Annotated in this window: 55 protein-coding genes and 1 pseudogene (1 of these 56 running past the window's edge); 14 read left to right on the plus strand and 42 right to left on the minus strand. The window is 69.0% G+C overall.

The features are described from left to right. The 3 genes from ACWEQG_RS13300 to ACWEQG_RS13310 all read right to left on the minus strand — a co-directional run. Positions 1-3,160: NB-ARC domain-containing protein (locus tag ACWEQG_RS13300; protein WP_452284431.1), on the minus strand; the 3,160-nt coding region annotated here is incomplete at its 3' end. Between the two features lie 657 nt (positions 3,161-3,817). Then, positions 3,818-4,150: a hypothetical protein gene (locus ACWEQG_RS13305; RefSeq protein ID WP_452284433.1), complete on the minus strand. Its 333-nt coding sequence runs from the start codon at positions 4,148-4,150 to the stop codon at positions 3,818-3,820. Further along, on the minus strand, positions 4,147-4,365 hold the full coding sequence (locus ACWEQG_RS13310; protein ID WP_452284435.1) for a hypothetical protein: 219 nt from the start codon (positions 4,363-4,365) through the stop codon (positions 4,147-4,149). The genes ACWEQG_RS13305 and ACWEQG_RS13310 overlap by 4 nt, the downstream gene beginning before the upstream one ends. Before the next feature lie 86 nt (positions 4,366-4,451). On the opposite strand from ACWEQG_RS13310, the gene ACWEQG_RS13315 reads away from it, so the two are divergent. The 3 genes from ACWEQG_RS13315 to ACWEQG_RS13325 all read left to right on the plus strand — a co-directional run bounded on the left by ACWEQG_RS13315 (position 4,452) and on the right by ACWEQG_RS13325 (position 8,491). After that, a complete protein-coding gene (locus tag ACWEQG_RS13315) occupies positions 4,452-4,703 on the plus strand; it encodes a GntR family transcriptional regulator (RefSeq protein WP_452284436.1) in 252 nt (83 codons plus the stop codon). A gap of 190 nt (positions 4,704-4,893) precedes the next feature. Continuing rightward, entirely contained in the window at positions 4,894-6,411 is a 1,518-nt protein-coding gene (locus ACWEQG_RS13320) for a recombinase family protein (RefSeq protein WP_452284438.1), read from the plus strand. 682 nt (positions 6,412-7,093) lie between these two features. Next, complete coding sequence (locus ACWEQG_RS13325) at positions 7,094-8,491, plus strand: replication initiator (RefSeq protein WP_452284440.1); 1,398 nt, start codon at positions 7,094-7,096, stop codon at positions 8,489-8,491. Between the two features lie 199 nt (positions 8,492-8,690). On the opposite strand, the gene ACWEQG_RS13330 is transcribed toward ACWEQG_RS13325, so the two are convergent. Further along, positions 8,691-8,960 carry a GntR family transcriptional regulator gene (locus ACWEQG_RS13330; RefSeq protein WP_452284442.1) on the minus strand — a complete coding sequence of 90 codons (270 nt, stop codon included), beginning with the start codon at positions 8,958-8,960 and terminating at the stop codon, positions 8,691-8,693. 131 nt (positions 8,961-9,091) lie between these two features. On the opposite strand from ACWEQG_RS13330, the gene ACWEQG_RS13335 reads away from it, so the two are divergent. Continuing rightward, entirely contained in the window at positions 9,092-9,433 is a 342-nt protein-coding gene (locus tag ACWEQG_RS13335; protein WP_452284444.1) for a hypothetical protein, read from the plus strand. Between the two features lie 13 nt (positions 9,434-9,446). Beyond that, positions 9,447-9,746, plus strand: coding sequence for a hypothetical protein (locus ACWEQG_RS13340; protein ID WP_452284446.1), 300 nt, complete (start codon positions 9,447-9,449; stop codon positions 9,744-9,746). Between the two features lie 355 nt (positions 9,747-10,101). Here ACWEQG_RS13340 and ACWEQG_RS13345 read toward each other — a convergent pair whose 3' ends face one another. Beyond that, positions 10,102-10,650 carry a nucleotidyltransferase domain-containing protein gene (locus tag ACWEQG_RS13345; RefSeq protein WP_452284448.1) on the minus strand — a complete coding sequence of 183 codons (549 nt, stop codon included), beginning with the start codon at positions 10,648-10,650 and terminating at the stop codon, positions 10,102-10,104. A 1,906-nt stretch (positions 10,651-12,556) separates the two neighbouring features. Next, complete coding sequence (msrA, locus tag ACWEQG_RS13350; protein WP_452285085.1) at positions 12,557-13,219, minus strand: peptide-methionine (S)-S-oxide reductase MsrA; 663 nt, start codon at positions 13,217-13,219, stop codon at positions 12,557-12,559. 135 nt (positions 13,220-13,354) lie between these two features. Here msrA and rarD point away from each other — a divergent pair, with 135 nt between their 5' ends. Together rarD and ACWEQG_RS13360 are read left to right on the plus strand one after the other, a co-directional pair. Next, positions 13,355-14,260 (plus strand): EamA family transporter RarD, encoded by a 906-nt coding sequence (gene rarD / locus ACWEQG_RS13355; RefSeq protein WP_452284450.1) that lies wholly within the window; start codon positions 13,355-13,357, stop codon positions 14,258-14,260. Between the two features lie 75 nt (positions 14,261-14,335). After that, entirely contained in the window at positions 14,336-15,163 is an 828-nt protein-coding gene (locus ACWEQG_RS13360) for an LLM class flavin-dependent oxidoreductase (protein ID WP_452284452.1), read from the plus strand. Positions 15,164-15,165: 2 nt separating this feature from the next. Here ACWEQG_RS13360 and ACWEQG_RS13365 read toward each other — a convergent pair whose 3' ends face one another. After that, a complete protein-coding gene (locus ACWEQG_RS13365) occupies positions 15,166-15,639 on the minus strand; it encodes an RrF2 family transcriptional regulator (RefSeq protein ID WP_363464659.1) in 474 nt (157 codons plus the stop codon). A gap of 77 nt (positions 15,640-15,716) precedes the next feature. On the opposite strand from ACWEQG_RS13365, the gene ACWEQG_RS13370 reads away from it, so the two are divergent. Then, positions 15,717-16,460 carry an SDR family oxidoreductase gene (locus ACWEQG_RS13370; protein WP_452284454.1) on the plus strand — a complete coding sequence of 248 codons (744 nt, stop codon included), beginning with the start codon at positions 15,717-15,719 and terminating at the stop codon, positions 16,458-16,460. 269 nt (positions 16,461-16,729) lie between these two features. Here ACWEQG_RS13370 and ACWEQG_RS13375 read toward each other — a convergent pair whose 3' ends face one another. From ACWEQG_RS13375 to ACWEQG_RS13460, 18 genes are all read right to left on the minus strand, one after another. Further along, complete coding sequence (locus tag ACWEQG_RS13375) at positions 16,730-17,725, minus strand: polyprenyl synthetase family protein (protein ID WP_452284456.1); 996 nt, start codon at positions 17,723-17,725, stop codon at positions 16,730-16,732. Between the two features lie 11 nt (positions 17,726-17,736). Continuing rightward, positions 17,737-19,290 carry an NADH-quinone oxidoreductase subunit NuoN gene (gene nuoN, locus ACWEQG_RS13380; RefSeq protein ID WP_452284458.1) on the minus strand — a complete coding sequence of 518 codons (1,554 nt, stop codon included), beginning with the start codon at positions 19,288-19,290 and terminating at the stop codon, positions 17,737-17,739. Continuing rightward, a complete protein-coding gene (locus ACWEQG_RS13385; protein WP_452284460.1) occupies positions 19,290-20,795 on the minus strand; it encodes an NADH-quinone oxidoreductase subunit M in 1,506 nt (501 codons plus the stop codon). Before ACWEQG_RS13385 ends, nuoN begins: the two co-directional genes overlap by 1 nt. Further along, the gene (nuoL, locus tag ACWEQG_RS13390) at positions 20,795-22,636 is read right to left on the minus strand and encodes an NADH-quinone oxidoreductase subunit L (RefSeq protein ID WP_452285087.1); all 1,842 of its coding nucleotides are present in this window, start codon (positions 22,634-22,636) and stop codon (positions 20,795-20,797) included. Before nuoL ends, ACWEQG_RS13385 begins: the two co-directional genes overlap by 1 nt. Before the next feature lie 66 nt (positions 22,637-22,702). Further along, positions 22,703-22,999 carry an NADH-quinone oxidoreductase subunit NuoK gene (gene nuoK / locus ACWEQG_RS13395; RefSeq protein ID WP_030506864.1) on the minus strand — a complete coding sequence of 99 codons (297 nt, stop codon included), beginning with the start codon at positions 22,997-22,999 and terminating at the stop codon, positions 22,703-22,705. Beyond that, a complete protein-coding gene (locus tag ACWEQG_RS13400) occupies positions 22,996-23,925 on the minus strand; it encodes an NADH-quinone oxidoreductase subunit J (RefSeq protein ID WP_452284462.1) in 930 nt (309 codons plus the stop codon). The genes nuoK and ACWEQG_RS13400 overlap by 4 nt, the downstream gene beginning before the upstream one ends. After that, positions 23,918-24,433 (minus strand): NADH-quinone oxidoreductase subunit NuoI, encoded by a 516-nt coding sequence (gene nuoI, locus ACWEQG_RS13405; RefSeq protein WP_111700538.1) that lies wholly within the window; start codon positions 24,431-24,433, stop codon positions 23,918-23,920. Before nuoI ends, ACWEQG_RS13400 begins: the two co-directional genes overlap by 8 nt. Continuing rightward, positions 24,420-25,781: an NADH-quinone oxidoreductase subunit NuoH gene (gene nuoH, locus ACWEQG_RS13410; protein WP_452284464.1), complete on the minus strand. Its 1,362-nt coding sequence runs from the start codon at positions 25,779-25,781 to the stop codon at positions 24,420-24,422. Before nuoH ends, nuoI begins: the two co-directional genes overlap by 14 nt. Continuing rightward, a complete protein-coding gene (locus tag ACWEQG_RS13415; protein ID WP_452285090.1) occupies positions 25,778-28,132 on the minus strand; it encodes an NADH-quinone oxidoreductase subunit G in 2,355 nt (784 codons plus the stop codon). Before ACWEQG_RS13415 ends, nuoH begins: the two co-directional genes overlap by 4 nt. A 38-nt stretch (positions 28,133-28,170) precedes the next feature. Continuing rightward, a complete protein-coding gene (gene nuoF, locus ACWEQG_RS13420; protein ID WP_452284466.1) occupies positions 28,171-29,457 on the minus strand; it encodes an NADH-quinone oxidoreductase subunit NuoF in 1,287 nt (428 codons plus the stop codon). 87 nt (positions 29,458-29,544) lie between these two features. Then, positions 29,545-30,381, minus strand: a complete 837-nt coding sequence (gene nuoE, locus ACWEQG_RS13425; protein WP_452284468.1) for an NADH-quinone oxidoreductase subunit NuoE — start codon at positions 30,379-30,381, stop codon at positions 29,545-29,547. Beyond that, entirely contained in the window at positions 30,303-31,619 is a 1,317-nt protein-coding gene (locus ACWEQG_RS13430) for an NADH-quinone oxidoreductase subunit D (protein ID WP_452284470.1), read from the minus strand. Before ACWEQG_RS13430 ends, nuoE begins: the two co-directional genes overlap by 79 nt. 43 nt (positions 31,620-31,662) lie before the next feature. Further along, a complete protein-coding gene (locus ACWEQG_RS13435; protein WP_346225046.1) occupies positions 31,663-32,328 on the minus strand; it encodes an NADH-quinone oxidoreductase subunit C in 666 nt (221 codons plus the stop codon). Beyond that, complete coding sequence (locus ACWEQG_RS13440; RefSeq protein ID WP_169980970.1) at positions 32,325-32,876, minus strand: NuoB/complex I 20 kDa subunit family protein; 552 nt, start codon at positions 32,874-32,876, stop codon at positions 32,325-32,327. The genes ACWEQG_RS13435 and ACWEQG_RS13440 overlap by 4 nt, the downstream gene beginning before the upstream one ends. A 2-nt stretch (positions 32,877-32,878) precedes the next feature. Then, a complete protein-coding gene (locus ACWEQG_RS13445) occupies positions 32,879-33,238 on the minus strand; it encodes an NADH-quinone oxidoreductase subunit A (RefSeq protein ID WP_079315519.1) in 360 nt (119 codons plus the stop codon). Between the two features lie 2 nt (positions 33,239-33,240). After that, positions 33,241-33,387: a hypothetical protein gene (locus tag ACWEQG_RS13450; protein WP_452284472.1), complete on the minus strand. Its 147-nt coding sequence runs from the start codon at positions 33,385-33,387 to the stop codon at positions 33,241-33,243. Beyond that, complete coding sequence (locus tag ACWEQG_RS13455) at positions 33,384-34,637, minus strand: geranylgeranyl reductase family protein (protein WP_452284474.1); 1,254 nt, start codon at positions 34,635-34,637, stop codon at positions 33,384-33,386. The genes ACWEQG_RS13450 and ACWEQG_RS13455 overlap by 4 nt, the downstream gene beginning before the upstream one ends. Positions 34,638-34,800: 163 nt before the next feature. Continuing rightward, a complete protein-coding gene (locus tag ACWEQG_RS13460; protein ID WP_363464696.1) occupies positions 34,801-35,523 on the minus strand; it encodes a demethylmenaquinone methyltransferase in 723 nt (240 codons plus the stop codon). 101 nt (positions 35,524-35,624) lie between these two features. Between ACWEQG_RS13460 and ACWEQG_RS13465 the strand changes: the two genes are divergently transcribed. Further along, the gene (locus ACWEQG_RS13465; RefSeq protein ID WP_452284476.1) at positions 35,625-36,872 is read left to right on the plus strand and encodes a hypothetical protein; all 1,248 of its coding nucleotides are present in this window, start codon (positions 35,625-35,627) and stop codon (positions 36,870-36,872) included. Here the strand turns inward: ACWEQG_RS13465 and ACWEQG_RS13470 are convergent. After that, complete coding sequence (locus ACWEQG_RS13470; protein WP_346225051.1) at positions 36,869-37,078, minus strand: DUF4229 domain-containing protein; 210 nt, start codon at positions 37,076-37,078, stop codon at positions 36,869-36,871. The genes ACWEQG_RS13465 and ACWEQG_RS13470 overlap by 4 nt on opposite strands. Before the next feature lie 259 nt (positions 37,079-37,337). Between ACWEQG_RS13470 and ACWEQG_RS13475 the strand changes: the two genes are divergently transcribed. Beyond that, a complete protein-coding gene (locus ACWEQG_RS13475; RefSeq protein ID WP_079315524.1) occupies positions 37,338-37,559 on the plus strand; it encodes a BldC family transcriptional regulator in 222 nt (73 codons plus the stop codon). A gap of 113 nt (positions 37,560-37,672) precedes the next feature. On the opposite strand, the gene ACWEQG_RS13480 is transcribed toward ACWEQG_RS13475, so the two are convergent. Both ACWEQG_RS13480 and ACWEQG_RS13485 read right to left on the minus strand, forming a co-directional pair. Beyond that, positions 37,673-37,909: a hypothetical protein gene (locus ACWEQG_RS13480; RefSeq protein ID WP_363464702.1), complete on the minus strand. Its 237-nt coding sequence runs from the start codon at positions 37,907-37,909 to the stop codon at positions 37,673-37,675. Between the two features lie 9 nt (positions 37,910-37,918). Continuing rightward, positions 37,919-38,644: a hypothetical protein gene (locus ACWEQG_RS13485; RefSeq protein ID WP_452284478.1), complete on the minus strand. Its 726-nt coding sequence runs from the start codon at positions 38,642-38,644 to the stop codon at positions 37,919-37,921. 443 nt (positions 38,645-39,087) lie between these two features. Between ACWEQG_RS13485 and ACWEQG_RS13490 the strand changes: the two genes are divergently transcribed. Further along, positions 39,088-39,393: a PLD nuclease N-terminal domain-containing protein gene (locus ACWEQG_RS13490; protein ID WP_363469726.1), complete on the plus strand. Its 306-nt coding sequence runs from the start codon at positions 39,088-39,090 to the stop codon at positions 39,391-39,393. A gap of 125 nt (positions 39,394-39,518) precedes the next feature. Here the strand turns inward: ACWEQG_RS13490 and ccsB are convergent, their stop codons facing one another. From ccsB to ACWEQG_RS13520, 6 genes and pseudogenes are all read right to left on the minus strand, one after another. Then, positions 39,519-40,514, minus strand: a complete 996-nt coding sequence (gene ccsB, locus ACWEQG_RS13495; RefSeq protein WP_452284480.1) for a c-type cytochrome biogenesis protein CcsB — start codon at positions 40,512-40,514, stop codon at positions 39,519-39,521. Between the two features lie 3 nt (positions 40,515-40,517). Continuing rightward, complete coding sequence (gene resB, locus ACWEQG_RS13500; RefSeq protein WP_452284482.1) at positions 40,518-42,245, minus strand: cytochrome c biogenesis protein ResB; 1,728 nt, start codon at positions 42,243-42,245, stop codon at positions 40,518-40,520. Continuing rightward, positions 42,245-42,976 (minus strand): cytochrome c biogenesis CcdA family protein, encoded by a 732-nt coding sequence (locus tag ACWEQG_RS13505; protein ID WP_452284483.1) that lies wholly within the window; start codon positions 42,974-42,976, stop codon positions 42,245-42,247. Before ACWEQG_RS13505 ends, resB begins: the two co-directional genes overlap by 1 nt. Further along, positions 42,969-43,571 carry a TlpA family protein disulfide reductase gene (locus tag ACWEQG_RS13510; RefSeq protein WP_452284485.1) on the minus strand — a complete coding sequence of 201 codons (603 nt, stop codon included), beginning with the start codon at positions 43,569-43,571 and terminating at the stop codon, positions 42,969-42,971. Before ACWEQG_RS13510 ends, ACWEQG_RS13505 begins: the two co-directional genes overlap by 8 nt. 205 nt (positions 43,572-43,776) lie before the next feature. Next, positions 43,777-44,391, minus strand: a pseudogene (locus ACWEQG_RS13515) (histidine phosphatase family protein); the annotation flags it as partial. Positions 44,392-44,403: 12 nt separating this feature from the next. Beyond that, positions 44,404-45,312 (minus strand): LysR family transcriptional regulator, encoded by a 909-nt coding sequence (locus tag ACWEQG_RS13520; protein WP_452284487.1) that lies wholly within the window; start codon positions 45,310-45,312, stop codon positions 44,404-44,406. A gap of 201 nt (positions 45,313-45,513) precedes the next feature. Between ACWEQG_RS13520 and ACWEQG_RS13525 the strand changes: the two genes are divergently transcribed. Together ACWEQG_RS13525 and ACWEQG_RS13530 are read left to right on the plus strand one after the other, a co-directional pair. Further along, on the plus strand, positions 45,514-46,401 hold the full coding sequence (locus ACWEQG_RS13525) for an EamA family transporter (protein WP_452284489.1): 888 nt from the start codon (positions 45,514-45,516) through the stop codon (positions 46,399-46,401). 35 nt (positions 46,402-46,436) lie between these two features. Continuing rightward, positions 46,437-46,835: a Uma2 family endonuclease gene (locus ACWEQG_RS13530; protein WP_452285092.1), complete on the plus strand. Its 399-nt coding sequence runs from the start codon at positions 46,437-46,439 to the stop codon at positions 46,833-46,835. A 29-nt stretch (positions 46,836-46,864) separates the two neighbouring features. Here ACWEQG_RS13530 and ACWEQG_RS13535 read toward each other — a convergent pair whose 3' ends face one another. Beyond that, the gene (locus ACWEQG_RS13535; protein ID WP_452284491.1) at positions 46,865-47,743 is read right to left on the minus strand and encodes a LysR family transcriptional regulator; all 879 of its coding nucleotides are present in this window, start codon (positions 47,741-47,743) and stop codon (positions 46,865-46,867) included. A gap of 81 nt (positions 47,744-47,824) precedes the next feature. Between ACWEQG_RS13535 and ACWEQG_RS13540 the strand changes: the two genes are divergently transcribed. Then, positions 47,825-49,060 (plus strand): MFS transporter, encoded by a 1,236-nt coding sequence (locus ACWEQG_RS13540; RefSeq protein WP_452284493.1) that lies wholly within the window; start codon positions 47,825-47,827, stop codon positions 49,058-49,060. On the opposite strand, the gene hemL is transcribed toward ACWEQG_RS13540, so the two are convergent. The 7 genes from hemL to ACWEQG_RS13575 form a co-directional block, all read right to left on the minus strand. Continuing rightward, a complete protein-coding gene (gene hemL / locus ACWEQG_RS13545) occupies positions 49,042-50,337 on the minus strand; it encodes a glutamate-1-semialdehyde 2,1-aminomutase (protein WP_452284496.1) in 1,296 nt (431 codons plus the stop codon). The genes ACWEQG_RS13540 and hemL overlap by 19 nt on opposite strands. 110 nt (positions 50,338-50,447) lie before the next feature. Beyond that, positions 50,448-51,092 carry a bifunctional DNA primase/polymerase gene (locus ACWEQG_RS13550; RefSeq protein ID WP_363469706.1) on the minus strand — a complete coding sequence of 215 codons (645 nt, stop codon included), beginning with the start codon at positions 51,090-51,092 and terminating at the stop codon, positions 50,448-50,450. A 119-nt stretch (positions 51,093-51,211) separates the two neighbouring features. Beyond that, positions 51,212-52,198: a porphobilinogen synthase gene (gene hemB / locus ACWEQG_RS13555; RefSeq protein WP_363469728.1), complete on the minus strand. Its 987-nt coding sequence runs from the start codon at positions 52,196-52,198 to the stop codon at positions 51,212-51,214. Positions 52,199-52,269: 71 nt separating this feature from the next. After that, positions 52,270-53,859 carry a bifunctional uroporphyrinogen-III C-methyltransferase/uroporphyrinogen-III synthase gene (locus ACWEQG_RS13560; RefSeq protein WP_363469704.1) on the minus strand — a complete coding sequence of 530 codons (1,590 nt, stop codon included), beginning with the start codon at positions 53,857-53,859 and terminating at the stop codon, positions 52,270-52,272. Then, a complete protein-coding gene (hemC, locus tag ACWEQG_RS13565; protein WP_452285094.1) occupies positions 53,856-54,728 on the minus strand; it encodes a hydroxymethylbilane synthase in 873 nt (290 codons plus the stop codon). The genes ACWEQG_RS13560 and hemC overlap by 4 nt, the downstream gene beginning before the upstream one ends. Positions 54,729-54,763: 35 nt before the next feature. Next, positions 54,764-56,059, minus strand: a complete 1,296-nt coding sequence (locus tag ACWEQG_RS13570; RefSeq protein ID WP_452284498.1) for a glutamyl-tRNA reductase — start codon at positions 56,057-56,059, stop codon at positions 54,764-54,766. 25 nt (positions 56,060-56,084) lie between these two features. Beyond that, positions 56,085-56,664, minus strand: the 3' portion of a protein-coding gene (locus tag ACWEQG_RS13575) for a redox-sensing transcriptional repressor Rex (protein ID WP_346225068.1). 119 nt of this gene lie beyond the right edge of the window; only the last 580 of its 699 coding nucleotides appear in the window; its start codon lies off the right edge, out of view; it ends in the stop codon at positions 56,085-56,087.

Below are 56,664 nucleotides of genomic sequence, written 5' to 3' on the forward strand. Positions count from 1 at the left end.
AGTTGGAGTGGCCTTCTAGGACAGCACGCTCACCACCATCGGCGTTCCACAGCCTTACTGTCCCATCATGGGAACCAGTTGCCAGCCACGAGCCATCCGTAGAAACCGCCATCCCATACACATCGTTGGAGTGGCCTTCTAGGACAGCACGCTCACCACCATCGGCGTTCCACAGCCTTACTGTCCCATCATGGGAACCAGTTGCCAGCCACGAGCCATCGGCAGAAATCGCCAGCGCAGTCACCTCATCAGAATGATTCATTAAGACTAAAGTCTTACCATCATCCTCAGAAAGCACCGTCTCGTGCGGCGACCTGCTGTGGTCCAGAACGGCACGCTCGCTACCATCGGCGTTCCAGAGCCTTACTGTCCGATCACGAGATCCGGATGCCAGCCATAAGCCATCGGAGGCCATCGCCACTGCCTCCACCTCCTCGGTGTGGCCTTCCAAAACGGCACGCTCGCTACCATCGGCGTTCCAGAGCCTTACTGTCCGATCATGAGAACCGGTTGCCAGCCACGAGCCATCGGGAGCAATCGCCATCGAATTTACCCAGTCGGTGTGGACTCCTAAAACCGCAGGAACATGGCTACTGATTTCCCACAACCGCACCGTCTCATCCGTTGATCCGGTTGCTAACCACGAGTTATCTGCAGATATCGCCACTGCAACCACGAATTCGGCGTGGCTTCCCAGGACGGCACGCTGGCTGCCGTCTGCGTTCCACAGGCGGACCGTATGGTCGTATGAGCCGCTGGCTAGCCACGAGCCATCGGAGGCAATCGCCACTGCCTCCACATCCTCGGTGTGGCCTTCCAGAACGGCGCGCTCGCTACCATCGGCGTTCCATAACCGCACTGTCCCGTCGGCCGATCCGCTGGCTAGCCATGAGCCGTCGGAGGCAATCGCCACGGAGCGCACTTCGTCGGTATGGCCTTTCAGGACGGCACGCTGGCTGCCGTCTGCGTTCCACAGGCGGACCGTATGGTCGTATGAGCCGCTGGCTAGCCACGAGCCATCGGGAGCAATCGCCACTGCCTCCACATCCTCGGTGTGGCCTTCCAGAACGGCGCGCTCGCTACCATCGGCGTTCCAAAGCCTTACTGTCCGATCACGAGAGCCGGTTGCCAACCACGAGCCATCGGCGGAAATCGCTACCGAATTCACCCAGTCACGGTGGCCTTTCAGGACGGCACGCTGGCTGCCATCTGCGTTCCACAGGCGCACCGTCCTATCACCCGAGGCGCTAGCCAGCCAAGAGTCATCAGCAGCAATCGCCACCTCGCTTATAACACTGGTGTGGCCCGCCAAGACCATACGCAAGCTGCCGTCGGCGTTCCACAACCGCACTACCCGATCATCGCCAGCGCTGACCAGCCACGCCCCATCCGTGGAGATCTTCACCGTAGACACGGTGTCGAGATGACCACTGAGAGTTCGAATTAAAGCAGAGTTCCTGTTCTCTGGAAGCGGCCAAGCTGGCAGCAGAAATGACCCCCACTCCGTGCGCAATTCAAATATCTGCTTCCGGAAGTGCGGTAGGACGCTCAGATGAGTTAGTCGATTAGCTTGAGAGAGTTCATCGGATTCTAGGTCAGCCAGTAGATGGCCTACCCGGGCAATTAAGCGACGAGTCTGAACCACTGTGGGGTCTTGAACATAAGTAAGGTCAGATTCTAGTGCGAGCGCCCCGGATCTAGCCAGCCTGGCAAGTGCCCAGCGCACATCGGTGACCAGTAATCTCAAGGCTTCGTTAAGGCATCCCTCAGACAAATGGAAGACAAGTTGATCCCACAAAAAATGCCCTTCCGGCAGCCGCCACCACTCCCCAATTACCTTCCCGTCAGAGGTCACTAGCTCGGTTGCCGCATCAATAAGCTCCCGGTTGGTCTGAGCCAGGCGCTGTGCGCCCAGACCATCCTCCGAACGGATGAAGCTCCGCACCACATCATGTAACACCACTATCTGCTGCTGGCTCTCGGCCCAGCGCAACGACACCAGCGACAGTCCCACCAGTTCCTCACACAAACGCTGGGTCTGTTCCAAGGCCAGGCCCGCAGTCTGTCGCCACAACAGCGCCACCACTTCAAGCGGGATATCGACGTCCTCAGCGAAGATCCCCAATTCAAGGAACCGCTCTCGTCCGTCTGCCGGCAATGCCTCCAGGCTGTAGTCAATGGTCGCCTTGACCGCAGTCTCCCGCTGGCCGCTGTCGGTGACGTCCAGCGCCGTCGGCCCCGCCTGGCGCAATCGGGCCACCGCTTGTGCGGCGGCGACGTCCACCTGCGCGCCATGGTTAACGTCCTCCACCAGCCGAGCGTTGGCTAACGCCATCAGCAGCGGCCAGCCTCCTGTCACTTCCAACAGTTGCCGCCGCAGGCCCGCGCGCATGGCTGGCAGGTTTCGTCCCAAAAGTCGCGCTGCCACCTCAGGCGCCATCGCGTCCACGTTAACTTTGGTCGCCCCATCCGGCAGTGTCCTCAGCCGACGGGTCGTCACCAACAGCCGGGATCGTTGCGCAACAGCTAAAAACGGCTCCAGCTGGATACCAGTCCAAACGTCGTCGACAACCAGCAGCATCCGACCTCGTTCGGCCATCAGGTCGGCCAGATGATGCGACAACTGCGTCAGATCCGTCATCTGCGGTACATCGGCCGATAGCGTTTCGCAGATGCTGCGGATCACGTCCGCGCATCCAGCCTCAGTGCGGTCCTGGCCGATCGTGGCCCAAACGATGCCACCGGAGAAATACCGACGCACCCGACGATCGTGACAGACCGCTACTGCAAGCGACGTCTTCCCGAACCCGCCAGCCCCCAACAGCGCAGTCGTCACCCCAACGGTTCTGCTACCTGCACCTGTCAAGGCCCGGATCACCGCATCCAGTTCCCTACGGGGAACCCACCCCTTTGGTATGGGCTGCACCTGAAATAACTTCCCTCGCTGGCGTCGTCCGGTCAGCCGCGGTGCCAGCCACGTCAAAAAGGCCACCATCGCGGTCACTACGACCAGACCGATGATCCATGCCACCTTGTGACCGGTCACCGATGGTGGCAAGTAGTCACTGACCACATTGACTGGCAAACCCACTGCGATACCGAGAAGCACGACGAGCATCCCGATGGCCGCATCTGCGGCACGCTTCTTCTGACGAGCCATACCCCCACCCCGACGATGGCGGCCCCCGCCCGACCAGCATCCCGATCATCGACCTCTCAACGTACCCCAGGAACTTGCCCAGCGCAGGACATAGTTGGATGGGGATGTACTTCGATATGGCCGTCGACCTTGGTCCAGGCCGCTACGCCAGGCAGCCGGCTGGTCTGCTGTACGCAGCAGCGAAGTTACAGCTACAGGGCTGCACAAGCCCTTACTCCTCGGTACGGCAACAGACGTTCGAGTGGGGTGAACAGTCCCCCGCCTGGTGACTGGCGCTCCTTACAAACAGGCGCTCGTACCCCCGCTTGTTTCCGGCTCTGATTCTGATGAGTGCGGGACATGCACGAGATGATCTTGCGGCTTGTATGAGTTGTGTGAAGCGTTCCTGCAGCTTAAGACGCGTAAGTCAGCCGTTCGGTCACTGCTCTCCTAATGCAGTTACTTTGAAATCTGCCGCGCGGCTTCCGGTCCTCGGGCCTGGCGGCCCTGCGGTCCGGGTCCACTTGGCCCCGGATAATCATGGCGGGCCATCGGACGAAGTTGCTGTACAGCAGCGTGTACAGCAACGGCACCTCACGCGGTCTCATCCCACCGGTCTGGAGCTGCCGCCCGAGCAGCTTCGCTCGTCATCTACGAGGCTCTTGCCGAAGTCAGGCGTCAACGGGCTGAGCCCATCAGAATCCGCATCCACCAGTAGCGGGCTTCGTCGCCTCTCCAGCCGTCGGTGTAGGTGTGCTCGGGCGGGTCAGACTGAATGACCTTGTGGACCTGATAGATGCCGCCGACACAGATCAGCTCGTAGACGACCGCCTGACAGCAGCAAGTGTGGTCGATGACTCGGTAAGGGCCGCGCGGCCGGTCCTGCCAATCCAGACGTTTCCGGCTCCGTAGCGCGATGCCCGGATGGATCGCGATACCCGGGCAGTCCCACTCTGGGGCCTCCACCAGATCGCGGGCCAGCCGACGCGGCCCTCCTTGCACCGCCGTCATTTCGCCGCCGACCGGCCCGTCTGTTCGTTCAGCTCGCGCCGCAGCTCGTCCAGAGTCTCAGCGGCTACCGTCATGCAAGCGCCGGCCACGAGCTCAGCCTGGGTAAGCCGATGGCCCCGCCTCGTCGCGTACCAGTCTCCCGGCCTGTCATCCGCTCGGCTGCGCCAGATCGACCAGCCGGGAAAGCCCGCTACCAGTTCCTCAAGCTCCGTCATGTCCCGCAGGCTACAGAGCCTAAATATACCTGTCTATAGCTATGAGCTTCTATGCCTCACCTGGAGCTACTACCTACAGTTGCCGAGTGATCGACTACGACCCGACGCGACCCAAGTGGGTGCAGATCTACGAGGTCGTACGCGCACGCATCGAGTCGGGCGAATACCCGCCCCGCTACCTCATCTCCGAGGTCCAGATGGAAGGCGAGTTCGGCGTCGCCCGCGTGACCATACGCAAGGTAACCGCCAAACTCCGCGAAGACGGCCTCATCATCACCACCCCGGGCATGGGCTCCTTCGTGGCCCAGGACAAGAACAAGACCTCCGAGCAGGCCTAGCCAGCGCCCGGAGGTCTCAGCAATCCCGGCTACTCCTCCGCAGAGGTTGTCAGTCCAGTCGGGCACCAGGCCGAAGGGTCACCTGCGTTGACACCGGTGCCGCCGAGGCCGCAGTAGCCGTTGGGCACCTTAAAAAGGTATTGCTGGTGGTAGACCTTCGCTTCAGGCAATAATTCTTGCGGAGGTCGCCTTGCCTGAGCCATCCCCCATCCCCGTCGTCTCCTACGCTCGCATCTCGGCCGATGTCAGGCGGGACGAACACGGAGTCCAGGACCAGCACAAGCTCAACCGGGAGACCGCGGCCCGGTACGGCTGGACCGTCGTCCATGAGTTCACGGACAACGACAAGTCCGCTGCCAAGGCCGATGTCGTCCGCGACGACTTCGAGGCCATGTTGAAGGTGCTCCGCTCGGGCGAGCTTCCGGACGGCGCGGAGGTGCGAGGCGTCGTCATCGTGGCTGAGGATCGCCTCGCTCGACGTCCGGGTGACTACGAGCGCTTCGTTGAAGCGATCACCTACCAGGACGGCCGCGTCTTCGCGGACGCGCGGGGTCAGAAGGATCTCTACAGCGAAGACACCGAAAGCATGGGCCTGTTCGGCGCGGTCATCTCCAAGATGGAGGTGCGGAAGATGCAGCGCCGCATGCGCCGCTCCCACCGAGCTCGGGCCGAGCAGGGACTACCCGTTGGCGGCACGCGCCCCTTCGGCTGGCTGCCCGATCGCTTGACCCTCGACCCGAAAGAGGCACCTCTCGTACGTCAGGCGATCCTCGACCTCGTCGCCGGCCGATCGCTCAACTCCATCGTGAACCAGTGGCAGCGGGATGACGTGAAGACCTCCCTGGGCAATCTCTGGACTCCCCGCTCCCTGAAGATCACGGTTACCAACCCTCGGGTCTGCGGCTGGCGCGAGATGAACGGCGAGTTGATCCGGGACTCCGAGGGCAACCCGGTGGTCGGGCAGTGGCAGCCGATCGTGACGCCGGAACAGTGGATGGCGGTCAAGTCCATCTTCGACGCGCGCAAGGGTCACTTCGTCTACCGGGACGGCCGACTCGGCCCGATCCTTCCGCGAGACTTCAAGGAGCCCCGCCACCTGCTCACCGGGTTCCTCCGGTGTGGCCGGACTCAACCGGACGGCGCTCTGTGCAACGCGTCCCTCCGGGTCACACACCAGAAGCACTGCGTGCAGCACATCTACATCTGTCCCGCCAAGACGGTGGGCGGCTGTGGCGGTCTCGGCAGACGTGGGGACATGGTTGACCTCTATGTCTCGGAAGCGGTCCTCGCGAAACTCGAAGAGGTGCAGTTGGCCTCTTCTACAGGTCCTACCGAATGGCCTGGCCAACAGGATTACGAAGACGCCAAGGCCCGGCTCGAAGAGCTACGCGCCCAGTGGACGGCAGGGAATATCAGCAATGAGCTGTTCTTCTCGGCGGCTCCCGATCTGGAGAAGCGCATATCCCGCCTTCGCACGGACGCTCAGAGCTTCGCGGCGACGGCTCAACGACGACAGGCCCGCTCGGCTACCGACGTGGCCGAGATACGGCGGCGGTGGTTCCTGTCGGAGAGTGAGGGCGGTCTACCGCTCTCGTTGAAGCGGTCCTACATCCGGGAGGCGCTGCACGCCGTGATCATCTACCCGAGCGGCAAGGGGCGCAGGCGCTTCGATCCCGACCTTCTTGAACTGGTCTGGCGTGAGGACTGAGGACACGAGAACGTCCAAGACGTCCAGGACGTCTCGCGGTCTGCGGTAGCTCCTCCAGCCTTACCGCCAGGCGACAACCCCCTTACCAGCCTCCCGCCACAGCCGGACGTCTACGGACGCCGCTGGACGCCAACGGACACCCTGGGACGCCGTCAAAGACGTCATGCCAATTCCGGCTTCGGAACTGACCGGTACGCATACGCGTCCTACTGGGGTAGAACAGAACTGTAAGAAGTCACCGTCTCCCTGACGGAATGACACAGGCGAGAAGCTACGCGACCCATTTTCCGGCGTGCATGAGATCCGGGCGGCAAACAAAACAACTAACGCCGTACCGCTGGAGGGACCCGGCCCAGCGGCAGGCGTCACGCCCTTTCACTTTCTGGTCGCACACTCCCAGGTTCTCTCGCTGACGTGCCCGTGTTCGGCCGTTCGGCTGCTGGCTCACGGTGCTCGGCGTCTGTTCCGCATGCGCGGCGGTGGCTCCACCCACGAGGAAAGGAGCCCATCTGACCACACAGACCCCCATGTCTGCCCAGGAGTGGGGCAGACGCAAAGCCGCCGAGTCTCCTCGTTGGTCTGCCGACAAGTGGCACCGGGTGGCCACCGTTCTCGGTGCCGTGCTGGCCGACGAACCTGGCCGTACCGAGCCCGCCGACGAGGAGAGCGGGAGGGATGCCGCGTGAGCGAGCTTCCTCCCCTCTCCCCCGATGTCCTCGCCGCTGCCCAGCGCGCCGCCATGCCGGACTTCGCCCGGTGGCAGGAGATGGTGCGCGCGACGGGCGGTTGCGCCCAGCCGATCCGGCTGCAAGGTCACCGGATCACCTTCGATGCCGGGTTGGAAGTGCTGGACGTCTACCGAACGGCCGACGAGCCGACCGGGTACCTGCTGACCGCGTGCGGCAACCGTCGTGCGTCCCGGTGCCCGGCCTGCTCGGAGGTCTACCGGGACGACACCTACCACCTGATCCTGTCCGGCCTACGCGGCGGCAAGGGCGTCCCCGAGGACGTGAGCGCCCATCCCCGCGTGTTCGCCACGTTCACCGCCCCCTCGTTCGGCGCGGTCCACGCTCGCCGACAGAAGGGGGACAAGGTGCTGCCGTGCCGTCCCCGGCGGGACAACCCGGTGTGCGCGCACGGCAGGCCGGAAGGCTGCGGGGTCCGCCATGCCGACGATGACCCCCAGGTCGGGCAGCCGATCTGCGTGGACTGCTACGACTACCGGGGCGCGGTGCTGTGGAACGCGCACGCGGGCGAGCTGTGGCGGCGCTTTACTCAGGCGCTACCGGCGACGTTCGCCCGGCAACTCGGTCTTTCGCGGGCCGAGCTTCGTCGGCGACTGCGGCTGTCGTATGCCAAGGTGGCCGAGTATCAGGCGCGGGGCCTGGTCCACTTCCACGCGGTGATCCGTCTCGACGGGCCGGAGGGGCCGTCCGATCGTCCGCCATACTGGGCAACGGTGCCGGTGCTCCAGGAGGCGATTCGGGAAACCGCGGCTGCCATCTCGGTTCCCGTGCCGGACGATTCCCCGTCGTTCGTCGGCCGGTGGGGGACGCAGCTCGACGTGGATCCCATCTACGTCGCCACGGCACTGGAAGGGCTCGCGGATCAGCGGGTGGCGGCCTACATCGCGAAGTACGCGACGAAGGGGGCCGAGTCAGCCGGGACCGTGGACCGGCCGATCCGGGAGGTCGCCGACGTCGCGCGGCTCGACGTCACCGAACATGCCCGGCGCATGATCTACACCTGCTTCGCACTCGGCAACGATCCGGCCTTTCGGCTGGTCCCGTTGCGGCGGTGGGCGCACATGCTCGGCTACCGGGGCCACTTCTCGACCAAGAGCCGTCAGTACTCGACCACGCTCGGCGCGCTGCGTCAGGTGCGGGCCGATCATCAGGCCGAGCGGGCTCGGGAACGGCGCGGCCTGCCTGATCCTGCCGAGCGGGAGACGGTGACGGTTGGTGAGTGGCGTTTCGCCGGGAGCGGGTACCGGCATGGGGAACATCTGTGGGCCGAGATGATCCGGCAACGCGTCGCCACCGCGCGCCGGATCGCTCGTGAGCGGGGAGAGTCGGCCTGACCGGCGGAGATGCGGGTGCGGGAGTGGTGCGGCCGGCGCAATGCCGTAGGCACCCGAAGGGCCGCGAAGCGGTTGGGCCGGCGGCGCCACGGCCGGTGGCTACTGCCCTTGGCTCGTCGGCTCTACGCTTGGTGCGCCTTCCATCGTCTCGCTGACAACCGATAGAAGGCTGAAGGCCCCCGGACTCGTTCGGGGGCCTTCACTCGTCTTCGGTGTCTCTCCTGGGCGGGCCGCCGGTCTCGGGGTCGGCGACGAAGGTGCCTTTGCCGAGCACGGTGTAGACGTCTCCTGCTTTGAGCAGTTCGTTGATGACGCGGCGTGCGGTGCCCTTGGCGATGCCGAACTCTTCGGCCATGCGGGGTTCGCCAGGGATGGGGTGGCCCACCCGGTATTCGCCCGTCCGGATACGGCGTCGTATCTCTTCGAGGACGGCTTCCCATTTGAGCTGGTCAGGCCGGAACTCGATCACGGGCTCAAGAGTAGGAACGAAAGCGTTCCATGTCGTTACCACAGGTACCCAGAGGTACCTAGGAGAAGGGCTAGGTAGGAGTAGGAAGGTTGGCGTACGCTCAACCCGTCAGCGAGACAGATGGGAGAGCCATGCGTCAGAACACGACTAGCAACCGAACCGCCGACCAGCAGGCGGGCATCCTGGCCGCCCTCAGCGACCTGCTCCAGTCCCAAGAGGTCCGTACCCGGCTCATCAGCCACATCACCGTGCGGATGACCGGGTTCCCGATCTGGGACCCGGCAGTCTCAGAGCTGGACATCTACGGCCTCGGCGGACAGGTCGCGACGGTCACCATCGACCCGGAGAACAAGCCGCGCCGCTTCCTGATCAAGCTACCGAAGTCCGGGACCGTCGTTCTGCTGTCCACGGTCGACCAACCACAGTCCGCCGTCCGCTGGATCGCCGGTTGGGCCAACGGCGGGACACGGTAAGGCGGCGGTACCCATGGCGGCCTCCATCCCGCACCTGGACGAGTGCCTGAGTCCGCACTGGGAGATGCGCCAAAAAGATCACGTGAGACTCGTCTGGCATGAGCCGTTCGAAGGGGTCCGGCGACTGCGAGCGCTCGCCTGGACGTGCGACTGCCGGGCTGTCGTCTACGAACTCCTCCAGACCGGTGGGCAGGCGTTCATCCGCAAGACCACCCAGACCGAACCCACACCGGAGATCAAAGAGACACACCGCTGGCCTATAGAAGAAGCGCGCAGGGTGTGGCATGCCCTGCTCCTCGGCGAGATGCGATAGACGGTCCAGCCCTCACGCGGCCCCGCTCACCTCGGGCGGGGCCGCACTCGTGCTCAGGAACCGCGCCACTCCTCCCCCGCCCCCGATAGCTGCCGACATCAGTGGCCCGACCGAGGTGTCAATGCCGTCTTCGCGTGTCCGTCCACCAGCGACATACACCGCAACCTGGCACCCAACCCGCACAGACGGCGTTGACGCCGACCAAGGGCCACGAACAATTGAGCAGCGGGGGCGGGGAACACTCCCATCGACTACAGGAGTGACTAACGCGATCATCTAGGAAGTAGCAGTAAATCGGAGCCAACCGTCCATGGTGTATACCGCCATATCTGGACCATATGACGGCCTGCGCTGCTCAGGCCGCTCCGCTGTGACCGCCGGTTCTCTCCCGGGAGGCCAACCCTCGGAGTATCTCGATATCAGCGATGTCCTTCTGCCGCCACGGCCGACCGTTGCGCAGGCGCGGGAACTGCTCCTTCATGGCGAGCATGCCGGAGACGCTCATGGCCAGCACCGGCGTACCATCGAGTGTCACGGGCTCGTCGCCGAAGGACCCTGGCGGGAAAAGCCAGTCGGACCATCGCCCCAGAGGGCTGAACGATCCGTCTGGCCACCGGTCAAAGTAAGCGGTGCTGAACGGCACATCATCCAGCGTGAACTCGCAGGACTCTTCTGGAGGCTGAGTCGTCAGAGCCGTGGCGCCTGCTCCTACGAGGACTGCCTTCGACCGCTCGGCGTGAATACGCTCAACCCAGAACTCCACGTCGCCGTGCTCGCGGGTGATCCGGCCGATCCTCGCATCGAGTCCCCAGCCCCCGAACAGCCACGCTGGGATACCGGCTGCCTGCATGACCGCGATGACCGTGCGGATAACACGCAGTTGCCCTTGGGCCTTCCCGTCCATGGTTGGATTCTTCCATGCAGGGTGGGCTTCACCCGCGCCTCGTGGTGCCCAGGCTCCGGGGCTGCACGTACTCCGCCGCCCATTGCATCAGCGCACTCATTGCCATCCGCGGAGCCATCGAGGGCAACTTTGGCTACCGCCACTCCCCGTACTCGCCTGGCACCGGATCACGGGCCCTGCGAATGGAAATAAATGGGGTGATTGTAGCTGGAGTGCACTCTCTGCTCGGTGATACGGATGGTTCTCCACGGGGGGACAAACCGGACATGGCGCATTACTTGATAGATACAGACTGATGCAAACATGTTGACTGCGGTGGGCACACACCTGAAACTACGAATTTGTGGCACCTTCCAGGAAATCGCCGAAATTCAGATGTCGAGCTCCAACCGGTGATGGAACACCCTGCAAGATACTGGTTTCAGGACCCAATCAGCGCTGCCGCCACCACAAGGGCCTACCTGCCCTTGGCATTGGTGAGCGCCAGAAGAAACCGCCAAAACCCAAGGCCCAGCATAGAGTCGCTACCAGCTCTAGGGGTGGGCAGGCGTCGCGCTCGTCATACCGCTCACGCAAGACAGAAGAACGTGAACGACGAATCACCGAGGAAGCGATCGACTATTGCCAGGACGCGATCGACAGTGACGCACTATCCGCCGCCATATATCATGCTGCCGACTACGCAAGCGAGAAAACATGGCATCGATTGACTGCAGGCTGGAGCGGAAAACGATGCAGGACGTTGGCCGAGTTGGCGCGGCAAACCTTGGAAGGAAAGACGGCGCTACACAACGGGATCGGGAAAGCCGCCAGCCACATATTAGGACTACTCGGAAGATCCTCACTGGAGCGTACTTTTGCCGAAGAGATAGCGAAGCGAATACCCCTGCCGGTAGTAGACGAGAAGATGACAGCCGTAGCTCGCGGCCTACAGATCACAGGCATAGGAGTGTGTTGCTTGCAAGGTTACGACCTAGGGAACTGTGCATGTTTCGTTGACGTAGTGAAGACAGAAGGCAAGGCACAAGCCAAAAGATTGATCATTGCAGGCGCACAGGAATGGGCATCCCTACACAACATCAAGCTCCGCAGCTAGAGGCGAGAGCGAAAGATGCTCATGTATAGGTGCCGTCATCTACGCGTTCACCTACTGGTTCCCATTCAACTTCACTAGACCACTTCATCCAATGGAAATATGCCGACCTGGCCCTAATGGTGCGAGAGAGGCGTCCGCTAGGTCGCCTTCGCCAGCCGCGACCGCTTGCATCACGAAAAAACATCTCAACTTTCGGGAAATTCACCGCATCCATGTGATCTCCCCATTCACTTTGACCTATGGCCGTTCCCTCACCCGGCGGAAGCGTCCCTAGTGCCCAATAGTCTCTCGTAAAGCCACCGCTACCCACCGCCCGAGCGCATAGCTCAAAGACAGCCTGATTCCCCGCATTCAATACATGGAGCGTTGCCATCGGCAAGCCCGATTGCTCGCCCACTGTGATCCACGCGGTCACGCTCTCCGCTAGAGCCCGTCGCCGGTCACGCTGTTGTAGAGCTATGGCACCTGCGGCAAGGAGGGTGGCCCCCGCTGTACCCAGGGCCGCAATCCAGTCGGCAACCTCGGACATGCCTGTCTCCGTTCCGTCAAAGGCCGAAGAGCCAACGCATCAAGCTCAGAACGATCGAGAGATCGCGGCCAGTTCCTGGCTGTGCAGCGCGCGGGCGGCGCGGGCCGGGACCGGCCCCCAGGCCGCATGCCCGGCCCGCTGGCCGCCTGGCGCGCTGCGAGGCGCCGCAGGCGGCTCGCCTTGACCCTGTAGTGAAGGTTCTCGCCGAAAACGGCTCTGACCCTCGATCGACACCGGGTTAGCCGGGCGACCAAGGGCCAGGATCAGTCAGTTACCGCGGGTCAGGCCTCACCGGTGGTCAGGCCGATCGGACACGCGACTCCCGTGCCACCGATCCCGCAGTAGCCGTTAATGTTGCGGAAAAGGTACTGCTGGTGGTAATCCTCCGCGAAGTAGAACTCGCCGGCGGGGGCGATCTCGGTGGTGATCTCGCCGTACCCGGCCTTGGCGAGCACCTCCTGGTAGGCGTCCCTGGAGGCCGCGGCCGCCTTGGCCTGCTCGGGGCCGTGGATGTAGATGGCCGACCGATACTGGGTGCCGACGTCGTTGCCCTGGCGCATGCCCTGCGTCGGGTCGTGGGCCTCCCAGAACACCTTCAGGAGCTCCTCGTACGTCACCTCCGCCGGGTCGAAGACCACCCGGACGACCTCGGTGTGCCCGGTAAGCCCGGAACAGACCTCCTCGTACGTGGGGTTGGGCGTGTAACCGCCCGCGTAGCCCACGGCGGTCGAGACGACCCCGGGAGTCTGCCAGAACTTGCGCTCGGCGCCCCAGAAACAGCCCAGCCCGAACTCGGCGATCTCCGTGCCCTCGGGGTACGGCGGAGCCAGCGGCGCGCCGAGAACCTGGTGGCGGGTGGCCACCGGCATGACCTCGGCCCGGCCCGGCAGGGCGTCCGCGGGGTCCACCATCGTCGTCTTGTCTGTGCCGAACAGCCAGCCCATCACGTAGCCTTCCTTCCGCTCTGCCATCCCCAACCAGGCGCCGGGCGGCCTTGTTCCTCACGTAAGCGCTTCTAAACCTCAGTCATAGAGACCCTTATTTGTGCTGAATCTAGGTAAGCAGCGAAGATGGGGGTCATGCCTGATACGCGCCGTGGTGTCCTGTATGGCGTCACCGCCTACACGATGTGGGGTCTGTTCCCTCTCTACTGGCCCCTGCTCAAGCCGTCCGGCGCCGTGGAGATCCTCGCCCACCGAATGGTCTGGTCTCTGGTCGTGGTGGTCGCGGTCCTCGCCGTACGCCGCCACTGGTCCTGGATCCGCACCATGACCCGCCGCCAGTTCCTCCTTCTCGCCCTCGCGGCCGTCACGGTCTCGGTCAACTGGGGCGTCTACATCTACGCCGTCAACGCCGGTCACGTGGTGGAGAGCGCGCTGGGTTACTTCATCAATCCCCTGGTCAGCGTGTTGTTCGGCGTGCTGGTCTTCCGTGAGCGGCTGCGCACGTGGCAGTGGATCGCCGTAGGGCTGGGCGCGCTCGCGGTCCTCATCCTCACGCTCGACTACGGGCGTCTCCCCTGGGTCGCCCTCGTGCTCGCCTTCAGCTTCGGCACGTACGGCCTGATCAAGAAGGCGGCGGGAGTGGGCAGCGCGGAGAGCCTGACCATCGAGACGCTCGTGCTGCTGGTGCCGGCCCTGGGCTACCTGCTCGTCCTGCAGGCGGACGGCACGGGGACCTTCGCCAACCACGGTCTCGGCCACGCGCTGCTGCTGGTGACGGCCGGCCTCATCACCGCGGTGCCGCTGATGCTCTTCACGGCCGCCGCGCTGCGGGTTCCGCTCACCATCATCGGCCTGCTCCAGTACATCGCCCCCGTGCTGCAGTTCCTGTGCGGGGTGCTGATCGTCCACGAGACGATGCCCGCCAGCCGGTGGGCCGGGTTCGTGGTCGTCTGGCTCGCGCTGAGCGTCTTCACCTGGGACAGCGTCCGCGCCGCCCGTACGTCCCGGCAGGAACGCACGGCGGCGCTCGAGACCGTCTGATACGCCTCCCGGAGTACGAGGCCCGCCTCCGGCGGGGTGACGACGGCACGGGCCGCGACGGCGAGGATCGGCGGCATGAGCAAGGAATTCCGTTTCGGGATCGTCGCCGGTCTGGCCCCCGACGCCGCCACGTGGACGGCGACGGCCCGCCGCGCCGAGGACCTCGGCTACTCGACCCTGCTCGTCCCCGACACCCTGGGGACGCTGCCACCGCTGCTCGCGATGACCGCCGCGGCGACCGTCACGACGACGCTGCGCGTGGGAACGTTCGTGCTGGCCGCGCCCTACCGCAATCCCCCACAGGTCGCGCACGAGCTCGCCGGGCTCGACTTCCTGTCGGGCGGACGGCTGGAGGTCGGCGTGGGGGCCGGCCGGCCCGCCGCTGAGGAGGAGGCCCGGGCGCTCGGCATGCCGTACGGCACGGCGGGCGAGCGCGTGGCGCTGGTCCGGTCGGTGATCGACGAGGTACGGGCGGCCTTCACCAGGAGCGGGACCACCGTGCAGCGCCAGGGGCCGCCCATCCTCGTCGCGGGGGCCGGTCCCCGCATGCTGGCGCTGGCCGCGGAGAAGGCGGACATCGTCGCACTCGCCGTACCCCCCGCCACACCGGAGGAGGGCCTGCGCGGACCCGTCGGCAGGCTACGGGAGATGGCCGGGGCGAGGTTTGACGACATCGAGCTGAGCATGAACCTGCTCCAGGTGGGCGAGGAACCGCCCCCGTGGATGCCCGGCGGGCTGCCAGCCCCGTCGCCGGACGCCGCCGCCGTGCTGCGCGGCTCGCCCCGCGAGATGGCCGGCACGCTGCTGCGCCGCCGCGACGAGCTGGGCCTGTCCTACATCACCGTCAACGGCTTCTTCGCCGACGCCCTCGCCCCCGTCGTCGAACTCCTCGCGGGCCGCTGACGTCAGCGCGTGGCCGACAGGCGTGACCGGGTGCGGGCGGGCGCCCACTCGGGCAGCTCGGCGAGGATGTCGGCGAGCGTCACCCCGGCGAGGCTGCTCCGCCACGCGCGGTGCGCCTCGGCCATCTTCTCGGCGATGACGCAGATGCGCCGGCAGTCCTCGGGAGGGAGCGCCCCCCGCCCCTGCTGGCGGATCTCGCGGCACTCGTACGGCGAGGACGCGCCGTCGACCGCCTCGACGATCTGCAGCAACGTGATGTCGGAAGCCGCCCGTGCGAGCCGGAACCCACCGCGCGGGCCCGTCATCGCGGCCAGCACACCGGCCCGGACGAGCGCCTGTAACTGCTTGGCCAGGTAGGGCGCGGGAACGTCGTAATAATCCGCGAGTTGCGCCGCCGACGCGGTGGCTCCCGGCTCGAGCTGCGCCAGCGCTGTGGCGCAGTGCAACACCCATTCGGTGCTCGCAGGCAGCTTCATGCCCGACAGTCTATCGAAGACATTGCAGATCTATTTTGTCCGAGATAGCATCCGAGGCGTCTAGCGAAGGAGAGACCATGAGAATCGCAGTCGCCGGCGCCACCGGGAACATCGGGAAGCTCACCGTCGCCGCCCTCGAACGGGACGGGCACGACGTCGTACGCGTCAGCCGCTCACTCGGCGTGGACCTGCTGACGGGCGAGGGGCTCGACAAGGCCCTGGACGGCGTCGAGGCCGTCGTCGACGCGATCAGCTCGGAGGCGACCGACCGGGACGAGTCGGTGGCGTACTTCGGCACGACCACCACGAACCTGCTGGCCGCCGAGGAGCGGGCGGGCGTCCGCCACCACGTGCTGCTCTCGATCATCGGCATCCACGGGGTGGAGGGCAACGCCCACTACGCCGGCAAGCGCGAGCAGGAGCGCCTTGTCTCCGCCGGTCCGGTGCCGTGGACGATCGTGCCGGTCGCGCAGTTCCACGACTTCGCCGAGATGGTGGCGGGGTGGACCGAGCAGGACGGCGTCGCCACGATCGCGCCGCTGCTGGTGCAGCCGATCGCGCCCGCGGACGTGGCCGACGTCCTCGCGGAGATCGCGGTGGGCGATCCCCAGGGGCGCTACGCCGACGTGGCCGGTCCCGAGCCGCAGGACCTCGTCGACATGGCCCGGCGCACCCTCGCGGCACGCGGCCGGACGGTCAGGCTCGTGCCGACCTGGTCGGGACTCTTCGGGACGGAGATGGCCGGCGACGTGCTGCTGCCCGGAGAAGGCGCCCGCATCGCGCCCACCACCTTCGACGAGTGGCTCGCCGCGCAGAAGTAGACGACCTCACCGGGAGTGCCACGCGCCCTCGCGACGTCGCACCCGGGTGACGGTCGCCCGGAACAGCCGCTGTCACCGCGGCGCAGCCTCGGCCCTGACCGTACGCGGCCTCGGCGATGCGCGGCAGCGTCGCTCATCGCGCCCGTCAGCGTCGCGGCGATCCGCATGCCGAGCCGGTTGTAGGCGCACAACACCACCCGCCATGCCCCGGAGGCCCATCTGTCGGCGGTCCCTGGGATGCCCCGGCCGCCTAACGACTTACGAGCCGGTCAGCCGGTGCGGTCGACGACGTAGTCGCACAGGGCGATCAGGGCCGTACGAGCGGGGATGTCGGGCAGGCCGGCGAGGGCGCTCTTGGCCCGGCCGATCCAGCGGGTGAGCTCCTCGCGGGCCTGGTCCATGGCCCGGTGGGCCCGCAGCAGCCTCAGCGCCTCCTCGACGTCCTCCTCGGCCACCGGCCCGGACAGCAGTGCGCGCAGCCGCTCGTCCGCGGGGTCGTCGGAGGTCAGGGCGTACAGCACCGGGAGGGTGCGGACGCCCTCGCGCAGGTCGGTGCCCGGGGTCTTGCCCGAGTCGGCCGTGGGCGCGGCCACGTCGATGAGGTCGTCGCCGAGCTGCCAGGCCACGCCGATCGCCTCGCAGGCGTCGGTCAGGCGATCGACCACCTCCGGGGGAGCACCGGCGAGCATGGCGCCGAAGCGGCCCGAGGTGGCGATCAGGGAGCCGGTCTTGTCGGCCAGCACGCCGATGTAGTGGGCGATCGCGTCGGAGCCCTCGGCGGGCCCGATCGTCTCGCGGATCTGACCGCGCACCAGGCGGGAGAACGTACGCGCCTGGATCCGGATGAGCTCGGCGCCGAGGTCGGCGAGGATCTCCGACGCCTGGGCGAACAGGTAGTCGCCGGTGAGGATGGCCACGGTGTTGTCCCACCGGGCGTTGGCGGACGGGGAGCCCCGGCGCACCGGGGCCTCGTCCATCACGTCGTCGTGGTAGAGCGTGGCCAGATGGGTCAGCTCGATGACGACGGCCCCGGGCACGATGCCCGGGGCGTCGGGGTTGCCGAACTGGGCGGCCAGCAGCACGAGCATCGCCCGGAACCGCTTGCCGCCCGCCTCGATGAGGTGCCTGGACGTCTGGGTGACGAAGGCGTCCTCGCTCTCGACCGACGAGCGCAGCAGCTTCTCCACCGCCGCGAGCCCGCCCGCGAGGTCGTCGGCCAGCCGCTCGTCTACGAGAGGAATGTCCACAACGGGCGGCGCGGCCATACGGAGATCTCCTATCGGACGAACAGGGACTGTGCTGCCGTGTGCGCGAGGTCCAGCACGGGCTGGGGATAAACCCCGAGAACTACCGTAGCCAATGCCGCGACACCGACGACCGCCGCGGTCCCCCGCGAGGGCAGCACGACGGACGGCCCGTCGGCGGCCGGGTCGCTGAAGAACATCAGCACGATCACACGGACGTAGAAGAACGCGGCGACGGCCGAGGCGACCACGCCGATGATGACCAGCGGCGTGGCGCCGTTGGCGACGGCCGCCTGGAAGACCGCGTACTTCCCGAAGAACCCGCTGGTCAGCGGGATACCGGCGAAGGCCAGCAGGAAGAACGCGAAGACCCCGGCCAGCAGCGGCGAGCGCTTGCCGAGCCCGGCCCAGCGGGACAGGTGCCACGCCTCGCCGCCCGCGTCGCGCACCATCGTGACGACCGCGAACGCGCCCACCGTGGTGAAGCCGTACGCCACCAGGTAGAACAGCAGGCCGGACAGGGCCGAGGTGTTCTCGGCCTGGGTGTGACCGGTGGCGATCACGCCGATGAGCAGGAAGCCGCCGTGCGCGATGGACGAGTAGGCGAGCATCCGCTTGATGTCGGTCTGCGTGATCGCGAGGACCGCGCCGACCACCATCGTGAGAATCGCCACACCGTACAGCACCGGGCGCCAGTCCCAGTCGAGACCGCCGAGACCGACCCAGAACACCCGCAGCAGCGCGCCGAAGGCGGCCACCAGGGTGCCGGAGGCCATCAGCGCGGTGATGGGCGTGGGCGAGCCCTGGTAGACGTCCGGCTTCCACGCCTGGAACGGCGCCGCGCCGATCTTGAACAGCAGGCCGACGCCGAGCATGGCCGCGCCGATGTAGAGCAGCGTGTCCTGGCCGCCGACCGCGCCGAGCGCCTGGTTGATCTTCACGAGGTCGACCGAGCCGGCGAAGCCGTAGAGCAGGGCCGTGCCGTACAGGAAGAAGGCCGAGGAGAACGCGCCCAGCAGGAAGTACTTGACCGCGGCCTCCTGCGACAGCAGGCGGCGGCGCCGGGCCAGGCCGCACAGCAGGTACAGCGGCAGCGACATGACCTCGAGGGCGACGAACGCCACGAGCAGGTCGTTGGCCGCCGGGAACAGCAGCATGCCGCCGACCGCGAACAGCAGCAGGGGGTAGACCTCGGTGTGCGTGGCGCGCTCGACCAGCGACTGCTCCTCCTCGGCCGAGCCCGGCACGGCCGCCGCGGAGCCGACGAAGTGCTCCTCGTCCTTGATGAGCAGCACGCTCACGAAGGCGAGGATGAGGATCGTGCCCCAGATGAACAGCGCCGGGCCGTCCACGGCCACCGCGCCCATCGCGGCGGGCTTGGTGGGCACACCCTTGACCGCCTGCCAGACGGCCAGCGCGAACGCGCCGGCCAGCGACAGCAGCGTGAGCGGCAGGTGGATCGCCGAGCGCAGGTAGCGCGGGGCGAACGCCTCCACAAGCACGCCGACGATCGCCGCGCCGAAGACGACGAGCAGCGGCGCCAGCTGGGCGTACTCGATCGTGGGCGCCTCAATGGTGCCGTTCACTACTGGCCCTCCTGAGCAACGGGTACGGCCGGCTGCGGGTCCGTGACCGACACGCTCGACAGCGTGTCCTTCACGGCGGGATTGATCACGTCGAGCAGCGGCTTCGGATAGAAGCCGAACACCAGCAGCAGCGCGACGAGCGGCGCCACCACCCACTTCTCCCGGGCGTTCAGGTCGGGCAGCGACTTGACCGACTCGGCCGTCGGGCCGTTCATCGTCCGCTGGTACATCCACAGGATGTAGATCGCGGCGAGGATGACACCGACGGTGGCGATCACCGCCGGGACGACGTACCGCTGGTAGGTGCCGGTCAGCACCATGAACTCGCTGACGAACGTGCTGAGACCGGGCAGCGAGAGGCTGGACAGGCCGGCCACCAGGAACGTCCCGGCGAGGACCGGGGCGACCTTCTGCACGCCGCCGTAGTCGGCGATGAACTGCGAGCCCCTGCGGTAGATGAGGAAGCCCGCGATCAGGAACAGCGCGCCGGTCGAGAAGCCGTGGTTGACCATGTAGAGCGTGGCGCCCGCGCCCGCGCTGGTGGTCATCGCGAACACGCCCATCGCGATGAAGCCGAAGTGCGACACCGAGGTGTAGGCGATAAGCCGCTTCATGTCGGTCTGCCCGATGGCCACGATCGCGCCGTACACGATGCCGATCACCGACAGCGTGATGACCAGTGGCGTGAAGAACTTCGCGGCGTCGGGGAACAGCTCGAGGCAGAAGCGCAGCATGCCGTACGTGCCGACCTTGTCCAGCACGCCGACCAGCAGGACGGCCGCGCCGGCCGGGGCCTGGGCGGCGGCGTCCGGCAGCCAGGTGTGGAACGGCCACAGCGGTGCCTTGATCGCGAAGGCGATGAAGAAGCCGAGGAACAGCCACTTCTGCGTCGTCACGTCCTGGATGGTCCCGACCAGGTCGGTGAACATGAACGTGCCCTTGCCGGCGATCGAGTAGAGCGCGATCACCGCCACCAGCATCAGCAGCCCGCCGAACAGCGAGTACAGCAGGAACTTCACGGCCGCGTACGACCGCTGCGCCCCGCCGTACGACCCGATCATGAAGTACATCGGGATCAGCATGGCTTCGAAGAAGACGTAGAAGAGGAAGACGTCGGTCGCCGCGAAGACGCCGATCATCATGGCCTCGAGCACGAGCAGCAGCGAGAAGTACGTCCGGACCGAGCGCTTGCCGGCCTCGGCGTCATGCCAGGAGGCGAGCACCACGATCGGCACGAGGATCACCGACAGCAGGATGAGCACCAGAGCGATGCCGTCCACGGCGACGCCGTAGTGGACGCCGAACGCGGGAATCCAGTCGTACGTCTCGGCGAACTGGAACTTGTCGCCGTTCGGGCTGAACTGGACCGCCATGGCGACGGTCAGCGCCAGCACGATCAGCGACACCACGAGGGTGAACTGCTTGGCGAGCTTGTCGTTGCGGACAAGGGTCACGCCCAGCGCGCCGAGTACGGACACGCCCATCAGGGTTGAAAGCCAGGGCATCACAGGTTCCCTACGACGAGCCAGGCACCGGCCAGGACGGCGGCACCCAGGAATATCGACAGCGCGTACGAGCGGACGAACCCGGTCTGGACCCGGCGCAGGCGCCCGGACGTGCCGCCGATGCCCGCGGCCAGGCCGTTCACGAGGCCGTCGACGCCGCGGTTGTCGAAGAACACGGCCAGGCGGGTCAGCCACTGGCCGGGGCGCATGAACAGCGCCTCGTTCAGGGCGTCGCCGTACAGGTCACGACGGGCGAAGGTGGTGAGGAACGAGCCGCGCGGGGCGACCGCGGGCACCTCGGCCCTGCCGTACTTCATCCAGGCGAAGGCCGCGCCGACCGCGACGAGCGCGAGCGTGGCCAGGCCGGGGACGCTGAACGGGTGGAACGAGGGCATCTCCTCCGGCGCGCCGACGGCCGGGGCGAGGAAGGTCATGAACCGGTTGTCCATGATGAGGATCCAGCCCAGGACGACCGCACCCGCCGACAGGACGATCAGCGGCACCGTCATGACGGCGGGCGACTCGTGCGGGTGGGCCGTGGGCTCCCAGCGCTTGGTGCCGAAGAACGTCATGAACACCAGGCGCGACATGTAGAAGCCGGTGATGCCCGCGCCGAGCACGGCCAGCCAGCCGAGGACGGCGTTGTGCTCCATCACGGTCTCGATGATGCCGTCCTTGGTGAAGTAGCCGGACAGCAGCGGGAACCCGATGATCGCCAGGTAGCCGATGAGGAACGTCCAGAACGTGAGCGGCATGACCTTGCGCAGCGCGCCGTACTTCCGCATGTCCACTTCGTCGTTCATAGCGTGCATGACCGAGCCCGCACCGAGGAACATGTCGGCCTTGAAGAAGCCGTGCGTGATCAGGTGCGCGATCGCGAAGGCGTAGCCCGCCGGGCCGATGCCCGCGGCGAGCACCATGTAGCCGATCTGCGACATCGTCGAACCGGCCAGCGCCTTCTTGATGTCGTCCTTGGCGGTACCGATGATCGCACCGGCGAGCAGCGTCGCGACGCCGACGATCGTCACCACGAGCTGCGCGGTCTCGGTGCCGACGAAGATCGGGCCGGACCGGACGATCAGGTAGACGCCGGCGGTGACCATGGTCGCCGCGTGGATGAGGGCCGAGACCGGGGTCGGGCCCTCCATCGCGTCGAGGAGCCAGGACTGCAGCGGGAGCTGGGCCGACTTGCCGCAGGCGCCGACCAGCAGCAGCAGGCCGATCGCGGTGAGCGTGCCGGAGGACGCCTTGTCGGCGTTCGCCAGGACGCCGTCGAAGGCCAGCGTGTGGAACGTCGCGAAGATCGTGAAGATGCCGATCAGCAGGCCGAAGTCGCCGACGCGGTTGACGATGAACGCCTTCTTGGCCGCGGTCGCCGCCGAGGGCTTGTGCTGCCAGAACCCGATCAGCAGGTACGACGCGAGGCCGACGCCCTCCCAGCCGACGAACAGGGCGACGTAGTTGTCGGCCAGCACCAGCAGGAGCATCGCCGCGACGAACAGGTTGAGGTAGGCGAAGAACCGCCGCCTGTTCGGGTCGTGCGCCATGTAGCCGATCGAGTAGACGTGGATCAGCGAGCCCACAAAGGTGATCAGCAGGCAGAACGAGATCGACAGCGGGTCGACCAGCAGGCCCACCTTCGCCAGGCCCGGGATGAAGTCGTAAAGCTCGATCCCGCGGCGGCGCTCGCCGGGGGCGAAGCCGAGGAGCTGTACGAACGACAGCGCCGCCACCACGAAGGACGCGACGGCCATGAGCACGCCCAGCAGATGGCCGAACTTGTCGGTCCTCCGGCCGCCCAGCAGGAGGACCGCCGCTCCCACCAGGGGCAGAGCGATCATGAGCCAGGCTGCTCCGATCGCTCCGCCGGAGTGCTGGATGATCTCAGCGGGTTCCACGGCCACCTCTTAGTACTTCAGCAGGCTGACGTCGTCGACCGACGCGGACCTGCGGGTTCGGAAGATCGTCACGATGATGGCCAGGCCGATGACCACCTCGGCGGCGGCCACGATCATCACGAAGAACGCGATGAGCTGGCCGTCGAGGTTGCCGTTCTGCCGGGCGAAGGTGACGAACGCCAGGTTGCAGGCGTTGAGCATGAGCTCGACGCACATGAACACCACGATGGCGTTGCGCCGTACGAGCACGCCGACGCCGCCGATCGCGAACAGCAGCGCGGAGAGCACCAGGTAGTGCGTGGTCACTTGCCGTCCTCCTCGCTCCGGGCGTCAGCGCGGGAGCTGACGACCCGGCCGGCCACGACGCCCTCTTCCACCGGGCCCTCTTCGGCCATGGGCTCGGTGTCGGGACCGCCGTCCCTGGCCTCCTCGGCGACCGTCGGGGTGCTGTGCCCGTTGGAGTGCCCGTTGGCCCGCTGAGCGGCCTCCTCCTGCTCCAGCACGCGGGCGACCTCCGGGGGCAGCATGCCCTGGGACTCCTCGTAGCGCGCGATGTACCGGTTGACCGACAGCGGCGAGACCGACCCGTCGGGCAGCAGCGCCGGCATGTCGATGGCGTTGTGCCGGGCGTAGGTGCCGGGGCCGGGCAGCGGCGCCGGGTTCTTGCCCGTCTTGCCGAAGGCGACGAAGCGCTGCCGGGACAGGTCCTTCTGGGTCGGCTTGGGCTCGCTGCGCTCCCGGTGCGCGAGCACCATCGCGCCGAGCGCGGCCGTGATCAGCAGCGCCGAGGTCACCTCGAAGGCGAACACGTGGCGCGTGAAGATCAGCTCGGCCAGGGAGGGCACGTTGCCCGCCTGGGTGGCGGCGGTCAGGCCCCTGGGGGCGCCGACGACCGCGTTGCCGATGCCGGCCGCGAGCAGGACGGCGAAGCCGAGCCCGCCCACGATGGCCCAGAACCGCTGGCCCCTGATCGTCTCCACGAGGGAGTCGGACGAGTCCACGCCCACGAGCATGAGCACGAACAGGAACAGCATCATGACCGCGCCGGTGTAGACGATGATCTGCACGGCCGCCAGGAACGGAGCGTCCTGGACCGCGTACAGCACCGCCAGCGAGAGCATGACGACGCCGAGCATGAGGGCCGAGTAGACGGCCCTGCGGCTGAAGACGAGTCCGAGCGCGGCGATCACCGAGATGACCGCGAGCACCCAGAACGTGATGGACTCACCCATTGCTTCGACCCAACCGGTAGTAGTCCTCCTCGGTCTCGCCGAGGCGCATCGGGTGGGGCGGCTGCTCCATGCCCGGTCCCAGCGGTGCGAGGAGCATCTCCTTGGTGAAGATCAGCGACTCGCGGCTGGAGTCGGCGAGCTCGTACTCGTTGGTCATCGTGAGCGCCCGGGTGGGACACGCCTCGATGCACAGCCCGCAGAGGATGCAGCGCAGGTAGTTGATCTGGTAGACGCGGCCGTACCTCTCACCCGGCGAGAAACGCTCCTCGTCGGTGTTGTCGCCGCCCTCGACGTAGATGGCGTCGGCCGGGCAGGCCCAGGCGCACAGCTCACAGCCGACGCACTTCTCCAGCCCGTCGGGCCACCGGTTCAGCTGGTGCCTTCCGTGGAAGCGCGGCGCGGTGGGCCGCTTCTCCTCCGGATAGTTGACGGTCACCGGCTTCTTGAACATGTGGTGGAAGGTGACGCCGAATCCCTTGATCGGGTTCAGCCAATCAGTTGCTCCCACTGGTCACCTCCTTGGCGGCGTCGGAATTGAGACGCGCGGCGGGCACGACTCCGTGGTAGTGCGGGGCGTCGAGCGGCGGTACGGGGAACCCGCCCGCGACCGGCTCCTCCCGCAGTTGCTCGAACTCCTCCTCGATCTGGGCGGCCTTGGCCTCCTTGCGGCGCTGGTTGACCGTGTCGAACCGGAGCCAGATCGCGAGGGCGCCGATGATGACGACCGCGCCGATGGTCATGATGACCGCCCGGTTGCTGTCCGGCAGGCGCAGCGCCTTGAACGTGGCGGCCATCAGGATCCAGGCCAGGTTGACCGGGATGAGCACCTTCCAGCCGAAGGCCATGAGCTGGTCGTACCGGACCCGCGGCAGCGAGGCGCGGACCCAGACGAAGAAGCCGAACGCGATGACCAGCTTGATGAAGAACCACAGCAGCGGCCACCAGCCGGAGTTCGCGCCGTCCCACATGGAGATCGGCCACGGGGCCCGCCAGCCGCCGAAGAACAACGTGATCGCCATCGCCGAGACGGTGAAGACGTTCACGTACTCGGCGAGCATGAACATCGCGAACTTCAGCGAGGAGGAGTACTCCGTGTGGAAGCCGCCGACCAGCTCGCCCTCGCCCTCGGGGAGGTCGAAGGGCACGCGGTTCGTCTCACCCAGCATCGTGATCGCGTAGATCAGGAAGGACGGGATCAGCGAGACCACGTACCAGGACGGCATCGGGATGGACAGCGCGCCGATGTCCCAGGTGCCGCCGCCCGCCTGCTTCGCCACGATCTCCGAGGTGGACAGCGTGCCCGCCTGGAGGAACACCGCGACGAACGACAGGCCCATCGCGATCTCGTACGACACGACCTGGGCGGCCGAGCGCAGGCCGCCCAGCACGGCGTACGGCGAGCGGGAGCCCCATCCGGCGAGCACCACGCCGTAGACGCCGATCGAGGCCGTGGCCAGGACCAGCAGCACCGCGACCGGCAGGTCGGTGAGCTGCAGCGGCGTCTTGTGGCCGAACATCCACACCATCGGCCCGAACGGCACGACGGAGAAGGCCAGGAAGGCCGGGACGGCGATGATCACCGGGGCCAGGAAGTAGATCACCTTGTCCACGGTGCGTGGCATGATGTCTTCCTTCAGGCCCATCTTCAGGCCGTCGGCCACCGTCTGCAGCAGGCCGAATTTACCTGCGCGGTTGGGGCCGTAGCGGTGCTGCATGCGCGAGATGAGCTTGCGCTCGGTCCACACGCCCATCAGCACGCCCAGCATCAGGAACACGAAGATCGCGACGGCCTTGATGATCGTGATCCACAGGGGATCGTGGCCGAAGTCGCTCAGCGTGGGTCCGGGGTTGTTCACGAGACGCTCCCGATCTTTACGACGTCTCCGGCGACCGCGCGCAGGTCGCGCGTGACCGACAGGCCGGCGGAGTTGGACGGCACCCACACGACCCGGTCGGGCAGGTCCGCGACGCGCACCGGCACGACCACGTCGTCACCGATGGTGATCTTGCCGCCGTCGACCGCGCCGATCTCCGCGGCCGTCGCCTCCGACAGCAGCGCCGCCGTCGAGCGGGCGGTCCCCGCCAGGTACGGCTCGCCGTCCTGCAGCCTGCCGTCGTCGAGCAGCAGGTGCCAGGTCGCCAGCACGGCCTCGCCGGCCTGCGGCTCCCTGACCGGACGGCCGGTGACCGCCGGCGCGGCCGGGCGGGTGCCCTTCCAGGAGCCGAGCGTGGCCATCTCCCGCCGGGCGGCGGCGGGGTCGGGCAGGCCGAGGTGGACGTCCATCTGGTCGGCGATCGAGGCGATGGCCCGCAGGTCGCTCATCAGACCGGGGACGGCCGTGGCCACGCCGAACGAGCGGCCCCTGCCCTCCCAGTCGACGAACGTGCCGGACTTCTCGGCCACCGCGGCGACCGGCAGGACCACGTCGGCCCGGTCGGTGACCGCGCTGGCGCGGATCTCCAGGCTGACGATGAACGGCGTGTTCTCCAGCGCCGCCAGGGCCCGGGCCGGGTCGGGCAGGTCGTAGGGGTCGACACCCGCCACGACCAGCGCGTCGACCTCGTCGTTCAGCGCGGCCTCGATGATGCCCGCCGTGTCGCGGCCGGGCGCGCCGGGCAGCGAGCCGACGCCCCACACCCGGGCGACCTCCGCACGGGCGGCCTCGTCGGAGGCCGGGCGGCCGATCGGCAGCAGGCCCGGCAGGGCGCCCGCCTCCAGCGCGCCGCGCTCACCGGCCCGGCGCGGCACCCAGGCGAGCCGGGCGCCGGTGGCCTGCGTGAGCCGTACGAGCGCGGACAGGGCGCCGGGGGCGGTGGCCAGCCGCTCGCCGGCGAGGACGATCGAGCCGGCGGGCAGCACGTCGCCGCCGACCAGGTCGCCGAGCGCCTCGGCCTCGGCGCCGGGCGCCGTGCGGATCAGCGTGCCCTGCATCTTGGCCAGGCCCGGCGTGGCGAACGGCGCGAGCGAGTAGACCTTCAGGCCCCGCTTGCGCGCCGCCTTGCGCAGGCGCAGGAAGACGATCGGCGACTCCTCCTCGGGCTCGAACCCGGCCAGGAGCACGGCCGGGGCCGTCTCCAGGTCGGCGTAGGAGACCTCGATGCCCTTGCCGGCGACGGCGTGGGCGAGGAAGCGCGCCTCCTCCTCGGAGTGCGGGCGGGCCCGGAAGTCGATGTCGTTGGTGCCGAGGGCGATCCGGGCGAACTTGCTGTAGGCGTAGGCGTCCTCGACCGTGAGCCGCCCGCCGACCAGCACGCCGGCCTTGCCCCGGGCCCGCAGCAGGCCCTCGGCCGCGACGGCCAGCGCGTCCGGCCAGGAGGTCGGGACGAGCTTGCCGCTCTCGTCACGGACCAGCGGCGACCGCAGCCGGTCGGGTGCGGTGGCGTAGGTGAAGGCCCAGCGGCCCTTGTCGCAGTTCCACTCCTCGTTGACCTGCGGGTCGTCCCCGGCCAGACGGCGGGTGACCTTGCCGCGGCGGTGGTCGGTGCGCAGCGAGCAGCCCGACGCGCAGTGCTCGCACGCGCTCGGCGTGGAGACCAGGTCGAACGGGCGGGAGCGGAACCGGTAGGCCGCGCCGGTCAGCGCGCCCACCGGGCAGATCTGGATGGTGTTGCCCGAGAAGTAGGACTGGAACGGCTCGCCGTCGGCGACGCCCACCTGCTCCTTGGCCCCGCGCTCGAAGAAGTCGATGAGCGGGTCACCGGCGATCTGCTCGGAGAACCGGATGCAGCGGGCGCACTGGATGCACCGCTCGCGGTCGAGCAGCACCTCGCTCGACAGCGGGACGGGCTTCTCGAACGTCCGCTTCTGCTCGGTGAACCGGCTCTCGCCCTGGCCGTTCGACATGGCCTGGTTCTGCAGGGGGCACTCGCCGCCCTTGTCGCAGACCGGGCAGTCGAGCGGGTGGTTCAGCAGCAGCATCTCCATCACGCCGCGCTGGGCCTTCTCGGCCACCGGCGAGGTGAGCTGCGTCTTGACCACCATGCCCTCGGCGACCTCGATCGCGCAGGACGGCTGCGGCTTGGGGAAGCCGCGGCCGTTGCCCGCGTCGGGGATCTCGACCAGGCACTGGCGGCAGTTGGCCGCCGGCGAGAGCAGCGGGTGGTCGCAGAACCGGGGGATCTGGATCCCCAGCAGCTCCGCGGCCCGGATGATCAGCGTGCCCTTGGGGACGCTGATCTGGAAGCCGTCGATGGTCAGGGAGACCATGTCCACGACCGGCTGCTCCGGCTGCGTCGTCTGAACTGTCACTTGGACCCCCACACCGTGGAAGCGGCGGGATCGAACGGGCAGCCGCCGATCTCGAAGTGCTTGAGGTATTCGTCGCGGAAGTACTTCACGGACGAGTGGATCGGGCTCGTCGCACCGTCGCCGAGGGCGCAGAACGAACGGCCGAGGATGTTGTCGGCGATGTCGGTGATGGTGGCCAGATCGTCCTCGGTGCCCTGGCCCTTCTCCAGCCGCTTGAGCACCTGCTTGAGCCAGAAGGTGCCCTCACGGCAGGGCGTGCACTTGCCGCAGGACTCGTGCGCGTAGAACTCGGTCCACCGCATCACCGCGCGGACCACGCAGGTCGTCTCGTCGAAGATCTGCAGGGCGCGGGTGCCGAGCATCGAGCCCTTGGCCCCGACCGACTCGAAGTCGAGCGGCACGTCGAGGTGCTCGGCCGTGAAGATCGGCGTCGAGGAGCCTCCCGGCGTCCAGAACTTCAGCTCGTGGCCCTCGCGGATGCCGCCCGCCATGTCGAGCAGCTCGCGCAGCGTGATGCCCAGCGGGGCCTCGTACTGGCCCGGCCGGGTCACGTGGCCCGACAGCGAGAAGATGCCGAAGCCCTTGGACTTCTCGGTGCCCATCCCGGCGAACCAGTCGGCGCCGTTGGCGATGATGCTCGGCACGCTCGCGATCGACTCGACGTTGTTGACCACCGTCGGGGAGGCGTACAGGCCGGCGACCGCCGGGAACGGCGGCTTGAGCCGGGGCTGGCCGCGGTAGCCCTCCAGCGAGTCGAGCAGCGCGGTCTCCTCGCCGCAGATGTACGCCCCGGCGCCGCTGTGCACGACGAGTTCGAGGTCGTAACCCGAGCCGAAGATGTCCGTCCCGAGGTAGCCCTTCTCGTACGCCTCGCGGACCGCGGCCTGCACCCGGCGGATGACGTGGACGACCTCGCCGCGGATGTAGATGAAGGCGTGGTTGGCCCGGATGGCGTAGGACGCGATGATCACGCCTTCGACCAGCGCGTGCGGGTTGGCCATCATGAGCGGGATGTCCTTGCAGGTCCCCGGCTCCGACTCGTCGGCGTTGACGACGAGGTAGTGGGCCTTGCCGTCGCCCTGCGGGATGAAGCCCCACTTCATGCCGGTGGGGAAGCCCGCGCCGCCACGGCCGCGCAGGCCCGAGTCCTTCACCGCCTGGATGACGGCGTCGGGGTCCATGCCCAGGGCCTTCTTGGCGGCCGCGTACTCGCCGTACCCGTCGATGGTGAACGAGTCGTCCTGGTCCCAGTTCCTCGTCAGGATCGGCGTCAGCGTTGTCATTGGTCGCTCACCGCTCCTCGTTCGCTGCGCGGGCCGCTCGTACCTCGCGGACCGTTCCGCTCACTGCGTCGGGTTCTCTCCGCGTTGTCACTTCTCGCTCCCCTCGGCCTTGGGGGCCTCCCAGCCGTTGGCCTTGGCGACCTTCAGGCCCTCCAGCGACGGACCGGCGGCCGACGGGCCCTCGGCGGCCTGGCCGTCGGGGAAGCCGGCGAGGACCCGGGACGCCTCCTTGAACGTGCACAGCCGGCGCGGGCCGCGCGTGGGCGCGACCTCCTTGCCGGCGCGCAGGTCGTCGACGAGCTGCTTGGCCGACTCCGGGGTCTGGTTGTCGAAGAACTCCCAGTTGACCATCATGACCGGCGCGAAGTCGCAGGCGGCGTTGCACTCCAGCCGCTCCAGCGTGATCTTGCCGTCGCCGGTGGTCTCGTCGTGGCCGACGCCCACGTGCTCGCTGAGCTCGTCCCAGATCTGGTCGCCGCCCATGACCGCGCACAGCGTGTTGATGCAGACGCCGACGTTGTACTCGCCGGCCGGCTTGCGCTTGTACATGGTGTAGAAGGTCGCGACGCCGACGACCTCGGCCTTGGACAGGCCCAGCATCTCGGCGCAGAACTCCTGCCCGGCGTCGGAGATGTAGCCGTCCTCCGACTGCACCAGGTGCAGCAGCGGCAGCAGCGCCGAACGCGGCCGGGGGTAGCGGCCGATGATCTCCTTGGCGTCCGTCTCCAGACGCTCACGGACCTCTGGGGAGTACCCCGTGCTCATGGTCGCGCTCCCCTTCTCATTCGCTACGCGGGTGGCCTCGTCCCTCGGCCTGCCGCTCCGCTCACTCGTCGGCTCGCCGCTCAACGGTCCACACCTCCCATGACCGGGTCGATCGAGGCGACCGCGGAGATGACGTCGGCGACCATGCCGCCCTCGCACGTCGCGGGCACCGCCTGCAGGTTCGTGAACGACGGGTCGCGGAAGTGGACCCGGTAGGGCCGGGTGCCGCCGTCGCTGACCACGTGCGCGCCCAGCTCGCCACGCGGCGACTCGACCGAGGCGTACGCCTGCCCGGCCGGCACCCGGAAGCCCTCGGTCACCAGCTTGAAGTGGTGGATCAGGGCCTCCATCGAGCTGCCCATGATGTGGGCGATGTGGTCGGGCGAGTTGCCGAGGCCGTCGGGGCCGAGCGCGAGCTGCGACGGCCAGCCGATCTTCTTGTCCTCGATCATCACCGGGCCGCCCTTGAGCGGGCCGGACAGCCGGTCGAGCGCCTGCTCAATGATCTTGAGGGACTCGTCCATCTCGGCCATGCGCACGAGGTAACGGCCGTACACGTCGCAGGTGTTCTGCGTCGCCACCTCGAACTCGTACGTCTCGTAGCCGCAGTAGGGCTGGGACTTGCGCAGGTCCCACGGCAGACCGGCGGCCCGCAGCATGGGCCCGGTGATCCCGAGCGCCATGCACCCGGTCAGGTCGAGGTAGGCCACGTCCTTGGTACGCCGGGTGTAGACCGGGTTGGCGTCGAGGAGCTTGCGCATCTCCTTGATCCGCCCCGGCATGACCTTGAGGAACTCGCCGATCTTGTCGACGGCGCCGGCCGGCAGGTCGACGCTGACGCCGCCCGGCCGGACGTACGCCATGTTCATCCGCAGGCCGGTGATGTACTCCATCAGGTCGAGCACCATCTCGCGCTCGCGGAAGCCGAACAGCATCGGCGTCGTCGCGCCCAGCTCCATGCCGAACGTCGCGATCGCGACGAGGTGGGAGGAGATCCGGGTGAGCTCCATCGTCAGGACCCGGAGAGCCTGCGCCCGGTCCGGGATCCGGTCGGTGATCCCGAGAAGCTTCTCGACCCCCATGCAGTAGGCGGTCTCGTTGAAGATCGGCGCGAGATAGTCCATGCGGGTGACGAACGTGACCCCCTGGGTCCACGTCCGGTACTCCATGTTCTTCTCGATGCCGGTGTGCAGGTAGCCGATCACCGTGCGGGCCTCGGTCACGGTCTCGCCGTCGAGGGTCAGCACGAGCCGGAGCACGCCGTGCGTCGACGGGTGCTGCGGGCCCATGTTGACGACGAGGCGCTCCTCGGCCGACTCGCTGACGGTCTTGACCAGTTCGTCCCAGTCCTGACCGGCGACGTCGTAGATCCGGCCCTCGGTCTCGGTGGTGCTCACGACGCTCTCCTCGCTGCCCTCGTCCACTCGTGCAGGTCGACGCTCACGAGTACGACCTCCTCCGGTCCGGCGCGGGGACCTCGGCGCCGCGGTATTCCACCGGAATGCCGCCGAGCGGGTAGTCCTTGCGCTGCGGGTGTCCCTCCCAGTCGTCCGGCATCTCGATCCGGGTCAGCGCCGGGTGGCCGTCGAAGACGATTCCGAAGAAGTCGTACGTCTCGCGCTCGTGCCAGTCGTGCGTGGGGTAGACCTGAACCGTGGAGGGGATGTGCGGGTCGGCGTCGGGGCAGGAGACCTCCACCCGGACGCGCCGGTTGTGCGTGATGGAGCACAGGTGGTAGACGGCGCGCAGCTCCGCACCGGTCTCCTCGGGGTAGTGGACCCCCGAGACGCCGAGCGACAGCTCGAACCGCAGCGCCGGGTCGTCACGCAGGTGCTTCATCACCTCGGGCAGCCGCTCGCGCCGCACGTGGAAGGTGATCTCACCGCGGTCGACGACCACGCGCTCGATCGCGTCGGCGAACGCCGGCTCCAGCGCGTCGGCCACCTCGTCGAAGTACGACCCGTACGGCCGGCTGCTGGACAGCTTCGGCGGGCGGCGGACGACCAGGCGGTTGTAGCCGGAGGTGTCGCCGCTGTCCTTGACGCCGAACATGCCCCTGCGGGCGACGGGCTCCTCGGGCAGCCCGGGCAGGTTCTCGGTGGTCACTTCCCGGCTCCCTGGTCGATCAGCGGCAGCGTGCGCAGCGCCTGGAGCTCGAGCTCCTCGATCTGCTTCTCGCGGTGCGCGCCGAACTTCATGTTCTGAATCTTGTCGTGCAGCTTCACGATGGCGTCGATCAGCATCTCCGGGCGCGGCGGGCAGCCGGGCAGGTAGATGTCGACCGGCACCACGTGGTCCACGCCCTGGACGATGGCGTAGTTGTTGAACATGCCGCCGCTGGACGCGCAGACGCCCATCGCGATGACCCACTTGGGCTCGGCCATCTGGTCGTAGATCTGGCGGAGGACGGGCGCCATCTTCTGCGACAGCCGGCCGGCCACGATCATGAGGTCGGCCTGCCGCGGGGAGGCGGAGGCGCGCTCCATGCCGAAGCGGGCCAGGTCGTGCTTCGGGCCGCCGGTGGCCATCAGCTCGATGGCGCAGCACGCGAGACCGAAGGTCGCCGGCCAGACGGAGTTCTTCCGGGCCCAGCCCGCCACCTGCTCGACGGTGGTGAGGATGAACCCGCTCGGGAGTTTCTCTTCAAGACCCATGGCTAATCCCAATCGAGGCCGCGACGCCGCCACACGTAGGCGTACGCCACGAGAACGGTGACGATGAACAGCACCATCTCGACCAGCCCGAACACGCCGAGTTTGTCGAAGGCCACCGCCCACGGATAGAGGAAGATGATCTCGATGTCGAACACGATGAACAACATCGCCGTGATCATGTACTTCAGCGGGAATCGGCCGCCGCCGACCGGCTGCGGAGTGGGCTCGATGCCGCACTCGTAGGCGTCCAGCTTCGCGCGGTTCCAGCGCTTGGGCCCGGTGAATGGCGCGATGCTCACGGAGAACACGGCGAATCCCGCCGCGAGGACCGCGAGCACCACGATCGGCACATACAGCTCCATGGCTACATGTCCTCGCTTACTCGATGAATTTGGGCGATCACGAGAATGCCGGAGGGCGCGGCCGGCCGGGCGGCCACCTGCGGGGCCGCGGGCGACATGCGCATCGTCTCGGTCATGCGGGCTTCAGTCATGCTGGCTTCGGCGATCATGATGGCGGAGCCACCTTGGACAGGGCGTTGATTATGCGGTCGGAGACGTCGCCCCGCCGGTCTGTGAGATTAGCGAGCAGCTTGAAGGCGAATCTCATCAGGGTGGGATGGGGCATCCCGTGCCGGGTGGCGAAACTCATCACACCCGGCCTCCCGATCGCCTCCACGAACAGTCGGCCGAGGGTGAAGTATCCGCCATGGGCGTCTTTGAGCATACGAGGATACGCGAGTAATACGCGCTCACGCTGGGCGGGCGTCGGCCGGGACAGCGCCTGCGCGATCACTTCGGCCGCGGTCCTGCCGGTCTCCATGGCGTACGCGATGCCCTCGCCGTTGAACGGGTTGATCGACCCGCCCGCGTCGCCGACGAGAACCAGCCCGCGGGAGTAGTGCGGCTGCCGGTTGAAGCCCATCGGCAGCGCGGCGCCCCTGATCGGGCCCGTCATGTTCTCCTCGGTGAAGCCCCACTCCTCCGGCGTGTTCTTCATCCACCGCCGCAGCAGGTCGCGGTAGTCGATGTTCTTGAAGGCGTCGCTGGTGTTCAGCAGGCCGAGGCCGACGTTGGAGGTGCCGTCGCCGACGGGGAAGACCCAGCCGTAGCCGGGCAGCAGCCGGTCGCCGTCCCAGAGCTCCAGCCACGTCTCCAGGTAGTCGTCGTCGTGGCGGGGGCTCTTGTAGTAGGTGCGCACCGCCACGCCCATCGGGCGGTCCTCACGCTTGTGCAGGCCCAGCGCGATCGACAGCCGGGTCGAGTTGCCGTCGGCCGCCACCACGAGCCGCGAGCGGTAGGACACCTCCTCGCCGTCCGCCTTGGCCGTCACGCCCACGACGTGGCCGCTGCGCTCGTCGAGCAGGGGGCCTGTAACGTTCACGCCCTCGCGCAGCCGGACGCCCGCGCGCTCGGCGTGCCTGGCGAGGATCTGGTCGAAGTCGGCGCGGGTGCGCACGAGGCCGAAGTCGGGATAGCTCGACAGCTCGGGCCAGTCGAGTTCGAGGCGCATGCCGCCGCCGTAGACGCGCAGCCCCTTGTTCCTGATCCAGCCGGGAGCGTCGATGTCGACGCCCATGGCCACGAGTTCCTTCACCGCCCGCGGGGTCAGCCCGTCACCGCAGACCTTCTCCCTGGGGAAGCGCGTCTTCTCCAGGAGCAGCACGTCGAGACCGGCGCGGGCGAGGTGGAAGGCCGTCGTGGCACCCGCGGGGCCCGCGCCGACGACGATGACGTCGGCGTCGACCTCTCTCCGCGTCACGCGGGTTCGCTCACTCACGGGGGACCTGTCCGTTCCAGGGAAGGAAGGCCTCGAAATTGGTTTAGACCTTCGTGCCTTTGTGAACAACTTCACAAACTGTCGCGCCGCAGTCTAACCCCTATCCGGGGCGAAGTGTCAGAGGGGTACGGCCAAGCACGCCTCATCACGCTTTGACCGCCCGATGCAGGGCGACGATGCCGAGCGTGAGGTTGCGCCAGGCCACCTTCCGCCAGCCCGCCCGCTGGATGATCCGCGCCAGCGCCTCCTGGTCCGGCCAGGCCCGGATCGACTCGGCGAGGTACTCGTAGGACTCGGGATTCGAGCTGACCATCCGGGCCACCGGCGGCAGCAGCTTCATCAGGTACTGCGAGTAGACGAGGTCGAACGACTTCGGCGTCGGCCGGGAGAACTCGCAGATCACCAGCCGGCCGCCCGGACGGGTCACCCGCAGCATCTCGCGCAGCGCCTGCTCGGTGTCGGCCACGTTGCGCAGGCCGAAGGAGATCGTGACGGCGTCGAACGTCTCGTCACGGAACGGCAGGCGCAGCGCGTCGCCCGCGACGAACGTCACCCCGCGCACGCCCCCGCCGTACAGACCGGAACCGCCGCGCCGCTCGACCCCGGTGCGGAGCATGCCGAGCGAGAAGTCGCACGCGATCGCCCGCGCCCCGAGCTCGGTGAACGCGTCGGTCGAGGTGCCGGTGCCCGCGGCGAGGTCGAGGACCAGCTCGCCTGGCCCCGCGTCGATCGCCGCCGCGGTGGCCTTCCGCCACAGGCGGTCCTGGCCGAGCGAGAGGACGTCGTTGACCAGGTCGTAGCGCCGGGCCGTGCGATCGAACATCGCGGCGACCTCGTGCGGCTGCTTGTCCAGCGATGCGCGCGTCATGCAGGCAAGCCTAGGACGCGACGGGCGCGCCCCCTCACCACCGCCACCGGATAAGCGGAACGTAGTTTTCCGATTACGCTGAGTCTGCTAGAAATTGGGGAATGCGCGTCACCACCGCACTGCTTCCGGTCGCATCGCTCGTCACATGCGCCGCCTTTCTCCCAGCCGTCACGGCGTCCGCCGGCATCCGCCAGCCCGGCGTGGTGTCGGAGAATCCGGTGAACACCACACCGCACGTGGTGGACGGCATCGTGACCGCGTTCGCGCTGGTCGGCCGCACCGTCGTGGTGGGGGGCGAGTTCAGCGCGGTCCGCGAGGCCCGGGGCGGGGAGGACCTGCCGCGGGCGAACGTCTTCGCCTTCGACCTCTACACCGGGCGCGTGCTGCGCGACTTCGCGCCGGATCTCGACGGGCCGGTGGCCGCGCTGGCCGCCGGTCCCGGCGACACGGTCTACGTGGGCGGCGCCTTCGGGATGCCCGACCGGGCCCTGGTCCGCCTCCGCGTGTCCGACGGCGCCGTCGCCGACGATTTCTCCGCCCCCGTCTACGGCGGGGACGTCACCAGCCTGGTACGGCTGGGCGGCGCGCTCTACGTGGGCGGCGACTTCAGCAGGATCGGCCGGAGCCCGCGCACGGCGCTGGCCCGCGTGGACGCCGAGACCGGCGCGGTCGACCCCCGGTTCACCGTCACGCCCGGCGACGGGCGCCGCGGCGATCCCCGCATCCACGCGATGGCCGCCGTCCGCGACCGCTTAGTGGTGGACGGCGCGTTCACCACGCTCGACGGCCTGCGCCGCCCGCAGCTCGGCGTGATCGACCTCACGACCGGGCGGGTGGCCGACTGGCACACCGAGGCGTACGCCCCGGCGTGCAAGCCGGACTTCCCGTCGTACGTGCGGGGGCTCGACCTGTCTCCGGACGGGCGCTACTTCGTGGTCGTCACGACCGGTGGCGCGGCGCGCGGCACCTCGAAGTTGTGCGACTCCGCCGCCAGGTTCGAGACGTACGCGAAGGGTGAGGCGATCCGCCCGACCTGGGTGAACCTGACCGGAGGCGACTCCCTGTACGCGGTCGCGGTCACGGGGTCCGCCGTCTACGTGGGCGGACACCAGCGCTGGCTGGACAACCCGAAGGGCGCCGACACGGCCGGCCCGGGGGCGGTCCACCGGCCCGGCATCGGGGCGATCGACCCGGTCAGGGGCAGGGCGCTGCGATGGAACCCGACGAGGGAAAGGGGAATCGGGGTAAAGGCCTTCCTGACCGTAAAGACAGGTCTTTTGGTGGGAAGCGACACGACGGAGCTCGGGCATGAGTACCATGCCCGCGTCGGCATGTTCCCGGCGACCTAGTTCTTCCCCGCCTCCCGCCGTTTCCCGGCGATGCGCTCGCTCACCGCGTCGCGCTGTTTGGACAGCAGCACGTAGCTGGCCAGACCGCTGACCAGGACGGCGACCAGGAGAAGCGGGAACGACCGCAGGCCGACGAGATACAGGACGCCGAGAGCGACGGCGAACAGCCCGAGGCGCGAAAGGGTGTAAACGACAACCGGATGCACAGCGTCGAGGTTACGTCACCCTCCCGGCCCGCCAGTCTCTCTTCGCATCTGCTGCGGGCACTGCTAGTGTTCACAACAAGGCGCTTTTGTAAAGAAACACCCATGAGCGCCCCAAAGAGGCTCTATCATATAACAATCGGGCACTGAGCCGGTAACAACCCGTGATCTTCTCCGAAAACCACGGATAAATCAGGCTTCGCTCGGCACACTGGTTACCTGTCCGCCCGCTGCAGGACGCGGGACGCGAGGGGGAGAGATTGTGGAGAGTAGCAGCGAGCGACTGCTGACTCCTGGAGAGGTTGCCGCTCTCTTCAGGGTCGACCCGAAGACCGTGACCCGTTGGGCCGCGGCCGGGCGCATCAGCAGCATCCGTACCCCCGGGGGGCACCGGCGGTTCCGTGAATCGGAAGTGCACGCCCTCCTTCGCGGTGAGGACGTCCTCACGGCCGAAAGGCCGAACGGCGACTCCCCGCGAGTCTGACGCAGTACCAGCACCAGGTGATCCTGCGCGCTACCCGGACGCCGCAGGGTCACCGGAGTCAGTCCCACGTCGAGTCTGCGTCCCCGGCTTGTCCTGCTCCCTTGCCGGGTACGTCAGTCCTGCTCCGCCTTGAAGGCCAGGAACGCCTGCTCGAGCGCGTCGTCGCCCTCACGCCAGCGACGCCGTCGCTCGGCGTCCTCCTCCTCAGTGATGGACTCGGCCAGCCAGCCTTCGTAGCCGGGCTCGCCCGGCGTGACCTCCACGTACGCGTTGCCGATGAGGCGCCCGTCATCGGTGGTCAGTGACCGGGGCACGCGCAGCGTGCCGTCGCCGAGCCGGATCACGTACATCCGAATCACCTAGATTCCGTAACGCCGGTTGAAGAAGAGCATGACGTTGAGGGCCGTCCGGGTGTCGCCGCCCAGCATGTCGACCAGGGCCGGACGCTGCCGGGACGCGATCGCCGCGAACGCGTCGGCGAAGAACTCCTTGCGCCCCAGGCCGCCGGACTGCCGATGGAACGACGACGCGAACAGCGGCAGGCACTCCTCGTAGAGCGCCGCGAACTCCGGGGAGTCCGACACCCACTCTCCCGGACCCGCGTCCACGTCGTCCAGCGCATGCCCCACTTCGTGCATCATCACGTCGGGCGTCGGCGACGGCCGGTCCCCCACCACGATCTTGCGGTCGCCGTACGCGCCGGCGCAGATGTCCCAGGTGGCCCGTCCCGACGGCAGCGGCGCGCCGCGCAGGTAGCCCATGTCGTCCAGGTCGGGCACCCCGCCGCGCCCGACGTAGATGCCTTCGAGCCCGATGGCGAGCTTCGTCTTGAGCTGCTCGGGCAGCCTCGCCAGGCTGTCCACGGCCCGTACGGCGTCGGCGGAAGGAGGCCCTTCGGCGGCGTCCCACTCGCGGTACAGGATGCGCTCCAGCGGCCCGCAGTGCCGTCTGCCGTCCCGCAGGTCGGGTGCGTCGGGCGGGTGGGGCGCGGCCCGCGTCGGCAGGTCGTCGAGCTCGAAGTCCTGCCAGGTGTACTGCGGCCGGTCGTCCACAACGGGCGCGGTGACCGCGTGGACCCGGTCCACCGGCCGCTCCGGCGGCCGACCGGCACCCCATTCACCGCCCCGCAGCGCATCCCACTGCGCATCCCACTGCGACTCCCACTGGGCACTCCACTGCGCATTCCGCTGGGCGTCCCGCTCCGTGCGCCGGCCCTGGGCCCGCTCGGCGGGCCGGTCCCGGTCACGTTCGGAAGCCCGTTCGGAAGCCCGATCGGCAGACCTCTCGGAAGCACGGTCGCGAGGACGTTCGGGACTGTCCGCCCGGCGGTGGGAGGACAGGTAGGGCCCTCGCTGCCACCACCGCGACCCCCGCCGGTGGCGGCCCCTGTCGCCCGGCTCCGCCATCGCACCCCTCAGTCAGGCTCCGCGTCCTCGTGCCGCGTACCGGTCCACCGTACGATGCCGCGCTGTCTCCGTCACCCGAAAGCCCGACCCGATCAGTGGCCGGCATGGCTTACCGTGTGGGCATGCCTAGCGTGATTATCGGCCTGGCGCTGCTTGCCTTCTGGCTCTACTGCCTCTTCGACGTGATCACGACCCCCGAACAGGACGTGCGCAATCTCCCGAAGTTCCTGTGGGTCCTCATCGTGATCCTCCTGGCGGACATCGGTGCGCTGACCTGGCTCCTCGTGGGTCGCCCCCGCCGTCAGCACGCCGTGTACGCGGCGGGAGGCGGCGGATGGGCCCACCAGAGCGGCGACGTGCCCCGCGGACCCGACGACGACCCCGAGTTCCTGCGCAGCCTCGATCGGCGCCTGCGCGACGAGGACTGACCCGCGCGAGAGCCCATACGACAGCCCATACGAGACCCGCATGAGACCCCGCGCGACCCCCCCGCGCACCCCCCTCGGACCACCCACCGGGTTCCCCGCGTGAGGCCTGCGCCGCGAACGGCCCTCTACTTGGGCACGTCGGCGTAGGAGTGCAGTCCCGAGAAGAAGATGTTGACGCCGACCAGGTTGAACAGCAGGCAACCGAAGGCGACCAGCGAGACGATCATCGCGGCCTTGCCGCGCCACCCGGCCGTCGCCCGGGCGTGGAGATAGGCGGCGTAGACGACCCACGTGATGAACGCCCACACCTCCTTCGGGTCCCAGCCCCAGTAGCGGCCCCACGCGCGGTCGGCCCACAGGGCGCCGGCGATGACGGCGAACGTCCAGATCGGGAACGAGATGACGATCGCGCGGTGCGCGACGCGCTCCAGGCTCTCCCTGCTCGGCAGCACCGAGGGACGCCCGTCCTTGCGGATCAGGTAGAGGATCGCGCACACGCCCGCGACGATGAACAGCCCGCTCGCCACGATCGCCGCCGTGACGTGGATCGCGATCCAGTACGAGTGCAGCGCGGGCATCACCGGGCCCGCCTGGACGTGCAGGAACAGCACGGCGAAGCCCAGGCCGAGCGCCGCCGTCACGGTCACGAACGCGCCGAGGAAACGGATCGGCTGCCGGATCAGCAGCGCGAGGAACGCGGTCACGGCGGCGAAGCAGATGGCCACCACGAACTCGTACATGTTGGCCCACGGCCACCGGCCGACCGCGATGCCCCGGGTGAGGATGCCGGCGAGGTTGGCGGCCCACGCGACCCAGGTGAGGACCACCGCGACCGTCCCCGCACGGACAGCCCACGCCGCCGGCTGCGAGCCCGGATCCCGCGGCGTGTCCCCGGCCGCGTCACCGGTCGCGTCGCCGGTCGCGTCATCGGGCACCGCCGGGCCGCCTGCGCCGACAAGCTCCCGCCGCCGTGCGGCGACGACCGTGCGGGCCCGGCCGAAGGCGAGATCCAGCGCGTAGCAGATCATCGCGGCGAGATACAGCAGAACGGTGATCAGAATCAGCTGGTCGCTCAGTGTGGCGAGACTCTGGTTGACCGCTTGGGTTACCGGGGCGGGCATCACTCACTCCTCGTCCGGGCGGCCGCCCGGCGCAGCGTTTCCGGTGGGCGCGTCCGGCGCGGACGTCCCGGGCTCCCTCATGGCGGGCTCGGTCGTTCCGGGCTTGTCCGGCCCGGTCGCCTCCGGCCGCTCGGCCGGGGACCCGTCGGTGCCGCCACGCAGGGCGGTGACGATCTGGGCGAACTCCTCGGCGAAGGCCGCGCCGCCGCCTTCGGTGCGGGTCAATCCTCCCACCGTGACCGTTCCGTCCTTCACCCGCACCCAGACGCGGCGACGGCGGACCGTGAGGGACAGCACGAGCCCGATCACCGCGGCGGCCGCGGCCAGCAGGGCGGGCTCCCGGCCGGGGTCGTAGGTGACCTGGAGGCTGATCCACTCCTTCACGCCGGTGAACTGGATCTTCCCGGCGCCGTCGGCGAGCTCCTTGGTCTCGCCCACGTTGAGCGGGGCCGGCTGGGCCGACATCTTGCCGAGCGGCTTCAGACTCGTGGTGTCGAGCTGGTAGACCGACTGTGGCTGCCCCGACTTCAGGCCGAGGTCTCCGGCGAACGGGAAGATCTGCACGGTCGGGTTCGCGGCGCCGGGGAAGACCGACACCCAGGCGTCGCCGCTCGGCACGGTCGTGGGCAGGAAGCGCGCCAGGAACCCGAGCTGGGTCGGCTGCGCGTCCGGCACCTTGATCACGCACTCGGACGTGTACGTGGCCTGGTCGTCGGCCAGGCACGGCACCGGGCCGTCGTAGGCCACCTGGCCCTTGCCGTCGGTCACCCGGAACGTGGGCGCGTAGCCGTGCCCGATCAGGTAGGTCAGCGTGCCGTCCACGTCCAGCGGGTCGTTGACCTTGAGCTCCGCCTCGCGCGGCGCGGACGTCGGCGAGTCCTGGACGGTCAGCTCGGCGAGGTAGTCGAGCGGCTGGCCCTGCTTCTCACCCGTGGCCACATAGCTAGCCTGGAAGTCCTTCAGCGTGAAGGAGAACGGCTCCAGCGACTCGGCGCTGACCCGGCTGCCGGGCATGAAGCGGTCGTATGCCGCCACCGCGTTGGAGAAGCCGTCGCCCTCCACGACCAGCACGTTGCCGCGGTAGCCGTACAGGCCGCCGGCGCCGACGGCGAACAGCAGCGCGAGCAGCGCGACGTGGAACAGGAGGTTGCCGGTCTCGCGGAGGTAGCCCTTCTCGGCCGCCACCCAGCCGTCGCCGGTGACCACCCGGAACCGCCTGCGTCTGAGCGTGGCGGCGGCCTGCTCCAGGGTGAGGCCGCCGTCGAGCGCCGCGCTGTGCGGCAGGCGCAGCAGGTTGCGCGGCGCGGCGGGCGGGCGGCGCCGGATCTCCTTCACGTGCGCCAGCGCGCGCGGGAACACGCATCCGGCCAGCGAGACGAACAGCAGCAGGTAGATCGCCGCGAACCAGGGCGAGCCGAAGACGTCGAACAGCCAGAACCGGTCGAGCCACTTCGCCTGGGTGGGGTTGTCCTTGAAGTACTGCGCGACCCTGGCCGGGTCGACTCCCCGCTGCGGGTAGATGGAGCCCGGGACCGAGCCGAGCGCGAACAGGAACAGCAGGATCAGCGCCGTGCGCATCGAGGTAAGCGTGCGCCAGGCCCAGCGCAGCCAGCCGACGGGTCCCAGGCCGACCGGCTTCGCCCGCTCCTGTTCCTGCGTCTCCTGCTGGGCCTGCTCCTGCACCGGGGGCTCGTCCCGTACGGCGGACGCGAGGTCGTCGGGGGCGCTCATCAGATCACCGGCCTGAAGCCGCCGACCCACACCTGCAGGTGGACGATGATCTCCGACCACTGCCCGGTCACGAGCAGCAGGCCGACGGCCACGAGCATGCCGCCGCCGACCTTGGTGATCAGCGGGGTGTGGCGGCGCACCGCCTTGAACGTGTGCAGCGCCTTGCGGTAGGCCAGCCCCGCCACCACGAACGGCAGCCCGAGGCCCAGCGCGTACGCGAAGGCGAGAGCGGCGCCGCGCAGCGCACTGCCCTGGTCCACCGAGAGCGTCATCACCACCGCCAGTGTCGGGCCGATGCACGGCGTCCAGCCCAGGCCGAAGACGACCCCGAGCAGTGGCGCCGTCGCGATCCCGGCCGCCGGGAGCCGGTGGATGCGAACGTCACGCTGGAGACCGGGGATCACGCCCACGAAGGCCAGCCCGAGGACGATCGTCACCACCCCGAGGATCCTGGTGATCACCTCGGCGTTGCCGTGCAGCGCCGCGCCGAGGCCGCCGAACAGCGCGCCTCCCAGCACGAACACGACCGCGAACCCGAGCACGAAGAGCGCGCTGCCGAGCACCATCCGGCCGCGTTTCGGGTCGCCGCTCATGCCCGTCACGTACGACAGGTAGCCGGGCACCAGCGGCAGCACGCAGGGCGAGACGAACGACACGAGCCCGGCGACCGCGGCGATCGGCGCGGCCAGCAGCAGCGATCCGGTCGCGACGGTGCTGCCGATGTCACTCATCGGTCACCTTGGTGACGGCCGAGAGCAGGTCGTCGTACTTGACCGCGCCGAGCGCGCGGGCGGCGATGCGGCCCTGGGCGTCGATGATCAGCGTGGAGGGGATTGCGGCGGGCGGCACCGTGCCCTGGAACTGCAGCAGCACCTTGCCGCTCTGGTCGTAGATGCTCGGGTATCCGGGCTCGACCGAGCGGTCGTACGCCTGGGCGGAGGCCTTGAGGTCCTTGAAGTTGACCCCGAGGAACTCCACGCCCTTGGACTTCGTGGTCGCCGCGATGTCCTTGAGCACGGGCGCCTCGGCGCGGCAGGGCGCGCACCAGGAGGCCCAGAAGTTCAGCACGTGGACCTTGCCCGCCGTCAGCGTGGCCGGGCCGCCGTCGAGGGTCTGCCCCTCGACCACGGGAGCCTTGTGGCGCTGGGCGGCGGCGAAGAACTCGACGCGGCCGTCCCCCGCGATGAAGCGCGTGTCACCAGAGCGGGGCTGGGCCGCCTGGCCGCCCGCGCAGCCGGCGAGGGCCGTCGCGGCCGCGGCCGCTGCGGCGAGCGCGGTCAGACGCTTGACGGTCACGCGTGTGGCGGACGGGCGCTTGGCGGACACGGGAGGAGATTCTCCTTGTACTACAACCGGTAGAGCTGTAAGCCTACCGACCGATGTGGGTGCCCCGTTCGCCGGGTCACGCGCCGGGAACGGATCGCGGGCCGGACGTCTCCTCGTCCTCCGGACCCGCACGCAGAGCGTCCGGGAGCACTTCGCCGGCCTTGTCGAACAGCGCGGCCTCGCCCTGTGGCTGCGTGCCGGACGCCCGGAGCAGCGACCCGGCGGGTTCGCTGTAGCCGACGCTGATGAGCCGGTCGCCCTCGAAGGTCAGGCTGGTGAGGCTGGCGAGCGCGCACTGACGGCGGCGCGGGTCGTGCCACAGCCGCCTGCCCTCGGCCGCCAACCGGATGATCCAGATGGGCAGCTGGTGGCTGACCAGCAGGGCCTCGTGGCCGCGCGCCGCGGCCCGGGCGTCGTCCACGACGGCCTTCATCCGTGCCACGACGTCCCGGTACGGCTCGCCCCAGGACGGGCGGAACGGGTTCCTGAAGTGGCGGTAGGACCGCGGATCGCGGAAGACGTTGTCGCTGCCGGCCATCCGCAGGCCCTCGAAGACGTTGCCCGCCTCGATCAGCCGCTCGTCGGTGGCCACCTCCAGGCCGAGCGCCTTGGCGGACGGCGCCGCGGTCTCCTGGGCGCGCTCCATGGGCGAGCTCCACACCGTGACGATGTCTCTGCCCTCGACGGCCTTGGCGACCACCTCGGCCATCCGCAGGCCGGTCTCGGACAGGTGGTAGCCCGGCAGCCTGCCGTACAGGACCCCACGGGGATTGTGAACCTCACCGTGCCGGAGCAGGTGAACGATGGTCATCTCTGTCATGACCTGGACAGCCTACCCGCCGGGCAGCTCGGCGCACGCGGAGCGCAGCGCGTCGACGGCGGCGCGGATCGCGGGACGGCGGGCGGCGTCGGTCCGCCAGACCGCGTAGATCCGCCGCATCGGCGGCGGCTGGACGGCCAGGACGGCGACGCCCTCGGGCAGCGGTCCCCGGCCCAGCCGGGGGATCAGCGCGCACCCGTGGCCCTCTGCGACCAGCGCGAGCTGGGTGGGGTACTCGTCGGCCATGCAGACGATCCGCGGCTCCCGCTCCTCGGAGCGCAGCAGGAACACCAGGAAGTCGTGACACACCGTGCCGGGGGTCGAGCTGATCCAGTTGTCGCCCGCGAGGTCGCTCAGCCGCACCCGGTCGGCGCTCACCAGGGGGTGGTCGGCCGGCACGACGACGTCGGCCACGTCGTCGAGCAGCGTCGTACGCGACAGCCCCTCGGGCAGCGCCATGGGCCGGTTGAGCCAGTCCTGCAGGACCGCGAGGTCGAGGTCTCCGCGCACCAGCTCGCGGGTCTGTCGCTCCGGCTCCCTCTCGTAGACGAGCAGGTCGAGATCGGGGTGCTGCCTCTTGAGCGCGGTCAGGGCGCGCGGCACGATGCCCCGGGCCGCGGTGGGGAAGGCGGCCATGTTCAGCTTGCCGACCACCTCCCCGCGCAGCGCCTCGAAGTCGGCCTCCGCCGTCTCGACGAGCGCGAGGATGCGCTCGGCGTGCTCGGCGAGCAGCCCGGCGGCGTCGGTCAGCTTCACCCCGCGCCCGTTGCGCTCGATCAGCACGGCGCCGGTCTCCCGTTCGAGCTTGGCGAGCTGCTGCGAGATCGCCGAGGGGGTGACCATCAGCGCCTCGGCCGCGGCGCCCACGGAACCGTAGACCGCGACGGCGTGCAGGGCCTTCAACCGGTTGAGGTCCAACATGTAGCCAGTCTAAACCGTTCTGCTTAGAAAAACTTGTTTGCGCTCAACTGTTTAGCGATGCGACGATATAGCCATGCGAATCTTCAACCGCCTCTTCACGAAGCCCTCCCGTTCCGAGCAGACCTCCTATCTGGAGACCCTGGCGCGGCAGGCGCGGCAGACCCGCGACCGCCGCCCCTCCTCGCGCTGATCCCCTGGTCCATGCGCCCCCGTCACCTGGCTCTCGCCGTCGCGCTCGCCGCCGTCTGGGGCTTCAACTTCGTCGTCATGCAGACGGGCCTGAAGCACTATCCGCCGCTGACGTACGCCGCCCTCCGGTTTCTGCTGGCCGCCTTCCCCGCCGTGCTGGTCGCCGGAGGGCCACGCGTGCCCTGGCGGTGGGTGCTGGCCACCGGCGCGTCGCTCGGCGTCGCCCAGTACGGCCTGCTGCTGCTCGGCATGCGCGCCGGCATGCCCGCCGGGCTGACCTCTCTGGTCCTCCAGGTGCAGGCGGTCTTCACCGCGCTGTTCGCGACCGCGCTGCTGGGCGAACGGCTCGGGCGGCGCCGGATCGCCGGGACGGCGGTGGCCTTCGGCGGCCTGGGCCTGATCGCGGCCGGCGTGGTCGCGAGGTCGGGGGCGATCCCCTTCGGCGCGTTCCTGCTGTGCGTCGGCGCGGCGGCCGGGTGGGGGCTCGGCAACGTCGCCACCCGCAGGGCAGCACCGCCCGACTCCCTGCGCTTCATGGTCTGGGTCAGCGCGGTATCGGCGCCGCCCCTCCTGGCGCTGGCCCTGGCGACCGAGGGGGCGTCCTCACTGGGGTCGTTCACGGTCGAGGGCGTGGGCGCCGTGCTCTACACCGCGTTCCTGTCCACCCTGGGCGGCTTCGCCGTCTGGGGGTGGCTGCTGGCCCGCTACGACGCCTCGGTCGTCGCGCCGTACAGCCTGCTCGTGCCGGTCTTCGGCATCGCCGCCGCCGCGCTGTTCACCGGCGAGCCGATCTCCCTCTTCACGATGGCCGCGGGCGCCCTCATCCTCGCCGGTCTCCTCTACGCCAACTCCCGCCCCCGTACGGCCCTCACAAGACCCCTCGCCCCCGCCTCCCGCTGACCTACAGTGCGGAGCGTGAGCAACGCTTTCGAGCACTGGCAGGCCGGGCTCCCGGTCATCTGTCGGCGGTCCATCGCATGGACGTCAAGCTGGGGCCTCGGACGCGGCCGTGCCCGGATGTGATGGTCATCGACGCCGAGGCGGCGGCGGACATGAACCGCACCTACTACGAGGCGCGAGAGGTTCATCTCGTGATCGAGATCGTCTCCCCCGAGTCCATGGAGCGTGATCGCAAGCTCAAGCCGCTGCGGTACGCCGAGGCGGGCATCCCGCACTTCTGGCGGGTGGAGGAGAGCGACGGGCGTCCCGTCGCCTACGTGCACGAACGGGATCCCGCCACGGGCGCGTACGCACTGACGGGGATCCACCACGGGCACCTCGCGGTGCAGGTGCCCTTCCCCGTCGAGGTGGATCTCGACCAACTGGTGAAGTGAGGCCCGGAAGGCGGCGGCCCTCGGGAGGCTCAACCGCTTTCCGTGTGATCGGCGCGTAGCAGCTCGAGGAAGGCCGTGGCCGCCGGGGACGGCCGGTTGCCCCAGATCAGGTGCTCCACCCGTGTCGGAGCGTCGCGAAGACGGATCACGCGCAGGTCGGGATAGCGCGACACGTACGCGGCCGGCAGCATGCCCACGCCGAGGCCCTGACGCACCAGATCGACCATGAACTCGGCGGACGACACCTCGAAGGGCACCTCACGCCGCACCCCGGCGGCGGCGAAAGCCTCGTCCGACTGCGCTCGCCCCGCATGGCCGGCGCGGAAGTCGACGAACGGCACGTCCGCCAGGCTCCGCAGGTCGGCCTCGCTCTCCATCAGGTGGTGATCGGGCGCGACCACGGCGACCAGCTCGCCGCCGCCGAGGCGGCGGCTGCGAACGCCCTTGGGCTCCGCACGGGGCGGCAGGCCGAGGAACGCGACGTCGACGCCGCCCTGCCGGACCCGGTCGACCAATTCTCCGCTGCCCGCCGAGGTGAGCGTGATCCGCACGCGTGGATGACGCCGGCAGTAGCCCCGCAGGGCGACCGGCAGGTTGACGGCCGTCACGGTGGGAACGGCGCCGACGGCGAGCCGCCCGCGGATCTCCCCGCCGGCGACCGCCACCTCGGCCCGGGCGCGGTCCGCGGCCTCCAGGCACTCCCGGGCCGCGGGCAGGAAGGCCTCTCCGGCCGGTGTCAGGCGTACGCGGCGGCTGGTGCGCTCGAACAACCGCGCTCCCAGTTCCCGCTCCAGAGCGGCGATCTGGTGGCTGAGCGCCGACTGCACCACCCGGCAACGCTCGGCCGCCCGGGTGAAGTTGCTGGTCTCCGCGACCGCGACGACATACCTCAGCTGCTGCAGCTCCACCTATTCATCGTATTCGTCGATGGATAACGATGAAAATCATGTGTTGGACTCATAGATGGTTGCTCGCGCACCCTTGAGCCCATGACCGAAACGACAATCGCCGCCCCTGGTGGACGTACGCCCACGGCCTTGAGGTCATGGCTCGGCGTCTCGGCGATCACCGCCAGCCTGTTCGTCTTCCTCACGACCGAACTGATGCCCGTGGGCCTGCTGACCCCGATGAGCACGAGCCTCGGCATCTCCGTGGGCGCCGCCGGGCTGATGGTCACCCTGTACGGCGTCTCGGCCGGGCTCGGCGTGCCCTTCATCGTGGCGTGGACCAGGCGGGTCGACCGGCGCGTCCTGCTGTCCACGCTCCTGGCGACGTTGACCCTGGGCAACGTGATCACCTCCGTCTCGCCGGACTATCCGCTGATCCTGACGACGCGGCTCGTCATGGGATTCGCGAGCGGGGTGTTCTGGGCCATAGGCGTGAGCATGGCGATGCGCCTTGTGGCGGAACGCCATGCGAGCAGGGCGGCCGCCATCGTGATGTCCGGCATCTCGGTCGCCGCGGTCGTGGGCATACCGCTGGGAACGGTCCTGGAAAGCCTCGACGGCTGGCGGACCACGTTCCTCATCTGGGCCGGCCTCAGCGCGCTGGTGTTCGTCGCGGTCGTCGCCGTCATCCCGTCGCTGCCGTCGACGAACGCCGTCTCGGTGCGGGAGGTCTTCGGGCTCCCGCTGCGGAACGCGCGGCTGCGCCTGGTGCTGATCGCCGTCGTGCTCTTCGTGCTCGGCCATTTCGGCGCGTACACGTACGTGCGCCCATACCTGGAGCAGAGCGCGGCTGCCACGACCTTGTTCGTCACGCTGGTGCTGATGCTCTACGGCGCCGGAGGCGCGGCCGGGAACTTCGCCGCCGGATTCACGGTGACCAGGAATCCGCGGGCCGGCTTCATCGCCGGCTGCGCCGGGCTCGTGGCGTCCTTGCTGCTGCTGCTCACGATCGGTCACGGGCCGGGCGGCTCGATCGTCACGCTGATCGTCTGGGGAGTCTCCTTCGGCGTCGTCCAGCTATCCCAGATCACCATGACCCAGGCCGCCGCGCCCGGCACCTTCGAGGCCGCGATGTCGCTCAACACCATGGCCTACAACACGTCCATCGCGCTCGGGGCGCTCTTCGGCGGGCTGTTCGCCGACCATTTGGGCGTCACGAGCGTCGTCTGGTACGGCCTGGCGCTGACGGCGGCTTCGCTGCTCCTCGTGCTCGGCACCCGCCCGAAGCCGGCGCGTGCCGAGCACGAGGGTGAGGTGGCTCAGACGCCGGCGGCCTGAGCGGCGGCCTTGGCGGCCAGGGGCAGGGCCTCGGCCACCTGCGTGAGCGCCGCGTCGTCGTGGGCGGCCGACAGGAACCACGCCTCGTACGCCGACGGCGGCAGATAGACGCCCTGGTCGAGCATGCTGTGGAAGAACGCGCGGTACGCGTCGGCGTTCTGGGTGCGCGCGGAGTCGAAGTCGGTGACCGGGGTCTCGGTGAAGAAGATCGAGAAGAGGTTCCCGGCCCGCTGGAGGCGGTGCGGGACCCCGGCGGCGGCCAGCGCGTCGGAGGCGGCCCGGCCGATGACCAGGGCGGACGCGTCGATGCGGTCGTAGGCGTCGTCGTCGCAGGCGCGCAGCGTGGCCAGCCCGGCCGCGCAGGCGAGCGGGTTGCCCGACAGCGTTCCGGCCTGGTAGACGGGCCCCTCGGGGGCGAGCGCGGCCATGACCTCCGCCCGGCCGCCGAACGCGGCGGCGGGCAGCCCGCCGCCCATGACCTTGCCGAACGTCATGAGGTCGGCCTCGACGGGATCGATGCCGTACCAGCCGGAGGCGGACACGCGGAACCCGGTCAGCACCTCGTCGATGATCAGCAGCGCGCCGTGCTCGGTGCACAGCTCGCGCAGGCGCCGGTTGAAACCGTCGGCGGGCGGCACCACGCCCATGTTGGCCGGGCACGCCTCGGTGATCACGCAGGCGATCTCGAAGCTGCGGAACGCCTCCTCGACCGCCTCCACCGAGTTGTACGGCAGGACGATCGTGTCGGCGGCCGAGGCGCCGGTGACGCCGGGGGTGTCGGGCAGGCCGAAGGTGACCACCCCGGACCCGGCCGAGGCCAGCAGCGCGTCCACGTGCCCGTGGTAGCAGCCGGCGAACTTCACGACCTTCGCCCGCCCGGTGAACCCGCGGGCCAGCCGTACGGCGGACATGGTGGCCTCGGTGCCGGAGCTGACCAGGCGGACCTTCTCGACGGGGGCCACCCGGGAGACGATCTCCTCGGCGAGCAGGACCTCCCCCTCGGTCGCGGTGCCGAACGAGAAGCCGTGCGCGACGGCCTCCTCCAGCGCCTCCACGACGGCGGGGTGGCGGTGGCCGAGGATCATCGGGCCCCACGAGCACACCAGGTCGACGTAGCGGTTGCCGTCCACGTCGGTGATGTACGGGCCCTCGCCGGAGGCCATGAAGCGGGGCGTGCCGCCCACGGCGCCGAAGGCGCGCACCGGCGAGTTGACGCCGCCGGGAACGATCCGGCGGGCGCGGTCGAACAGGTCCTCGGAGGTCTGCGTGCGAGTCACGCCCTCCAGATTACGGGCCCACCCACGCGGCTCCCGTACCGGAACGGGGAGTGGCACGTGATCTTTCGCCGTAGCGACCGCAGTAGGCGAGAAGGATTACGAGACGCGACCTATTCGCAGAAGTCGGCGAGCAGGTCGAGCACGCGCAGCGGATCGGGCAGGGGACGGCCGTCGGGAGGCCTGATCCAGCTCACGACGCCGCCCAAGGGCGTGGTGGACGGCGGCGCGAGCACGTAGCTGTCCCGGCAGTGCCAGCGCAGCCCCGGCGTGCTGTCGATCGTCTCGGGTCCCGCGTCCAGGCTGCAGGACCACCACTCGTCCTCGTCCTCGGGCGCCCCACGCGTGGCCACGAAAAAAAGCACCCGGTCGCCGTTCTCGGCGACCGGGCCCGTGTCGAAGCCTGCGGCGTCCATCGCGGCCAGGGCGGGACGGCCCGCCGAGGCCGGTACGTCGAACACGTCGAACACCCTGCCGGTGGGCAGGATCACGTTCGCGTCCGGATCCTGCTTCCACCACCGCGTGAGCAGCGCGGTGTCCGTCGTGGCCTGCATCTGCCACGCGGGCGACAGCGGGTGCATCCCGGGGTCGGGACAGCCGACCCGGTCACAGGAGCACGCCCTGCCCCCCTCGCTCAGCGGATGCGCGCCCATACAGCTCGCCCAGCCCAGTTGCGCGTATTCGAGCACCGACGTCAGCTTCCGCGGCGCGTGATGCGCACGTCGTTTCGCACGTCGGGCCAGCGGTACCCCCACCATGGCGCTCCTCCCCACAAGCGTCCCCGCCGCCCTCCTGCGGATACGCAAGATGCACGCGGTACGTACCTGATAATGCCTTCTGGCCGGTCGCGGCGCGGCAGGACCCCCCTGATGAGGTGTCAGGATAGTCCGCGGGCGACCTCGGTGGCCCAGTAGGTGAGGATCATGTCGGCTCCGGCGCGGCGGATCGCGATCAGTGATTCCATGATCACCCGCTCCCGGTCGATCCAGCCGTTGGCCGCGGCCGCCTCGACCATCGCGTACTCGCCGCTGACCTGGTAGGCCGCGACCGGCACCTCCACGGTGTCGCGCACCTGCCGCAGGATGTCCAGATACGCCAGGGCCGGCTTGACCATGACGGCGTCCGCGCCCTCGGCCAGGTCGAGGCGCACCTCGCGCAGCGCCTCGCCGATCGGGCCGGCCGGGTCCTGCTGGTAGGCGCTGCGGTCGCCGAACTGCGGCGCGCACTCCGCGGCGTCGCGGAACGGCCCGTAGAACCCGGAGGCGTACTTTGCGGCGTACGCCAGGATCGGGACCTCGGCGAAGCCCTCGGCGTCGAGGGCCGCGCGGATGGCGCCGACCTGGCCGTCCATCATGCCGCTCGGCGCGATCATCCTGCTGCCGGCGGCCGCCTGCGCGACCGCGGCCGACGCGTACCGCTCCAGCGTCGCGTCGTTGTCCACCTCGCCGTCGGCCGTCAGCAGGCCGCAGTGGCCGTGGTCGGTGTACTCGTCCAGGCAGGTGTCGGTCATCAGCACGAGCGCGTCGCCCAGGTCGGAGGCGAGGTCGCGCAGCGCCACCTGGACGATGCCGCCGGGGTCGTCGGCGCCGGAGCCCCGGGCGTCCTTGTGCGCGGGGATCCCGAACAGCATGATCCCGCCCACGCCGGCCTCGGCCGCCTCGTGGGCCGCCTTGCGCAGCGACTCGCGGGTGTGCTGGACGACCCCGGGCATGGAGCCCACCGGCTGCGGCTCGGCGATGCCCTCCTTGACGAACATCGGCAGGATGAGCTCGGCCGGGTGCAGCCGCGTCCCCGCGACCATCCGGCGCATCGCGGCGGTACGACGCAGCCGCCGGGGCCGCGCCACCGGGTATTGGGCGTTCACAGTGATCTCTCCGCTCTGGATCGCGCAGGCCCGCCGGGTGTGCGTTCCCGGCGGGCCGTACGCGAGTCGGTTCATTTCACGCGGCGCCGTGCGCCCCTGCGCATCTGGGACGGCCGGCGGGGCACCTCGCCCGCCGAGACCGCGGCGTGCCGCATCTTGGCACCGTAGTCCGCCAGCGCGGCCGCGAGGGCCGAAGCGGACGGATTGTCGGCCATCACGTCGACCCGCAGCCCGAACTCCTCGGCCGTCTTGGCCGTCTGCGGCCCGATGACCGCGATCACCGTGACGTTGTGCGGCTTGCCGGCGATGCCGACGAGGTTCCGCACGGTCGAGGACGAGGTGAACAGCACGGCGTCGAACCCGCCGCCCTTGATCGCCTCGCGGATCGGGGCCGGCGGCGGCGCGGCGCGCACGGTCCGGTAGGCCGTCACGTCGTCGCACTCCCAGCCGAGCTGGGTCAGGCCCGCCACCAGCGTCTCGGTCGCGATGTCGGCCCGCGGCAGCAGCACGCGGTTGATCGGGTCGAGCATCGAGTCGTACGGCGGCCACTCGGCCAGCAGGCCCTCGGACGACTGCTCGCCCGTCGGCATGAGGTCGGGCTTCACGCCGAACTCCACCAGCGCCCGCGAGGTGGCCTCGCCCACGGCGGCGACCTTGAGCCCGGCGAAGGCCCGGGCGTCCAGGCCGTACTCCTCGAACTTCTCGCGCACCGCCTTGACCGCGTTGGCGCTGGTGAAGGCGACCCACTCGTAGCGGCCCGTGACCAGGCCCTTGATGGCGCGGTCCATCTGCTGTGGCGTGCGCGGCGGCTCGACGGAGATCGTCGGCACCTCCTCGGGCACCGCGCCGTACGAGCGCAGCTGCTCCGACAGGCCCTTGGACTGCTCCTTGGTGCGCGGCACGAGGACCCGCCAGCCGAACAGCGACTTGGTCTCGAACCAGGACAGGCGCTCGCGCATGCCGACCGCGTCGCCGACCACGATCAGCGCGGGCTCGGTCATCCCGGCGTGCTTGAGGTCGGGACCGAGGCGTCCGAGCGTGGAGACCACCGTGTACTGCTCGGTGGTCGTGCCGTCGCTGGTCACCGCCACCGGCGTCGAGTCGGGCTTGCCCGCGGCGATCAGCGCCTTGCCGATCGGGACCGCGTCCGCGACGCCGTTGTAGATCACCAGCGTGCCCTCGCACGCGGCGTGCTTCGCCCAGTCGTCCACCTGCGCGGCGTCGACGATGCGGAACTCCGGCGCCGACGCCGCCGGCGGGATGCCGGCGTAGGTCAGCACGGCCGTGGCGGGCGGCACGCCCGGCACGATCTCGAAGTCCACGTCCGCCTTGGCGCAGGCGGCCACCTCGTCGGTGACCGAGGAGAAGAAGGACGGGTCGCCGGAGCACAGCCGAACGACCGTACGGCCCGCCTTGGCGGCCTGGATGGTCTTCAGCGACACCGAGTTCTCCGCCGCGTCGGCGGAGATGTCGACGACCTCGACGTCCTCCCGGCAGTGGCGCAGCAGTGAGCCGTACGCCTGCCGGTCGAGCACGACGACGTCCGCCCTGCCCAGCAGGTCGGCGCCGCGCAACGTGAGCAGGTTCTCGTCACCGGGGCCGGCGCCGACGAAGGCGACGAACCCGGACCGGGTCTGAGTGCTGTGATTCGCGGGGCTCAACGGGCCTGCTCCCCCATCAACGTGTCGGCCCCCTCGGCGATCATGGCGGCCGCGAGATCGCGGCCCATCTCCACGGCCGTCGAAGTGGGTCCGGAGGTGGACTTGCGCACCGACCGTGCGCCGTCGACGGCGACGACGGTGGCGGTCAGATTGAGAATGTGCCCGTCACCGGAGGCGAAAGCACCTACCGGGGCCGCGCAACCGGCCTCGAGGGCGGCGAGCACCGAGCGCTCGGCGCCCACCGCGGCCCGCGTCAGCGGGTCGTCGACGGCGCTCAGCAGCTCGATGAGGTCGTCGCGGTCGGACAGGCACTCGACGGCGAGGGCGCCCTGCCCGGGAGCGGGCAGCATCTCGTCGACCTCGAACACCTGGGCGATCTCCGCGTCCCGGCGGATCCTGACCAGCCCTGCGGCGGCCAGCACGATGGCGTCGAGCTCGCCCGACGTCACCTTGCCGATGCGGGTCTCCGCGTTGCCCCTGATCGGGACGTACTCGAGATCCGGCCGGAGCGCCCGCAGCTGGGCCACCCGGCGCGGCGAGCCGGTGCCGATGCGGGCCCCGGCGGGCAGGTCGTGCAGCTTGACCGGGCCGACGAGCGCGTCGCGCGGGTCGTCCCGCCGCGTGATCGCCGCCATCGCGATCCGCTCGTCCGGCTTGGTCGGCAGGTCCTTCAGTGAGTGGACCGCGAAGTCGACCTCGCCCGCGAGCAGCCTGCCGCGCAGGTCGTTCACGAACACGCCGGTGCCGCCGAGCTGGGTCAGGTGGGCCCGGGACACGTCGCCGAACGTGGTGACGCCGACGAGCTCCACCTCCCGGCCGGTCAGCGCGGTCAGCCGGTCGGCGACGATCTGCGACTGCGAGGTCGCCATCAGGCTCTTGCGGGTGCCGAGCCGCAGGGGGACGGTCACTGTTCCACCTCCAGGCTCGCGACGGCGTCGGGCGTCTTCGGGTCGAGGTCGAACAGCTCGCGCAGCGCCTCCGCGTACTGGTCGCCGCCCGGTGAGGCGGCCAGCCGCTTGACCCGTACGGTCGGTTCGTGGAGCAGCTTGTCCACGACCCGCCGCACAGTCTGGGTGATCTCGTCGCGCATCCGCCCGTCGATGTCCGGCAGGCGGGACAGCAGCCGGCCCATCTCGGCCTCGACGACCCCGGCGGCCTTGCTGCGCAGGGCGACGACCGTCGGGGTGACGACCGCGGCGCGCGCCGCGTCGAGGTAGGCGGTGACCTCCTCGGCCACGATGCGCCTGACCTCGCAGATCGCCTCGGCCCGGCCGCCGTCCGAGACGTCGCCCACGCCGTCCTGCTGCATCGACTCCAGGTCGACCAGCGTCACGCCGGGCAGGGCCCGTACGCCGGGGTCCACGTCGTGCGGCAGCGCGAGGTCGAGGAGGAACAGCGGACGCGCGCGGTCACCGATCATCTCGGGTGTGATCGTGCGGGTCCCGGCGCCGACGCAGGAGATGACTAGGTCGGCCTCGGCCAGCTCGGCGGGGACGTCGGCCAGGTCCGCGGCCCGGCCGCCGACCGTCTCGGCGAGCCGTTCCGCGCGCTCGAGGGTGCGGTTGGCGATGACGATGTCGGTCACGCCCGCGCGGGACAGCGTCGCGGCGGACAGCGCGCTCATCGAGCCCGCGCCCACGACCAGGGCGCGCCGGCCGGTGATCGGGCCGAGCACCCGCTCGGCGAGCGTCAGCCCCACCCCGACCAGGGACGCGCCGGCCCGGTCGATGCCGGTGTCGGCGTGCGCGCGCTTGCCCACGCGCAGCGCGTGCTGGGCCAGCTCGTTGAGCGTGGTCCCGGCCGTGCCCTCCTCCTGCGCCAGGCGCAGCGCGCCGCGGATCTGGCCGAGGATCTGCCCCTCGCCGATCACCATGGACTCGAGCCCGCAGGCGACGGCGAACAGGTGCTGGACCGCGCGGTCCTCGTAGTGCACGTACAGGTGCCGCGCGAGCATCTCCTGCGGGAGGCCCGAGTGCGCGGCGAGCATGTTCGTCACCGCGGTGACGCCGCCGTGGAAACGGTCGACGACGGCGTAGACCTCGACGCGGTTGCACGTCGAGACGACCAGCGCCTCGGACACGTTCTCGTCCGCCTGCACGTCGTGCAGCAGCTTGACGAGCGCGTCCCCGCTGACCGTGACACGTTCGAGCAGCGCGACCGGTGTCGTCCGGTGGCTCAGGCCGACGACGAGGACACTCATGAGCTCGCTCCGATCGATGGCTCACTCACATGACCACCCCGTCCGGCCACTCCTCGGCCATGATGGGCCCTCCATTAGCCTTGCGCTGCTCGTGGAACGCAAGTATCTGCAGTTCGATGGATAAATCGACTTTACGGACGTCCACGCCGTCAGGCACAGCCAGGACGACAGGGGCGAAGTTCAAAATACTGGTGACGCCGGCCGCGATGACACGGTCGCAAACCTGCTGCGCCGCCGTGGCGGGGGTGGCGATCACCACGATCGACACCCCGCGCTTGCGGATCACCGATTCCAGCTCGTCCGTGTGCTCGACGACGAGACCGGCGATCCGGTCGCCCACGACGTGCGGATCCGCGTCGAGCAGGCCGGCGATCCGGAACCCGCGGGAGGCGAACCCGCCGTAGTTGGCCAGCGCCCGGCCGAGGTTTCCCACGCCCACGATGGCCACCGCCCAGTCCTGAGTGAGACCAAGCTCACGCGATATCTGGTAGATGAGGTACTGCACGTCGTAGCCCACGCCCCGGGTGCCGTACGACCCCAGGTGGGACAGGTCCTTGCGGAGCTTGGCGGAGTTCACCCCGGCGGCGAGCGCCAGGTCCTCCGAG

This window comes from Microbispora sp. NPDC004025, from assembly GCF_053604425.1.

Coding starts and splice junctions, on each gene's coding strand:
- ACWEQG_RS13305 (WP_452284433.1), bottom strand. CDS start 4,150: ATGACGGCGGTGCAAGGAGGGCCGCGTCGGCTGGCCCGCGATCTGGTG.
- ACWEQG_RS13310 (WP_452284435.1), bottom strand. CDS start 4,365: ATGACGGAGCTTGAGGAACTGGTAGCGGGCTTTCCCGGCTGGTCGATC.
- ACWEQG_RS13335 (WP_452284444.1), top strand. CDS start 9,092: ATGCGTCAGAACACGACTAGCAACCGAACCGCCGACCAGCAGGCGGGC.
- ACWEQG_RS13340 (WP_452284446.1), top strand. CDS start 9,447: ATGGCGGCCTCCATCCCGCACCTGGACGAGTGCCTGAGTCCGCACTGG.
- ACWEQG_RS13345 (WP_452284448.1), bottom strand. CDS start 10,650: ATGGACGGGAAGGCCCAAGGGCAACTGCGTGTTATCCGCACGGTCATC.
- msrA (WP_452285085.1), bottom strand. CDS start 13,219: ATGGGCTGGCTGTTCGGCACAGACAAGACGACGATGGTGGACCCCGCG.
- rarD (WP_452284450.1), top strand. CDS start 13,355: ATGCCTGATACGCGCCGTGGTGTCCTGTATGGCGTCACCGCCTACACG.
- ACWEQG_RS13360 (WP_452284452.1), top strand. CDS start 14,336: ATGAGCAAGGAATTCCGTTTCGGGATCGTCGCCGGTCTGGCCCCCGAC.
- ACWEQG_RS13365 (WP_363464659.1), bottom strand. CDS start 15,639: ATGAAGCTGCCTGCGAGCACCGAATGGGTGTTGCACTGCGCCACAGCG.
- ACWEQG_RS13370 (WP_452284454.1), top strand. CDS start 15,717: ATGAGAATCGCAGTCGCCGGCGCCACCGGGAACATCGGGAAGCTCACC.
- ACWEQG_RS13375 (WP_452284456.1), bottom strand. CDS start 17,725: ATGGCCGCGCCGCCCGTTGTGGACATTCCTCTCGTAGACGAGCGGCTG.
- ACWEQG_RS13385 (WP_452284460.1), bottom strand. CDS start 20,795: ATGCCCTGGCTTTCAACCCTGATGGGCGTGTCCGTACTCGGCGCGCTG.
- nuoL (WP_452285087.1), bottom strand. CDS start 22,636: ATGATCGCTCTGCCCCTGGTGGGAGCGGCGGTCCTCCTGCTGGGCGGC.
- ACWEQG_RS13400 (WP_452284462.1), bottom strand. CDS start 23,925: ATGGGTGAGTCCATCACGTTCTGGGTGCTCGCGGTCATCTCGGTGATC.
- ACWEQG_RS13415 (WP_452285090.1), bottom strand. CDS start 28,132: ATGGTCTCCCTGACCATCGACGGCTTCCAGATCAGCGTCCCCAAGGGC.
- nuoF (WP_452284466.1), bottom strand. CDS start 29,457: ATGACAACGCTGACGCCGATCCTGACGAGGAACTGGGACCAGGACGAC.
- ACWEQG_RS13440 (WP_169980970.1), bottom strand. CDS start 32,876: ATGGGTCTTGAAGAGAAACTCCCGAGCGGGTTCATCCTCACCACCGTC.
- ACWEQG_RS13445 (WP_079315519.1), bottom strand. CDS start 33,238: ATGGAGCTGTATGTGCCGATCGTGGTGCTCGCGGTCCTCGCGGCGGGA.
- ACWEQG_RS13450 (WP_452284472.1), bottom strand. CDS start 33,387: ATGATCGCCGAAGCCAGCATGACTGAAGCCCGCATGACCGAGACGATG.
- ACWEQG_RS13460 (WP_363464696.1), bottom strand. CDS start 35,523: ATGACGCGCGCATCGCTGGACAAGCAGCCGCACGAGGTCGCCGCGATG.
- ACWEQG_RS13465 (WP_452284476.1), top strand. CDS start 35,625: ATGCGCGTCACCACCGCACTGCTTCCGGTCGCATCGCTCGTCACATGC.
- ACWEQG_RS13480 (WP_363464702.1), bottom strand. CDS start 37,909: ATGTACGTGATCCGGCTCGGCGACGGCACGCTGCGCGTGCCCCGGTCA.
- ACWEQG_RS13490 (WP_363469726.1), top strand. CDS start 39,088: ATGCCTAGCGTGATTATCGGCCTGGCGCTGCTTGCCTTCTGGCTCTAC.
- ccsB (WP_452284480.1), bottom strand. CDS start 40,514: ATGCCCGCCCCGGTAACCCAAGCGGTCAACCAGAGTCTCGCCACACTG.
- resB (WP_452284482.1), bottom strand. CDS start 42,245: ATGAGCGCCCCCGACGACCTCGCGTCCGCCGTACGGGACGAGCCCCCG.
- ACWEQG_RS13505 (WP_452284483.1), bottom strand. CDS start 42,976: ATGAGTGACATCGGCAGCACCGTCGCGACCGGATCGCTGCTGCTGGCC.
- ACWEQG_RS13520 (WP_452284487.1), bottom strand. CDS start 45,312: ATGTTGGACCTCAACCGGTTGAAGGCCCTGCACGCCGTCGCGGTCTAC.
- ACWEQG_RS13525 (WP_452284489.1), top strand. CDS start 45,514: ATGCGCCCCCGTCACCTGGCTCTCGCCGTCGCGCTCGCCGCCGTCTGG.
- ACWEQG_RS13540 (WP_452284493.1), top strand. CDS start 47,825: ATGACCGAAACGACAATCGCCGCCCCTGGTGGACGTACGCCCACGGCC.
- ACWEQG_RS13550 (WP_363469706.1), bottom strand. CDS start 51,092: ATGGTGGGGGTACCGCTGGCCCGACGTGCGAAACGACGTGCGCATCAC.
- hemC (WP_452285094.1), bottom strand. CDS start 54,728: ATGGCGACCTCGCAGTCGCAGATCGTCGCCGACCGGCTGACCGCGCTG.
- ACWEQG_RS13570 (WP_452284498.1), bottom strand. CDS start 56,059: ATGAGTGTCCTCGTCGTCGGCCTGAGCCACCGGACGACACCGGTCGCG.